At 60.0% G+C, this 54,904-nt stretch carries 60 protein-coding genes and 1 tRNA gene (2 of these 61 only partly in view); 23 read left to right on the forward strand and 38 right to left on the reverse strand.

Annotated features, from left to right (window positions below):
• The 5 genes in view from V3W40_RS28090 to sctU are tightly spaced (at most 10 nt apart) and all read left to right on the forward strand, a layout consistent with a single transcriptional unit that may run on beyond the window.
• On the forward strand, positions 1 to 211 hold the end of the coding sequence (locus tag V3W40_RS28090; RefSeq protein ID WP_330216094.1) for a FliM/FliN family flagellar motor switch protein. It extends 803 nt beyond the left edge of the window; the window shows 211 of its 1,014 coding nt (coding positions 804-1,014); its start codon lies beyond the left edge, outside the window; the stop codon is at positions 209 to 211.
• The gene (gene sctR, locus V3W40_RS28095; RefSeq protein WP_330216095.1) at positions 208 to 861 is read left to right on the forward strand and encodes a type III secretion system export apparatus subunit SctR; all 654 of its coding nucleotides are present in this window, start codon (positions 208 to 210) and stop codon (positions 859 to 861) included. Before V3W40_RS28090 ends, sctR begins: the two co-directional genes overlap by 4 nt.
• 7 nt (positions 862 to 868) lie before the next feature.
• Positions 869 to 1,132: a type III secretion system export apparatus subunit SctS gene (gene sctS, locus V3W40_RS28100; RefSeq protein WP_092489044.1), complete on the forward strand. Its 264-nt coding sequence runs from the start codon at positions 869 to 871 to the stop codon at positions 1,130 to 1,132.
• Positions 1,133 to 1,142: 10 nt separating this feature from the next.
• The gene (gene sctT / locus V3W40_RS28105; RefSeq protein ID WP_330216096.1) at positions 1,143 to 1,931 is read left to right on the forward strand and encodes a type III secretion system export apparatus subunit SctT; all 789 of its coding nucleotides are present in this window, start codon (positions 1,143 to 1,145) and stop codon (positions 1,929 to 1,931) included.
• The gene (sctU, locus tag V3W40_RS28110; protein ID WP_141605456.1) at positions 1,928 to 3,025 is read left to right on the forward strand and encodes a type III secretion system export apparatus subunit SctU; all 1,098 of its coding nucleotides are present in this window, start codon (positions 1,928 to 1,930) and stop codon (positions 3,023 to 3,025) included. The genes sctT and sctU overlap by 4 nt, the downstream gene beginning before the upstream one ends.
• Here the strand turns inward: sctU and V3W40_RS28115 are convergent, their stop codons facing one another.
• From V3W40_RS28115 to V3W40_RS28205, 19 genes are all read right to left on the reverse strand, one after another.
• Positions 3,026 to 3,376, reverse strand: coding sequence for a transcriptional regulator (locus V3W40_RS28115; RefSeq protein WP_065948508.1), 351 nt, complete (start codon positions 3,374 to 3,376; stop codon positions 3,026 to 3,028).
• Positions 3,377 to 3,387: 11 nt separating this feature from the next.
• Positions 3,388 to 3,591: an HrpT family type III secretion system protein gene (hrpT, locus tag V3W40_RS28120; RefSeq protein WP_065924022.1), complete on the reverse strand. Its 204-nt coding sequence runs from the start codon at positions 3,589 to 3,591 to the stop codon at positions 3,388 to 3,390.
• On the reverse strand, positions 3,588 to 5,723 hold the full coding sequence (gene sctC / locus V3W40_RS28125) for a type III secretion system outer membrane ring subunit SctC (RefSeq protein WP_330216097.1): 2,136 nt from the start codon (positions 5,721 to 5,723) through the stop codon (positions 3,588 to 3,590). The genes hrpT and sctC overlap by 4 nt, the downstream gene beginning before the upstream one ends.
• A gap of 14 nt (positions 5,724 to 5,737) precedes the next feature.
• Positions 5,738 to 6,130 (reverse strand): type III secretion protein, encoded by a 393-nt coding sequence (locus V3W40_RS28130; RefSeq protein WP_330216098.1) that lies wholly within the window; start codon positions 6,128 to 6,130, stop codon positions 5,738 to 5,740.
• 1 nt (position 6,131) lies between these two features.
• Positions 6,132 to 6,350, reverse strand: a complete 219-nt coding sequence (locus V3W40_RS28135; RefSeq protein WP_330216099.1) for a hypothetical protein — start codon at positions 6,348 to 6,350, stop codon at positions 6,132 to 6,134.
• A gap of 10 nt (positions 6,351 to 6,360) precedes the next feature.
• Positions 6,361 to 6,957, reverse strand: coding sequence for a type III secretion system stator protein SctL (gene sctL / locus V3W40_RS28140; protein ID WP_330216100.1), 597 nt, complete (start codon positions 6,955 to 6,957; stop codon positions 6,361 to 6,363).
• 24 nt (positions 6,958 to 6,981) lie between these two features.
• Complete coding sequence (locus V3W40_RS28145; protein WP_330216101.1) at positions 6,982 to 7,518, reverse strand: type III secretion protein; 537 nt, start codon at positions 7,516 to 7,518, stop codon at positions 6,982 to 6,984.
• A gap of 13 nt (positions 7,519 to 7,531) precedes the next feature.
• Positions 7,532 to 8,332: a type III secretion system inner membrane ring lipoprotein SctJ gene (gene sctJ / locus V3W40_RS28150; RefSeq protein WP_330216102.1), complete on the reverse strand. Its 801-nt coding sequence runs from the start codon at positions 8,330 to 8,332 to the stop codon at positions 7,532 to 7,534.
• Between the two features lie 5 nt (positions 8,333 to 8,337).
• Positions 8,338 to 8,706 (reverse strand): EscI/YscI/HrpB family type III secretion system inner rod protein, encoded by a 369-nt coding sequence (locus V3W40_RS28155; protein WP_330216103.1) that lies wholly within the window; start codon positions 8,704 to 8,706, stop codon positions 8,338 to 8,340.
• 110 nt (positions 8,707 to 8,816) lie between these two features.
• A complete protein-coding gene (locus V3W40_RS28160) occupies positions 8,817 to 9,029 on the reverse strand; it encodes a hypothetical protein (RefSeq protein WP_330216104.1) in 213 nt (70 codons plus the stop codon).
• 220 nt (positions 9,030 to 9,249) lie between these two features.
• Positions 9,250 to 10,173 (reverse strand): sigma 54-interacting transcriptional regulator, encoded by a 924-nt coding sequence (locus V3W40_RS28165; protein WP_330216105.1) that lies wholly within the window; start codon positions 10,171 to 10,173, stop codon positions 9,250 to 9,252.
• Positions 10,174 to 10,484: 311 nt separating this feature from the next.
• Positions 10,485 to 11,585 (reverse strand): redox-regulated ATPase YchF, encoded by a 1,101-nt coding sequence (ychF, locus tag V3W40_RS28170; RefSeq protein WP_065924046.1) that lies wholly within the window; start codon positions 11,583 to 11,585, stop codon positions 10,485 to 10,487.
• A gap of 22 nt (positions 11,586 to 11,607) precedes the next feature.
• Complete coding sequence (gene pth, locus V3W40_RS28175; RefSeq protein WP_003208389.1) at positions 11,608 to 12,192, reverse strand: aminoacyl-tRNA hydrolase; 585 nt, start codon at positions 12,190 to 12,192, stop codon at positions 11,608 to 11,610.
• Between the two features lie 167 nt (positions 12,193 to 12,359).
• Positions 12,360 to 12,959, reverse strand: a complete 600-nt coding sequence (locus V3W40_RS28180; protein WP_053131856.1) for a 50S ribosomal protein L25/general stress protein Ctc — start codon at positions 12,957 to 12,959, stop codon at positions 12,360 to 12,362.
• A 138-nt stretch (positions 12,960 to 13,097) separates the two neighbouring features.
• Entirely contained in the window at positions 13,098 to 14,039 is a 942-nt protein-coding gene (locus V3W40_RS28185) for a ribose-phosphate pyrophosphokinase (protein WP_003171603.1), read from the reverse strand.
• Between the two features lie 46 nt (positions 14,040 to 14,085).
• Positions 14,086 to 14,160: transfer RNA gene (locus V3W40_RS28190), tRNA-Gln, on the reverse strand.
• Between the two features lie 37 nt (positions 14,161 to 14,197).
• Positions 14,198 to 15,001, reverse strand: coding sequence for a 4-(cytidine 5'-diphospho)-2-C-methyl-D-erythritol kinase (ispE, locus tag V3W40_RS28195; RefSeq protein WP_330216134.1), 804 nt, complete (start codon positions 14,999 to 15,001; stop codon positions 14,198 to 14,200).
• Between the two features lie 49 nt (positions 15,002 to 15,050).
• Positions 15,051 to 15,668: a lipoprotein insertase outer membrane protein LolB gene (gene lolB / locus V3W40_RS28200; protein ID WP_027606887.1), complete on the reverse strand. Its 618-nt coding sequence runs from the start codon at positions 15,666 to 15,668 to the stop codon at positions 15,051 to 15,053.
• Positions 15,669 to 15,672: 4 nt separating this feature from the next.
• Positions 15,673 to 17,397, reverse strand: a complete 1,725-nt coding sequence (locus V3W40_RS28205; protein WP_141156701.1) for a tetratricopeptide repeat protein — start codon at positions 17,395 to 17,397, stop codon at positions 15,673 to 15,675.
• Between the two features lie 274 nt (positions 17,398 to 17,671).
• On the opposite strand from V3W40_RS28205, the gene hemA reads away from it, so the two are divergent.
• From hemA to V3W40_RS28235, 6 genes are all read left to right on the forward strand, one after another.
• Positions 17,672 to 18,958, forward strand: coding sequence for a glutamyl-tRNA reductase (gene hemA, locus V3W40_RS28210; RefSeq protein WP_053131843.1), 1,287 nt, complete (start codon positions 17,672 to 17,674; stop codon positions 18,956 to 18,958).
• On the forward strand, positions 18,955 to 20,037 hold the full coding sequence (gene prfA / locus V3W40_RS28215; RefSeq protein WP_027606884.1) for a peptide chain release factor 1: 1,083 nt from the start codon (positions 18,955 to 18,957) through the stop codon (positions 20,035 to 20,037). Before hemA ends, prfA begins: the two co-directional genes overlap by 4 nt.
• Positions 20,038 to 20,868, forward strand: a complete 831-nt coding sequence (prmC, locus tag V3W40_RS28220) for a peptide chain release factor N(5)-glutamine methyltransferase (RefSeq protein ID WP_137212623.1) — start codon at positions 20,038 to 20,040, stop codon at positions 20,866 to 20,868.
• A complete protein-coding gene (locus V3W40_RS28225; protein WP_098480396.1) occupies positions 20,862 to 21,617 on the forward strand; it encodes a molybdopterin-synthase adenylyltransferase MoeB in 756 nt (251 codons plus the stop codon). Before prmC ends, V3W40_RS28225 begins: the two co-directional genes overlap by 7 nt.
• Complete coding sequence (gene murI, locus V3W40_RS28230) at positions 21,610 to 22,404, forward strand: glutamate racemase (protein WP_065924050.1); 795 nt, start codon at positions 21,610 to 21,612, stop codon at positions 22,402 to 22,404. The genes V3W40_RS28225 and murI overlap by 8 nt, the downstream gene beginning before the upstream one ends.
• 102 nt (positions 22,405 to 22,506) lie before the next feature.
• On the forward strand, positions 22,507 to 23,025 hold the full coding sequence (locus V3W40_RS28235; protein ID WP_027606880.1) for an acyloxyacyl hydrolase: 519 nt from the start codon (positions 22,507 to 22,509) through the stop codon (positions 23,023 to 23,025).
• Positions 23,026 to 23,100: 75 nt separating this feature from the next.
• On the opposite strand, the gene V3W40_RS28240 is transcribed toward V3W40_RS28235, so the two are convergent.
• From V3W40_RS28240 to V3W40_RS28295, 12 genes are all read right to left on the reverse strand, one after another.
• On the reverse strand, positions 23,101 to 23,406 hold the full coding sequence (locus tag V3W40_RS28240; protein WP_027606879.1) for a YkgJ family cysteine cluster protein: 306 nt from the start codon (positions 23,404 to 23,406) through the stop codon (positions 23,101 to 23,103).
• A 54-nt stretch (positions 23,407 to 23,460) separates the two neighbouring features.
• Positions 23,461 to 23,940 (reverse strand): DUF2878 domain-containing protein, encoded by a 480-nt coding sequence (locus V3W40_RS28245; protein WP_330216106.1) that lies wholly within the window; start codon positions 23,938 to 23,940, stop codon positions 23,461 to 23,463.
• Positions 23,933 to 25,204: a cyclopropane-fatty-acyl-phospholipid synthase family protein gene (locus tag V3W40_RS28250; protein ID WP_330216107.1), complete on the reverse strand. Its 1,272-nt coding sequence runs from the start codon at positions 25,202 to 25,204 to the stop codon at positions 23,933 to 23,935. Before V3W40_RS28250 ends, V3W40_RS28245 begins: the two co-directional genes overlap by 8 nt.
• Positions 25,191 to 26,000 (reverse strand): DUF1365 domain-containing protein, encoded by an 810-nt coding sequence (locus V3W40_RS28255; RefSeq protein ID WP_330216108.1) that lies wholly within the window; start codon positions 25,998 to 26,000, stop codon positions 25,191 to 25,193. Before V3W40_RS28255 ends, V3W40_RS28250 begins: the two co-directional genes overlap by 14 nt.
• Positions 25,997 to 27,244, reverse strand: coding sequence for an NAD(P)/FAD-dependent oxidoreductase (locus tag V3W40_RS28260; RefSeq protein WP_330216109.1), 1,248 nt, complete (start codon positions 27,242 to 27,244; stop codon positions 25,997 to 25,999). Before V3W40_RS28260 ends, V3W40_RS28255 begins: the two co-directional genes overlap by 4 nt.
• A complete protein-coding gene (locus V3W40_RS28265; RefSeq protein WP_065924055.1) occupies positions 27,241 to 28,023 on the reverse strand; it encodes an SDR family NAD(P)-dependent oxidoreductase in 783 nt (260 codons plus the stop codon). Before V3W40_RS28265 ends, V3W40_RS28260 begins: the two co-directional genes overlap by 4 nt.
• A complete protein-coding gene (locus V3W40_RS28270; protein ID WP_330216110.1) occupies positions 28,020 to 28,442 on the reverse strand; it encodes a nuclear transport factor 2 family protein in 423 nt (140 codons plus the stop codon). The genes V3W40_RS28265 and V3W40_RS28270 overlap by 4 nt, the downstream gene beginning before the upstream one ends.
• Entirely contained in the window at positions 28,435 to 29,877 is a 1,443-nt protein-coding gene (phrB, locus tag V3W40_RS28275) for a deoxyribodipyrimidine photo-lyase (protein WP_330216111.1), read from the reverse strand. The genes V3W40_RS28270 and phrB overlap by 8 nt, the downstream gene beginning before the upstream one ends.
• Positions 29,878 to 30,807 (reverse strand): MerR family transcriptional regulator, encoded by a 930-nt coding sequence (locus V3W40_RS28280; protein ID WP_330216112.1) that lies wholly within the window; start codon positions 30,805 to 30,807, stop codon positions 29,878 to 29,880.
• A 15-nt stretch (positions 30,808 to 30,822) separates the two neighbouring features.
• The gene (locus tag V3W40_RS28285; protein ID WP_330216113.1) at positions 30,823 to 31,788 is read right to left on the reverse strand and encodes a YbgA family protein; all 966 of its coding nucleotides are present in this window, start codon (positions 31,786 to 31,788) and stop codon (positions 30,823 to 30,825) included.
• 111 nt (positions 31,789 to 31,899) lie between these two features.
• Positions 31,900 to 32,115: a TIGR02450 family Trp-rich protein gene (locus tag V3W40_RS28290; protein ID WP_027606869.1), complete on the reverse strand. Its 216-nt coding sequence runs from the start codon at positions 32,113 to 32,115 to the stop codon at positions 31,900 to 31,902.
• The gene (locus tag V3W40_RS28295) at positions 32,112 to 33,098 is read right to left on the reverse strand and encodes an NAD(P)/FAD-dependent oxidoreductase (protein WP_330216114.1); all 987 of its coding nucleotides are present in this window, start codon (positions 33,096 to 33,098) and stop codon (positions 32,112 to 32,114) included. Before V3W40_RS28295 ends, V3W40_RS28290 begins: the two co-directional genes overlap by 4 nt.
• A 212-nt stretch (positions 33,099 to 33,310) precedes the next feature.
• Between V3W40_RS28295 and V3W40_RS28300 the strand changes: the two genes are divergently transcribed.
• Both V3W40_RS28300 and hemH read left to right on the forward strand, forming a co-directional pair.
• Positions 33,311 to 34,210 carry a TIGR01777 family oxidoreductase gene (locus V3W40_RS28300; RefSeq protein ID WP_065924062.1) on the forward strand — a complete coding sequence of 300 codons (900 nt, stop codon included), beginning with the start codon at positions 33,311 to 33,313 and terminating at the stop codon, positions 34,208 to 34,210.
• Positions 34,211 to 34,225: 15 nt separating this feature from the next.
• Positions 34,226 to 35,251: a ferrochelatase gene (hemH, locus tag V3W40_RS28305; RefSeq protein WP_330216115.1), complete on the forward strand. Its 1,026-nt coding sequence runs from the start codon at positions 34,226 to 34,228 to the stop codon at positions 35,249 to 35,251.
• A 51-nt stretch (positions 35,252 to 35,302) separates the two neighbouring features.
• Here hemH and V3W40_RS28310 read toward each other — a convergent pair whose 3' ends face one another.
• A complete protein-coding gene (locus tag V3W40_RS28310; protein WP_330216116.1) occupies positions 35,303 to 37,399 on the reverse strand; it encodes a TonB-dependent siderophore receptor in 2,097 nt (698 codons plus the stop codon).
• Positions 37,400 to 37,511: 112 nt separating this feature from the next.
• Positions 37,512 to 38,666, reverse strand: coding sequence for a Do family serine endopeptidase AlgW (gene algW, locus V3W40_RS28315; RefSeq protein ID WP_053131789.1), 1,155 nt, complete (start codon positions 38,664 to 38,666; stop codon positions 37,512 to 37,514).
• A gap of 102 nt (positions 38,667 to 38,768) precedes the next feature.
• Between algW and V3W40_RS28320 the strand changes: the two genes are divergently transcribed.
• The 3 genes from V3W40_RS28320 (at position 38,769) to cysN (ending at position 42,489) form a co-directional block, all read left to right on the forward strand.
• Positions 38,769 to 39,527, forward strand: coding sequence for a Nif3-like dinuclear metal center hexameric protein (locus tag V3W40_RS28320; RefSeq protein WP_330216117.1), 759 nt, complete (start codon positions 38,769 to 38,771; stop codon positions 39,525 to 39,527).
• A gap of 136 nt (positions 39,528 to 39,663) precedes the next feature.
• Positions 39,664 to 40,581 carry a sulfate adenylyltransferase subunit CysD gene (gene cysD, locus V3W40_RS28325; RefSeq protein WP_017137614.1) on the forward strand — a complete coding sequence of 306 codons (918 nt, stop codon included), beginning with the start codon at positions 39,664 to 39,666 and terminating at the stop codon, positions 40,579 to 40,581.
• A 9-nt stretch (positions 40,582 to 40,590) separates the two neighbouring features.
• The gene (gene cysN / locus V3W40_RS28330; RefSeq protein WP_065924067.1) at positions 40,591 to 42,489 is read left to right on the forward strand and encodes a sulfate adenylyltransferase subunit CysN; all 1,899 of its coding nucleotides are present in this window, start codon (positions 40,591 to 40,593) and stop codon (positions 42,487 to 42,489) included.
• A gap of 280 nt (positions 42,490 to 42,769) precedes the next feature.
• Here the strand turns inward: cysN and V3W40_RS28335 are convergent, their stop codons facing one another.
• The 3 genes from V3W40_RS28335 to V3W40_RS28345 all read right to left on the reverse strand — a co-directional run bounded on the left by V3W40_RS28335 (position 42,770) and on the right by V3W40_RS28345 (position 46,139).
• A complete protein-coding gene (locus V3W40_RS28335) occupies positions 42,770 to 43,669 on the reverse strand; it encodes an acyltransferase (protein WP_065924068.1) in 900 nt (299 codons plus the stop codon).
• Positions 43,670 to 45,769, reverse strand: a complete 2,100-nt coding sequence (gene pta / locus V3W40_RS28340; RefSeq protein ID WP_065924069.1) for a phosphate acetyltransferase — start codon at positions 45,767 to 45,769, stop codon at positions 43,670 to 43,672.
• Between the two features lie 79 nt (positions 45,770 to 45,848).
• Positions 45,849 to 46,139, reverse strand: coding sequence for a DUF3565 domain-containing protein (locus V3W40_RS28345; RefSeq protein ID WP_065924070.1), 291 nt, complete (start codon positions 46,137 to 46,139; stop codon positions 45,849 to 45,851).
• Here V3W40_RS28345 and V3W40_RS28350 point away from each other — a divergent pair.
• Positions 46,138 to 46,623: an FKBP-type peptidyl-prolyl cis-trans isomerase gene (locus V3W40_RS28350; RefSeq protein WP_027606858.1), complete on the forward strand. Its 486-nt coding sequence runs from the start codon at positions 46,138 to 46,140 to the stop codon at positions 46,621 to 46,623. The genes V3W40_RS28345 and V3W40_RS28350 overlap by 2 nt on opposite strands.
• A 201-nt stretch (positions 46,624 to 46,824) precedes the next feature.
• Here the strand turns inward: V3W40_RS28350 and rpsT are convergent, their stop codons facing one another.
• Entirely contained in the window at positions 46,825 to 47,103 is a 279-nt protein-coding gene (gene rpsT / locus V3W40_RS28355) for a 30S ribosomal protein S20 (RefSeq protein ID WP_003188401.1), read from the reverse strand.
• 253 nt (positions 47,104 to 47,356) lie between these two features.
• On the opposite strand from rpsT, the gene murJ reads away from it, so the two are divergent.
• The 6 genes from murJ (at position 47,357) to ispH (ending at position 54,808) form a co-directional block, all read left to right on the forward strand.
• Positions 47,357 to 48,895, forward strand: a complete 1,539-nt coding sequence (gene murJ / locus V3W40_RS28360) for a murein biosynthesis integral membrane protein MurJ (protein ID WP_330216118.1) — start codon at positions 47,357 to 47,359, stop codon at positions 48,893 to 48,895.
• 119 nt (positions 48,896 to 49,014) lie between these two features.
• Complete coding sequence (gene ribF / locus V3W40_RS28365; protein WP_065924072.1) at positions 49,015 to 49,953, forward strand: bifunctional riboflavin kinase/FAD synthetase; 939 nt, start codon at positions 49,015 to 49,017, stop codon at positions 49,951 to 49,953.
• Between the two features lie 14 nt (positions 49,954 to 49,967).
• Positions 49,968 to 52,799 (forward strand): isoleucine--tRNA ligase, encoded by a 2,832-nt coding sequence (ileS, locus tag V3W40_RS28370; RefSeq protein WP_330216119.1) that lies wholly within the window; start codon positions 49,968 to 49,970, stop codon positions 52,797 to 52,799.
• Positions 52,792 to 53,304 (forward strand): signal peptidase II, encoded by a 513-nt coding sequence (lspA, locus tag V3W40_RS28375; protein ID WP_027606854.1) that lies wholly within the window; start codon positions 52,792 to 52,794, stop codon positions 53,302 to 53,304. The genes ileS and lspA overlap by 8 nt, the downstream gene beginning before the upstream one ends.
• A 7-nt stretch (positions 53,305 to 53,311) precedes the next feature.
• Positions 53,312 to 53,749: an FKBP-type peptidyl-prolyl cis-trans isomerase gene (gene fkpB, locus V3W40_RS28380; RefSeq protein ID WP_174562729.1), complete on the forward strand. Its 438-nt coding sequence runs from the start codon at positions 53,312 to 53,314 to the stop codon at positions 53,747 to 53,749.
• A gap of 111 nt (positions 53,750 to 53,860) precedes the next feature.
• A complete protein-coding gene (gene ispH, locus V3W40_RS28385) occupies positions 53,861 to 54,808 on the forward strand; it encodes a 4-hydroxy-3-methylbut-2-enyl diphosphate reductase (RefSeq protein ID WP_027606852.1) in 948 nt (315 codons plus the stop codon).
• On the opposite strand, the gene V3W40_RS28390 is transcribed toward ispH, so the two are convergent.
• On the reverse strand, positions 54,762 to 54,904 hold the end of the coding sequence (locus V3W40_RS28390; RefSeq protein WP_330216120.1) for a GspH/FimT family pseudopilin. The gene runs 439 nt beyond the window's last position; only the last 143 of its 582 coding nucleotides appear in the window; the start codon falls outside the window, past its right edge — the gene reads right to left on this strand; its stop codon occupies positions 54,762 to 54,764. The genes ispH and V3W40_RS28390 overlap by 47 nt on opposite strands.

Genomic DNA, 54,904 nt, shown 5'->3' on the forward strand with positions numbered 1-54,904 from the left:
GAGCATGGCGCTGAATGTGCGCTGTGGAACGCTGAACCTTACTTTGGGCGAACTGCGCAACCTCGCGCCCGGTTCAGTGTTGGGCATTAGCGGTTACGCTCCCGGCATGGCCGGCCTGTATTACGGCGATCGGCCGATTGGCCAGGGGCAGTTGGTGGAAGTCGATGGGCGCCTGGGGTTGCAGTTGTCTCGCGTGATGTTCGGCCGATGAGTTTGCAGGGGATAGACCCCCTCATTCTGGCGGTATTCCTGGGGGCATTAACGCTGATGCCCATGCTGTTGATCGTCTGCACATCGTTCTTGAAGATCGTCATCGTGCTGATGATCACCCGCAATGCCATCGGTGTGCAGCAGGTACCGCCCAGCATGGCCATCAATGGCATCGCGTTGGCGGCCACGCTGTTCATCATGGCACCAGTGGGTTATGAGATCGCCGAGAGCGTCAAGGCATCGCCCCTGGACATGAGTAACGTGCAAACGTTTCTGCAGACGGGCAATGAGGCCATCACACCGTTACGCGCATTCATGTTGCGCAATGTGGACCCGGATATATTGACGCACCTGCTGGAAAACACCACGCGCCTCTGGCCTCCACAAATGGCGCAGGAGGTGCAACGCGAAGATCTGATCCTGGTGATTCCGGCTTTCGTGTTGTCCCAGCTGCAGGCAGGGTTCGAGATCGGCTTCTTGATCTATATCCCCTTCATCGTGATCGACCTGATTGTTTCCAACCTGCTGCTGGCGCTGGGCATGCAGATGGTCTCGCCGATGACCATTTCCCTGCCGCTCAAATTGCTGTTGTTCGTATTGGTGTCGGGTTGGTCACGGTTGCTCGACAGCTTGTTCCTTTCCTATCTCTGAGTGGCGTATGGACCCGATTGTGCTGTTCAAGCAGGGCATGTTGCTGGTGGTGGTGCTGTCGGCACCGCCATTGATTGTGGCGGTGGTGGTGGGGGTGATGGTGTCTCTGGTACAAGCATTGATGCAGATACAGGACCAGACGCTGCCTTTTGGCATCAAGCTGGTGGCGGTAGGGGTTACGTTGATCCTGACGGGGCGCTGGATTGGCGTGGAGTTGATCCAACTGATCAACTTGACCTTCGAAATGATTGGCCGCTCGGCCCGGAACTGAGGCCTCGCCCGTGTTGGCTTATCTTGATTTCCTTCCCAGTCTGATGATCGGCATGGCGCGAATCTACCCGTGCGGAATACTCGTGGCGGCGTTCTGTTTCCAGCATATACGCGGCATGCTCCGGCACATCCTTGTGATGGTCATGGCGCTGATGCCCGCGCCGGGTATTCATGCTGCGTTGACGGAGCAGGATTACTCAGCGTTTGTGCTCGCTGCATTGGCGCTCAAGGAGTTGGCGCTGGGATTGTTGCTGGGGATGTTGCTTGCGATGCCGTTCTGGCTGTTCGAGTCGGTGGGGGCTTTGCTCGATAACCAGCGCGGAGCCTTGGCCGGTGGTCAGCTCAATCCTTCACTGGGGCCGGATGCGACGCCGATAGGGCATTTGTTCAAGCAATTGGCGATTTTTCTATTGATGGTCACCCTGGGGTTAGGCGCGTTGACTCAGGTGATCTGGGACAGTTACCTGATTTGGCCACCCACCGTATGGTTCCCACTCCCGGCGCCTGACGGCATGAGCGTATTTGTCGGCCTGCTGGGCGATACCTTCACCCATATGATGCTCTACGCTGCTCCCTTTATCGCGGTGCTGCTGTTGCTGGAGTTCGGCATCGCACTGCTGGGGGTCTACAGTCAGCAGCTACAGGTGAGTACGCTGGCGCCACCGGTCAAGTGCCTGGCGGGGATCGGTATTCTGCTGTTGTATTTTGCGCTGCTGCAGGACTTGATCGTGGGGAGTATGAGCCAGCTGAGTGACCTGAAGCACTCGCTGGGCCTTTTATTCAAGGCTCCGATGCCATGAGTGACTCGGGGGAAAAAAAGCACCCGGCGTCAGCCAAGAAGCTGCGTGACCAGCGCCAGAAAGGCCAGGTCGCTCAAAGTCAGGATGTGGCCAAGTTGATGGTGCTGGCGGCCATCAGCGAGATCGCCTTGTTCACCGCCGATACCAGCTTGCAACGTTTCCAGCAATTGATGGTGTTGCCGATCTCACGCCTGGACCAGCCCTTTGTACGGGCGTTGGAAGAAGTGCTGATTGAAGGCCTGGTGGTGTTCTTCTCATTCGGCCTGCTGATGGCCGGTGTGGCGATTGCTATGAAGCTGATCGCCAGTTGGATGCAGTTCGGATTGCTGTTTGCACCCGAGGCTCTGAAGCTCGATTTCAATCGCCTCAACCCGATCAGCCAATTTAAACAATTCTTTTCTGCCCAGTCGCTGATGAATCTGTTGATGAGCATCGCCAAGGCGTTTCTTTTGGGGCTGATCGTATTCCTGGTGGTCTGGCCCTCTCTTGGGACGTTGATCAACCTGGCCAACAGCGATCTGCAAAGTTACCTCCTGGCATTGATCGCCCTGTTCCGTTATCTGCTGCATGCCTGTCTTGCATTGTTACTGGTACTGGCGGTTATCGATTTCACCTTGCAGAAGTACTTCTTCGCCAAGCGCATGCGCATGACCCAGGTCGAGGTCGTCAAAGAGTACAAGGATATGGAAGGCGACCCGCATGTGAAGGGCCAGCGCCGTGCGCTGGCGCAGCAATTGGCCCAGGAGGAACCGAAGGTCAAGCTGCCAAAGCTGGAGGAAGCCGACATGCTGGTGGTCAACCCGACCCACTTTGCTGTCGCCCTGTATTACCGCCCGGGCAAGACGCCGCTTCCGCTGCTGGTCAGCAAAGGTACGGATGCCGTCGCCCGCCAGTTGATTGCGCAGGCGAAGGCCGCCGAGGTGCCGGTCATCCAATGCGTATGGCTGGCGCGCTTGCTCTATACCAAAGCGTTGGGAGCAAGCATTCCCCGCGAATCCTTGCAGGCTGTGGCACTGATCTATCGCACCTTGCGTGAGCTTGATGATGAAGCCAAGCGCGAAACGCTGGAATTGCCTGAGTTGGAACGTCGCTGATCAGCAGGTGGAGCGTGTGTCCAGGGCTTGGAGATTGGCCAGGGAAAGCATCCGGCTGAGGAGTCCGTCGAGCGCATCGTTTGCAGCCGGCAGCGCGTGCCAGATTACCAAGGCATCCTGCGCGTCCAGGTAGATAAAACAACCATCGAACACCACGGCAAGCTCAAAGCGCCGCTCCAATACCTGCTGCAACTGCCCTGCCTGTAATGCTGAACGAGCGACGTGCAAGGCCATGCCCGGGCGTTTGCCGGCGTGCAGTGCACATGCTTTGATACCGGGAGCGAGCATCAGGTGAGCGGCAGCGCCACTCACCAGATTGTCCAGAAATACCTGGCGTTGATTGTCGGGCATTTCCTGGCGGCTCATCGTTCCAGCGAGATAGTCTGGTAATCCGCACGTTCCCCGGCGGGACCAGGCTCGGCACGCATCTGCGGTGGCCACCAGATCACCATCTTGTCCTTGCTCGATTGTGGGCGTGAGCAGGAGTCGCCCTTGCAGGTGGGCGTGCAGCCGGCGACAAGCAGTGCCGTTGCGATCAGGGTGACGCACAATAAGCGGTGTTTCATGGCGTGGCCTTCTGAGCAGGAGTAATCAAGGAGGGGCGGGGCACGCTGAGGTGTTCGTCCTTCACCACCGGGCGCATGGCGATAAACACCTCGGCTTCTTCACCCGGCTTGAGCCAGGCGCGCGGCCACACGCTGACGGCCAGGGTCTGCGAGTTGCTGCATTCCTTTTCGTCGATACGCACGTGGCGTTTGACCTGGTTGCGCAGGACCACTACCGCCACGTTGTAGTCCGGTCCCGCATACCATTGGCTGCGTTCGGTGTTCAGCGCGAGCAAGTCGCGGGTGCTGCACAAACTGTCCAGCCCCAGGGGCATTGGTGCCGCCTTGAAGGCCTTGGGCACTTTCCCGCTGACCATGTGCGCCAGGGTACTGATGATGTCGCTGCGCTTGATTACCGGCTGGTGAGGGCTGTAGCGCCGCGCCAACGGTGCGAGGGCTGCCTGCAATTCGACCTGGTCGGCCTGGGGCAGGTAGCGCGACGGATCGGCCTGGTCACCGATGACGCGCGGGGTGAGGATGAACAGGCGTTCACGTCGATTGTTCTGCCGTTCTGTCGAGGAAAACAGCGCCTTGCCCAGTAGCGGGATATCACCCAATAGGGGGACTTTGTTGCGCTTGTCGCTGCTTTCGGTGACGTGGAAACCACCGACCACCAGTGAGCGTTTTTCCGCCATGACGGCCTGGGTGCTGACCTTGCCTCGGCGTACATCGAGGTTGCCGGGAGTGGGGTTGGTTTCGTTGAAATTGCCATCTTCGATATCCACCGCCAAATGGATCTGGTGGCTGCCACGGCTGGTGATGATACGGGGGACCACCTGGAAGCTGGTGCCCACGGTGACCGGTAAAATGGTTGCATTCTCCCGGCCGGGGGTCAGGTACTGGGTGCGGTTGAAGTCGATGACCGCCGGTTGGTTTTCCAGGGTGAGCACCGAGGGGTTGGAGACCATGCTTGCCAGCCCCTTGGCTTCCAGCGCGCGTATATCTGCGTAGAAGCGCTCACGGTTCTCAATCGACACCTGCGAAGAGGTGCCCGGTGCCATATTGACGCCGCCACGGAATCGGCTGTTCTGAAACCCCCAGTTCACCCCGAACTCTCGCAATTGGGTGCGCTCGATATCGAGAATGATCGCGTCGATTTCCACCAGTTTGCGTGCGACATCGAGTTGAGTGATCAACTCTCGGTACATGCCCTGCCGCTCAGGCAGGTCATAGATCAGCACAGCGTTATTGCGTACATCGGCTTCGACGCGAATCCTGCTGGGTGAGACCGGGGCTCGCGAGGTGAGTGTCGGGAGCGGATCCACCTGCCCGGTGTTAACGTTTGTACCCAGCATCTGCCCCAGTAAAGGGTTGTTCAATCGGGGAATGTTCGGTACGAGCGGCGCTGGCTGTGACGGGGAGGGTTGGTTCAGCCTGTTGAGGGTCGAATTGGAGCGCGGCTCCAGCAATCCACGCAGAATGCTGGCCACTCCCGGAATAGTGAGCTTCTCGCCGCGGTAATCCACTTGACGATCCGTCGCATTGGCGAATTTAAGCGGGAAACTCAGCACACTCTGCTTTTCATCCGGAGAGCGGCGCTGGGTACTGAACTGTTTGATCTGCTCGATATAGCGTCGAGGGCCCGAAACCAGTACCACGCCGTCTTCGGGCAACTCGCCCCAACCGAAACGGCTATCGAGCAGGCCAATATCGGTGAGCGCTTGCTTAAGGTCGGCAATGGTCTCGGAAGAAACCTCCAGGCGCGCCGAGTCTTGCTGGTCCAGCGTGCTGATATAGAGGGTGTTGTTGTACAGGTACCACTGGAAACGGTGTTCTACCCCCAGACGGTCGAGCATCGACTGCGGGGTATTGGCGCGAATCTTGCCATTTACGTTGCCTTCCAGCAGGCCCTCGACATGTAGTTGTGTCCCAAAGGTCTGGGCGAAATCCTCCAGCACTTCCCGGAGTGGCTTATGTTCAGCTTCATAAGCGTAGGCGGTGTTTTTCCACTCGGGGGGTATGGCCGCCAGTGTGTTCCCTGCTGGGATCAGCAGCCAGGGAAGCAGGATCATGTTGCGCCAATGGAATCTTTTAAGGGAATCGGCAGGCGAGTCTGGACGCAAGCGACTGCGCTTGTGAGGCTTGTTAGACATTCACAGTTCTCTGTTCAGTAGGATAGTGAGCGTAGCGAAGTGGGTCTGAGGTTTCGGGCCGGCTGAGCGAGACGTGTCACCGTTGAGCGCCATGTGTCACGTTGGTTAAGCAGGGCTTCGAGACAGCCGAGCACAGCCCTCTTTTCCTGCCCGCTGCGCAGACTTTGAACCAGCCATAGCGCGCCGCTTTCAGTTTTGAGGGCCAGTGCGCCTTGGAAATGATTCAGGCTGGCGGCGCCCAGTCGCATCCAATTCTGCAGGATTGCATTATCGGGACGAACTGAAGTTAGTTGAGCACCCAGTAATAGCACTTCCCCTTGACGTTTAAGAATGATTTCATCGTCGCCTTCGAACAAACTGATCTGTTCGTTATGGCTGTTTAACCATTCATTGATCAACTCGTGCATATCAGGTGAAACTCTCAAACGTCGATTTGTACATAAGATGGGTCACCCGCTTGTGCTCGTGATAAGCCATATCGCTCGCAGAGCGTCTTAGCGCGAGGTTGTAGAATAGTTCGGCAGACTCTTCATCCTCTTCTTCCATCTCCACTAAAGCCCTAAGACGTTTATCGCTGACAGCGTTATTCTTCAAAAGTTGGCGTGACAACTTATCGAAAAAGTCCATATGGTTTTCCTTATTGTGGAGAGGACTCGTTTGTGTAACTGCCGTTGAAAAAAGCTTCGATCATCGAATTCCAACTGATGCGAAAATCGCCCTCGTCTGTTTTCAGTACCAGTGTCTGCAGGGGGGTTGTGTCATCAGCCTGAAGTTTCCAGCGTGTGGAGGTGTGACGAACAAAAAACTGTTTCACCTCCTCCAGGTCATGGGGGTGACAGAGTAGTGTGGCGTTGACCTCTTGAATCTGGTTCGCCATCAAATGCTTGAGAAGGGCTCCAAGCCTTTGTTGGGCTACCGTCTCGTCAAGCAGGCAGCGAATTGCCTGGTTGGTGATCGATGTTGCGTAGTGCTCCAGGCTGTCGTACATCTCTTGACGGTCGTGCTCCCATCGCTTGAATTGGGCATCCGCGCGCTGCCAGACCTCCAGGGATACTTTTTCCAGCAAGGCTTCGCATTTTTCCTCTGCCAGGCTTATCAGCTCATCGGCCTGTGCATTGGCCCGGTTCAAGAGTTGGTCGGCCTGCTTCCAGTTGGCAAGCTCTTCCCGCAGGATCAGGCTGCTCTGTACGTGCGTAGCGTCCTTGAGCAACTCAATGGTGTATCGACATAACATCGTTGATTTCCTTACCCCTTCGAGTCAGGGGGGCGTGGGATCACTTGCCAAATTCGTCACGCGCCAGACCACGGCTTGCCACAGTGTGTTCAGGCGGCTGCTGGCGTTCTCGAATGAGATATTTCTTTTTTCGACATCCCCTACACGCTCACGTGGGAAGCGCAACCGAAGGCGTTGCCAAGTCGCCGGTTCCACCCAGCTATGGAGCAATTGCAATGGATCAGCGTCGCGAGGCAGCATGGCCGGGGGCAGCGCCTTGGACAGACGCATGCACCACAGGTGATGGCTGTTGCTCAAGGGGGCTGCTGCCTCAGGATTAAAGGTGTCGTGAATCAGTGTCATCGCCAGGTCGAGTTGCTCAGTTGAGGCGAGGGCCAGGCGAAGCACGGTAGGGTGAGGGGCAGCAGGCAAGCAGGTTGCAACCCCCGTGAGGTTGCCCGGCGCCAACCGTCCAAGGTGATATAGCGTGCTGATCGCTGGGTATTTTTCGCCTCTCCAGTCCTCGTGGGCATACTTCCATGGGAATGCCCACCATTGAGCCCAGGCCAGATGTTCGCTCATTGGATTGACGGGTCTAGGCGTCATGGGAGAGGCCAGTCGATTCGCCTGCCACGGACGCACCTTTTACAAGACGCTGACGCCGATTGCGTAGGAATAGTCCGGTGCTCACGACGGCAACCATGGCTAGCAGAGTGAAGACTGTGCTGTTGCGCCAAAACCCCAGGTCATCGCTGGGTACCAGGAAAGGGCCAAAATACACGAGGCGCTGCTGTTCCTGGTAAGCGGTGGCAGGTACAAATACCACGGTCAGTTTTTGCGGATTTTCCACTGCTGTGGTCATGCCAGGGATGCTGCTTGCCACCATTCTGCGAATGCGTGCTTGGATGTTATCGGGATCCAGGCGCGGATCATGCTTGATGAATACTGACGCGGATGCGGGTTGGACAGGTTCCCCAGGTGCGATGCGTTCGGGCAACACTACGTGTACCCGCGCAACGATAACGCCGTCGATGTTAGAGAAGGTCGCCTCAAGCTCTTGGGACAAGGCATAGATGTAACGTGCGCGCTCCTCCAATGGCGTGGAAATAACGCCTTCCTTGCGAAAGGTATCGCCCAATGTTGCCCGGGCCATTCTCGGTAGACCGGCGGCTTCCAAGGTACGTACGGCGCGTCCGATATCGATTGCGTTAACCGCCACGACGACACCATCTTTGGCCGGGATTTTTAAGGCTCGAATATGTTTATCTGCCAATTCTGCTATGACCTCATTGGCCTCTTGCTCAGAGAGCTGACGATGAAGTTCAACGCGGTCACCGCAACCGCTTAATATCAACGTAATAAAAAAGATCAGCGCGACGGATAACAATCTATTCATGTTCACTATTGCATATTGCAAATCTTGTCGATGCCTTGAGTTGTCTTGCCAAGGGTCTTTACCAGTAGTTGAGATGTGAGAACCGCACCGGAAAGCTCGCCCGGAAATTTTTTAAGCTCTTGGATGTTCATCTGCTTGTTTGTGGATTTCAGTGCTCGCGCAAGACGGGCTCTTGTGATATTGAGCGGCTCAATCGCTTCTATCAGCGCCGTCGGCAGGCCTCTTTTTCCTGAGGCGGAGGTAGCCGGGAATGAGTGTTCGAGCATTGAGCTGAAAAAGTTGACATCCGTATCCAGCGCCAAAAATTCAGACGTCTTGTCGTTCCTCTCGACAGTCTCGTCAGATACTGAAGACTCAATATTTTCTATCCACATGTGAAGTCTACTGTGTGGGGGGCGATAGTTTTTTTTCGCTGACGTTAACGATTGAATCATTCAAGCAGTACAAGCACCTCTCCAATCATCAGCTCGGAGAGGTGCTTTTATTATTGGACTGCTTTAGCGGCCGATGTGACGTTGTTAAACGCTTTCATATCAAGCATTTTCATCGCACCGTCCCTGCCCACAGCTTTTGCTTGGGCTATCAGATCATCGTCGCCTCCGCCCATTGCTCCGGACAAATCCGATGACTTTGGTGAAGCGTAATTGTTTGTGGCGTAGCCAGAAGAAACAGGGCTTGAAGCGGAAATTGCGCTCATAATAACTTCCTATCTTAAGGTATTTAAGTGGTACTAAGCGTCAGGAGAGCAAATTGTATTGAGTCTGTGACATGTTTCTCTACAACTTGAATCTGACGATGAGTGTGTGGTTGCTAGAAGGAAATGGTTCCGAATATTGCTCGGTATAGATGTTCCTAAATGTGTTTTTTTAGATGCACTGGTGTCTAGTTAGGCGAGGCACTTAGCTGAAACGGTTTTTCTATATTAATGATATATTTAATTGTTTCATTCTGTAGTACAGCGTGCGCTTGGCAACACCCAGTTCAACCGCGACGGTTTCTACACAGTGGTGATGCCTGCGCAACGACTCCTCAATAAACGCTTTTTCAACGTGTTGTAGGCGTGCCTTCAGGCCCATCTGGATTTTCTGTTGGTCGCTCACCGAGGTTGAAAACGGTGGCAGGCCGAGCACGAACCTCTTGGCCGTAGAACGTAACTCCCGAACATTACCCTGCCAGGTGTGGCACAGCAGTTGTTGCAGCAGCCCGTCGGTGGGCGGCGGGGCAGTGCGTTTGAACCGGTGGGCTTCCTGCTGAATCATCTCCAGGAACAGCGGGATGATGTGCTCTCGCCGATCACGCAAGGCTGGAAGCTGGATGTTGACGACATTCAGACGGAAGTACAGGTCGCGCCTGAAGGTTCCGAGTTCGACCATCTGGTGGAGCGATTGTTGGGCAGACGCGATCACACGCATGTCCACCGGGATGAAGCGGGTTGAGCCCAGGCGCTCCACCCCCCGCGACTCCAGCGCGCGCAGCAGTTTGGCTTGCAGGTTCAACGGCATGCTATCGATCTCATCGAGGTACAGGGTGCCGAGATGGGCTGCCTCGATAAAACCGGCACGGGACTGGATTGCGCCGGTATAGGCACCGCTGTTGACGCCGAACAATTGGCTTTCGGCGAGGCTATCAGGAATAGCCGCACAATTGACCGCGACAAAATTGCCCCGCCGTGTCGATAGGCGGTGAACCCGCTGCGCCAGGGTATCTTTGCCAGTGCCGGTTTCTCCCAGCAACAGTATGTCTATATTGAGGGGGGCCGTGCTGCTCAGTGTGTTTTCAATATCCGTGTCTTCGAAGAGTGAAGTATCTTTTTCATTTTCTCCAAGGGTGGAGACCGACATCGAAGAGTTCTCCATTATCGCTCGACTTCAGTGTTGAGAGGACAGTCTATGCTCGTCAATCAGGAATGAGGGTATAGAACTTATACTGGGATATTGACGTAAGTGTGGGCCGGAATAATGTAGGAAAACCCCGGCATTATTGAGGTTAAATTGTGCAACTGCCTGGCTGCATTAAAGGCGGAGGGGGTAAGTAGGGGAAGTCTGGTAGTGAAGTGTGAACGATGCTTGTCCTATGTTAGGAAGTTTCACCTACAAAAAAGCCGATGCAGTGCATCGGCTTTTTTATTTGTCGTAGACTTCGCAGGTAGCGTTTACACGTTAAAGCGGAAGTGCATCACATCGCCATCTTTAACAATGTATTCCTTACCTTCCAAACGCCATTTACCCGCTTCCTTGGCACCGGCCTCACCCTTGAACTGGATAAAGTCGTTGTAGGCGATCACTTCCGCGCGGATAAAGCCTTTTTCAAAGTCGGTGTGGATCACACCGGCAGCCTGTGGCGCAGTGGCGCCGACTTTTACGGTCCAGGCACGCACTTCTTCGACCCCGGCGGTGAAGTAGGTCTGCAGGTTGAGCATTTCGTAACCGGCGCGGATCACACGGTTCAGGCCAGGCTCTTCCAGGCCCAGGGCCTCAAGGAACATGTCTTTTTCTTCGCCGTCATCCAGCTCGGCGATTTCCGCTTCAATCTTGTTGCACACCGGCACCACGATGGCGCCTTCTTCGTCGGCGATGGCCTTGACCACGTCGAGCAGAGGGTTGTTCTCGAAGCCGTCTTCAGCGACGTTGGCGATGTACATCACTGGCTTGGTGGTCAGCAGGTGGAAACCCTTGACCACGGCCTTCTCGTCAGCGCCCATGGTCTTCATTAGGCTGCGTGCCGGCTTGCCCAGGGTGAAGTGCGCGATCAACTGTTCCAGCAGGCCTTTCTGGACCACTGCGTCCTTGTCGCCGCCTTTGGCGTTGCGTGCGACTTTCTGCAGTTGCTTCTCGCAGCTGTCGAGGTCGGCGAAGATCAGTTCCAGGTCGATGATCTCGATGTCGCGTTTCGGGTCGACGCTGTTGGAGACGTGAATCACGTTCTCGTCTTCAAAGCAGCGGACCACGTGGGCGATGGCATCGGTTTCACGGATGTTGGCCAGGAACTTGTTGCCCAGGCCTTCACCTTTCGACGCGCCGGCTACCAGGCCTGCGATGTCGACGAACTCCATGGTGGTCGGCAGGATGCGCTTGGGATTGACGATGGCCGCCAGTGCTTCCAGGCGCGGATCGGGCATCGGCACGATGCCGCTGTTGGGTTCGATGGTGCAGAAGGGGAAGTTCTCCGCCGCAATACCGGACTTGGTCAAAGCGTTGAACAAGGTGGATTTGCCGACGTTGGGCAGGCCGACGATGCCGCAATTGAATCCCATGGTGTTTCCCCTCGGAAAAAAGTCAGGCCTTCTGGCTGTGCAGGTTTTTCATCGCGCGGTTCCATTCACCGGCGAAGATATCCGGCAGCACGCCGAGGGCAAAGTCGATGCTGGCATCGAGTTTTTCCTGTTCGGCGCGTGGCGCACGACCCAGGACGAAATTTGAAACCATACTGGCGACGCCTGGGTGGCCAATGCCGAGCCGCAGGCGGTAAAAAGTATTCTGATTGCCCAACTGCGCGATGATGTCGCGCAGGCCATTGTGCCCGCCATGCCCGCCGCCTTGCTTGAGCTTGGCAACGCCGGGTGGCAGGTCCAGTTCGTCGTGGGCCACCAGGATTTCCTCGGGTTTGATCCGGAAGAAGCCCGCAAGCGCCGCGACAGCCTGGCCGCTGCGGTTCATGTAGGTGGTGGGAATCAACAGACGAACATCCTGACCCTGATGCGAGAAGCGTCCGGTCAGACCAAAATATTTGCGATCGGCCACCAGGTTTACACCTTGTGCGTGGGCGATGCGCTCAACAAAAAGGGCCCCCGCGTTATGCCGGGTCTGTTCGTATTCGGCGCCTGGATTTCCCAGGCCAACGATCAGTTTAATGGCAGTCACGACAGGGGCCCTTCCTTTGGAGTTGTGGATAACATCGCCTGACCTGAGTGCGGCGAAAGTGGACGACAGGAGCTAACTTATCCAGAGATAAACTTCGCGTTATCGCCCGCTTTCTCGCTACGTTTCGGTCCGCGATGTTTCCTCAAGCTCCGGCAATACAGAGTGAATTACTCTGCAGCGCCTTCTTCAGCTTCTGGAGCAACGCGTGGAGCGTGTACGTTTGCAACAGCTTTGTCATCACCGTGAGCCAGTGCAACGAACTCAACGCCTTTAGGGGCCTTGAGGTCGGACAGGTGAACGATGTCGCCGATTTCCAGAGCCGACAGGTCGACTTCGATGAACTCAGGCAGGTCTTTCGGCAGGCAGGTCACTTCGATTTCAGCAACAACGTGCGAGACTTCGCCGCCTTTCTTGACCGGAGCTTCTTCACCCACGAAGTGCACAGGTACGATAGCGGTCAGTTTCTGACCTGCTACGACGCGTACAAAGTCAGCGTGCAGCACGTGGCCTTTAGCTGGGTGACGTTGCAGGGCCTTGATGATGACGTTCTGCTTTTTGCCACCAACGTTCAGCTCGATGATATGGCTGTAGGCCGCATCGTTTTCGAGCAGTTTGGCAACTTCTTTAGCCAGCATGCTGATGGATTCAGGGGCTTTGTCGCCACCGTAAACTACAGCTGGAACCAGGCTTGCGAGACGACGCAGGCGGCGGCTCGCACCTTTCCCCAGGTCGGAACGCACTTCAGCATTCAGAGTAAAATCGTTCATGTTGTATCTCCAAAATAACCACATTCGCCCCAGCGTTTGCGACCAGCGCTAAAGGCGATATGGGCAAAAAAGCCCCGCCCCAACAATATGCTGGGGCGGGGCGCTTTTCGTCAGTGAGGTGTTCCGAAGGTTTGACCCTTAGCGGAACATCGCGCTGATCGATTCTTCATTGCTGATGCGGCGAACCGCTTCGGCAACTACCGGTGCGATATCCAGTTGACGGATACGCGCACAGGCTTGAGCAGCGGCGGACAACGGGATGGTGTTGGTCACCACCAGTTCGTCCAGCACGGAGTTCTCGATGTTCTCGATCGCTCGGCCCGACAGCACAGGGTGTGTGCAGTAGGCGAAGACTTTAGCTGCACCGTGCTCTTTCAAGGCTTTGGCCGCGTGGCACAGGGTGCCGGCGGTGTCGACCATGTCATCAACCAGAATACAGGTACGCCCTTCGACATCACCGATGATATGCATCACTTCAGAGTGATTGGCTTTCTCGCGGCGTTTGTCGATGATCCCGAGGTCCACACCCAGGGATTTGGCAACAGCCCGTGCACGCACGACGCCACCAATGTCCGGGGATACGATCATCAGATTTTCAAAGCGCTGGTCTTCGATGTCATCCACCAATACGGGGGAGCCGTAGATGTTATCTACCGGAATATCGAAGAACCCCTGGATTTGGTCAGCGTGCAGGTCAACCGTGAGCACACGGTCGATACCTACCACGGTCAGCATGTCAGCAACGACTTTCGCGCTGATAGCCACACGTGCGGAACGCGGACGGCGATCCTGGCGGGCATAACCAAAGTAAGGGATTACAGCTGTGATTCGAGTCGCTGAGGAGCGGCGGAAGGCATCAGCCATCACGACGAGTTCCATCAGGTTATCGTTGGTCGGAGCGCAGGTCGGCTGGATAATGAAGACGTCTTTACCGCGGACGTTTTCATTGATCTCGGCTGTAATTTCGCCGTCGGAGAATTTACCGACAGAGATGTCACCGAGAGGGATATGCAGCTGACGTACGACACGTCGAGCCAGATCGGGGTTGGCGTTCCCCGTAAAGACCATCATCTTGGACACGCGCAGTACCTAGAGGCTGAGGGTAACCTGGATGAGTATTAGAAAATGGCAGGGGCGGCTGGATTCGAACCAACGCATGGCAGGATCAAAACCTGCTGCCTTACCGCTTGGCGACGCCCCTGTATCTGTTGCAACGAGTACCCAGTACTCGATTCCTTTTAGAGCAGGCTTTGCAGCTTGCGATGCAACATCGAAACGTTGCTTCCTTTTGCTACAAACCCTGTAAGGGTCTCTGTAAGAAGGGCCGAGACTTTATCAGCTTCAGCTTTGCTTGGGAAGCCCCCAAACACACAACTTCCAGTTCCGGTTAATTTTGCTTCGGTAAATTTACCTAACAAATTCAAAGCGTTACGTACCTCTGGATAACGCCTTGCTACAACCGGTAAGCAGTCATTTCGACTGTTTCCCTTGGGAACGGGGCGCACTTTAATGGGAGGAGAGTTACGTGTCAACAGCGGATCTGAAAAAATTTCTGCTGTACTTACAGATACTTGCGGGACAAGCACGACATACCACGGCTCTTCGGGGTATTCCGGGGTGAGTTTTTCCCCCACGCCCTCAGCAAAAGCGGCGTGTCCACGCACGAAAACCGGGACGTCGGCGCCCAGCGTGAGGCCCAGCGCAGCCAGGCGATCATGGTCCCAGCCCAGTTGCCACAAATGGTTCAGACCCAGCAGTGTGGTCGCTGCATTCGAGCTGCCACCACCGATTCCGCCACCCATGGGCAGAATCTTATCGATCCATATATCGATGCCCTGGGAACAGCTGGACTGCTCCTGGAGTTTTTTGGCGGCCCTCACGATCAGGTTGCTGTCGTGGGGCACGCCTTCGAATTCAGTGTGCAGCTGGATCACGCCATCGTCGCGCAGGGCGAAGGTGAGCTCATCGCCGTAGTCGAGAAATTGAAACAGCGTCTGCAACTCGTGGTAGCCGTCTTCACGGCGACCGAGAATGTGCAGCATCAGATTGAGTTTGGCAGGAGAGGGCAGGGTCAGTTTTTGTACGGCCACGTTATTGCCCCAGCTTGCGCGGTTGCCAGTCCTTGATCACCAGCGTGACGTCAAGGTCGGTGCCATGCAGCTTGATGCGCTCTGGCAGCCAATAACCGCCCTGTTCCACGTAGCTGAGGTACTCGACCTGCCAGCCATCCTGTTCCAGGGTGGCCAGGCGGCTATCACCGTTGAGGCTCAGGCGGCTCTTGCTGTCCGGCGCGGGCAAGCCGCGGACCCACCACACCAGGTGCGAGACAGGCAGTTTCCAGCCAATCTGCTCTTCCAGCAGCGCTTCGGGCGAGGTGGCCTCGTAGCGACCCTGGTTGGCGACTTCGAGGCTGACTTGTCCCGGGCGGCCGGTCAGGCGCGCGGCGCCGCGCCCCAGGGGGCCGGACAAGCGAATGTCGTAGTAATCCTGGCGTTGCAGCCAGAACAAGGTGCCGCTGCCGGAATCTTTCGGTGCGCGAACCCCGACTTTGCCTTCGATCTGCCAGCCGTCGATGCTGCCGAGCTGATCCTTGTGCTGCTTCCATTGCGCCGGGTTGCCCTGGCCCTCAACGGATTCGCGGGCACCGAAGCCCGCGCAACCGGCGAGCAGGGCGATGAAGCTGAAAACGATAACGTGGCGCAAGAACATAAGCTTAAAGGGTCTCGGATCCGGTCAGGCGCTTGATGGTGCCGCGCAGGATGGGGCTTTCGGGTTGTTCCTTGAGGAATTTTTCCCAGATCTGGCGGGCTTCGCGCTGCTTGCCATTGGCCCACAGCACCTCGCCCAGGTGTGCAGCGACTTCCTGGTCGGGGAAGCGCTCCAGGGCCTGGCGCAGCAAGCGTTCGGCTTCGTCGAGGTTACCCAGGCGATAGTTCACCCAGCCCAGGCTGTCGAGTACGGCCGGGTCTTCCGGGTTGAGCTTGTGCGCCTGTTCGATCAACGCCTTGGCTTCGTCGTAGCGCGTGGTGCGGTCGGACAAGGTGTAGCCCAGGGCATTCAGGGCCATGGCGTTGTCCGGGTCGCGCTTGATGATCAGGCGCAGGTCTTTTTCCATCTGCGCCAGGTCATTGCGTTTTTCCGCCTGCATGGCGCGGGTGTACAGCAGGTTCAAATCGTCGGGGAATTGCAACAAGGCCTGTTGCAGCACCTTCCAGGCGCGCTCGCCCTGATTATTGGCTGACAAGGTCTCGGCCTGGATCAGGTAAAGCTGGATCGCGTAGTCCGGTTCGGCATCCCGTGCAGCGGCCAGGCGTTTTTCTGCCTCATCGGTACGCCCGTTGCTCATCAGGATGTCGGCCTGGCGCAGTTGGGCCGGCAGGTAGTCGTTGCCTGGGCCGACCTGTGCGTATTCGAGCAGTGCGGCCTGCGGGTCGCTGCGCTCTTCAGCGATGCGGCCCAGGTTCAGGTGCGCCGAGTCGACATGGCTTTCGCGCTCGATCAGCTCTTCCAGGTAACCCTTGGCCTCGTCCCAGGCCTTGGCTTCCAGGCACACCAGCGCCAGGGAGTAACGCAGTTCATCGTCATCGGGGTATTGCTGGAGCAGGTTGGCGAACTGCACTTTGGCGTCCTCCATGCGGTCCTGCTCCACCAGCGTGCGCGCGTAAGTCAGGCGCAGGCGCTTGTCGTCCGGGTATTTCTTGATGCTTTTTTCCAGCAGTGGAATCGCTTCCTTGCCGCGGTTGAGGTTCTGCAGCAGGCGCGCGCGCAGCAGAATCGGCGCGATCTCGCCGTCTTCCGGCGGGTTCTGTTCCAGCAGCTTCAGTGCGGCTTCGGCTTCATCATCCTGTTGCAGCAGCAGGGCCTTGCCGAACACCAGTTGACTGTTCTTCGGGTGTTTTTGCAGCAGGCGGTCAAAACTCTTCATCAGGCCATTGCGGGTGTCCTGGTCGGTGTCGGCAGCCGACAGCGCAAGGAAGTCGAAATGGGTGTCGCCCTTGCCTTGCAGGACTTTCTCCATATAGACCATGGAGTCGTCATAGCGCCCGGCCCGCGCCAATTGAATGGCGGCTGCCCGCTGGGCTTCCAGATCGTCCGGCGCGTTCTTTGCCCAGATCAGCGAAGTATCCAGCGCGGCCTGATCGGCCCCGAGGTACTCGGCGATGCGGAACGCCCGCTCGGAAATTCCCGGATCCTGGGTGTTGATGGCCTGGGTCACGTAGTTATCCAGCGCAATATCGAAGCGATTGCGCTGGCCGGCCAGTTCCGCACTGAGCAGGCTGAACACCGTTTCTTCACTGAACGAGGAATAAACCTTGGGCTTTTCAGGGGCGGGTGTGCTGTCTTCCACCGGCGGTGTACCGTCCGGCGACACGGGTGCCATGGCCTGGCAGCCGCTGAGGAAGACAAAAGCAAGGAGCAACGCGGAAGATCTATTCATATAGGAAGAGGACGACTAACCTGCGGTCGGATCATCATGACACAAGCCTTCGGCCAAACATAACCGTGTAGGAGCGAGCTTGCTCGCGAAAAGCCTGAGGACAACGCGTTTTGTCAGGAGGCCGTGTCATGGTTCACGACCATCGCGAGCAGGCTTGCGCCTACAGATGGCCTTTTTATAGGCATAAGCTACTAGGACAATAGACGACGGTGGTTGTTCTGAATCTTTCGAAGTAGGACAATTGTCGGCTTCCCGACATCATCAGCGATATTGAATGGCCTTCCTCGCACTCGGTATTAACCACAAGACTGCTTCCGTAGACGTGCGCGAGCGCGTGGCGTTTACGCCAGAGCAGTTGGTTGAGGCCTTGCAGCAGCTCTGCCGTCTCACCGACAGCCGCGAAGCTGCGATCCTTTCGACCTGCAATCGCAGTGAGCTTTATATAGAGCAGGAACATCTCTCGGCGGATGTGGTACTGCGCTGGCTGGCCGATTATCACCATTTGAGCCTCGAAGACCTGCGCGCGAGCGCCTATGTGCACGAAGACGATGCGGCAGTTCGTCACATGATGCGCGTGGCATCCGGCCTCGATTCGCTGGTGTTGGGCGAGCCGCAGATCCTGGGCCAGATGAAATCCGCCTACGCCGTGGCGCGCGAGGCCGGCACCGTCGGTCCGCTGCTGGGCCGTCTGTTCCAGGCCACCTTCAATTCCGCCAAGCAGGTGCGCACCGACACCGCCATCGGTGAAAACCCGGTGTCCGTGGCGTTTGCCGCCGTCAGCCTGGCCAAGCAGATTTTCAGCGACCTGCAGCGTAGCCAGGCGCTGTTGATCGGCGCCGGCGAGACCATCACCCTGGTTGCCCGCCACCTGCATGACCTGGGCGTAAAGCGCATCGTGGTCGCCAACCGTACCCTGGAGCGCGCCAGCATCCTCGCCGAACAGTTCGGCGCCCATGCGGTGCTGCTGTCGGACATCCCCGCCGAACTGGTGCGCAGCGATATCGTCATTAGCTCCACCGCCAGCCAACTGCCGATCCTCGGCAAGGGCGCGGTGGAAAGCGCGCTGAAACTGCGCAAGCACAAGCCGATCTTCATGGTCGACATTGCCGTTCCCCGGGATATCGAGCCCGAAGTCGGCGAGTTGGACGACGTTTACCTCTACAGCGTCGACGATCTCCATGAAGTGGTCGCCGAAAACCTCAAGAGTCGCCAGGGCGCTGCCCAGGCGGCTGAAGAGATGGTCAGCGTCGGTGCCGAAGAGTTCATGGTGCGCCTGCGTGAGCTGGCGGCGGTGGACGTGCTCAAGGCGTATCGTCAGCAGGGCGAACGCCTGCGTGATGAAGAGTTGATCAAGGCCCAGCGCCTGCTCGCCAACGGCAGCAGTGCCGAGGAAGTGCTGATGCAACTGGCCCGCGGCCTGACCAACAAGTTGCTGCATGCGCCCAGCGTACAATTAAAAAAACTGACTGCCGAAGGCCGCCTCGATGCGCTGGCCATGGCCCAGGAACTCTTTGCCCTCGGTGAGGGCGCGCCCAGCTCTTCGGATAAAAAATCGCAATGAAAGCGTCACTGCTCAATAAACTGGACGTGCTCCAGGACCGTTTCGAAGAACTGACCGCCTTGCTCGGCGACGGCGAAGTCATTTCCGATCAAACCAAGTTCCGCGCCTATTCCAAGGAATACGCCGAAGTTGAGCCCATTGTGGCCACGTACAAAAATCTCACCAAAGTGCAGGCCGACCTCGAAGGCGCCCAGGCGCTGCTCAAGGACAGCGACCCGGACATGCGTGAAATGGCCGTGGAAGAAGTCCGCGAGGCCAAGGAAAAGTTGGCCGAGCTGGAAGGTGACCTGCAGCGCATGCTGCTGCCCAAGGACCCCAACGACGGGCGCAATGTGTTCCTTGAAATCCGTGCCGGCACCGGCGGTGATGAAGCGGCGATTTTCTCCGGCGACCTGTTCCGCATGTATTCACGTTATGCCGAGCGTCGCGGTTGGCGGGTCGAGATCCTGTCCGAGAACGAAGGTGAGCATGGCGGCTATAAAGAAGTCATCGCGCGGGTCGAAGGCGACAACGTCTATGGCAAGCTGAAGTTCGAGTCCGGTGCCCACCGTGTGCAGCGGGTTCCCGCGACGGAATCCCAAGGTCGCATCCACACCTCGGCCTGCACGGTGGCCGTGTTGCCCGAGCCGGACGAGCAGGAAGCCATCGAGATCAACCCGGCCGACCTGCGGGTCGACACCTACCGCTCGTCGGGCGCCGGTGGCCAGCACGTCAACAAGACGGACTCGGCGATTCGTATCACTCACTTGCCGTCGGGCATCGTGGTGGAGTGCCAGGAAGAACGTTCCCAGCACAAGAACCGTGCACGGGCCATGTCCTGGCTCTCGGCCAAGCTCAATGACCAACAGACCAGCGCCGCCGCCAACGCGATTGCCAGCGAGCGCAAATTGCTGGTGGGCTCGGGCGACCGCTCCGAGCGCATCCGTACCTACAACTTTGCCCAGGGCCGGGTCACCGACCACCGGGTCAACCTCACCCTTTACTCCCTGGACGAGATTCTCGCGGGTGGCGTGGATGCGGTGATCGAGCCATTGCTCGCCGAATACCAGGCCGATCAGCTGGCGGCGATAGGTGAATAAATGACCATTATCGCCAGCCTGTTGCGCGCCGCCGACCTGCCCGACTCGCCCACGGCGCGCCTGGATGCCGAATTATTGCTGGCGGCGGCCTTGGGCAAGTCCCGCAGCTACCTGCACACCTGGCCGGAAAAAATCGTCAGCAGCGAACACGCCCTGGTGTTTGCCGGCTACCTGCAACGCCGCCGCGCCGGCGAGCCGGTGGCCTATATCCTCGGTCAGCAAGGTTTCTGGAAGCTGGACCTGGAGGTCGCGCCCCACACGCTGATCCCGCGTCCGGACACCGAGCTGCTGGTGGAAGCGGCCCTGGAATTGTTACCGGCCACACCGGTCAAGGTCCTCGATCTCGGTACTGGCAGCGGCGCCATCGCCCTGGCCCTGGCCAGCGAGCGTCCGGCCTGGCACGTCACGGCCGTCGACCGCGTGCTGGAAGCCGTGGCGCTGGCCGAACGCAATCGCCAGCGCCTGCACCTCCATAACGCCACGGTGCTCAACAGCCATTGGTTCAGCGCCCTGGCAGGCCACGCCTACGACCTGATCATCAGCAACCCGCCCTACATCGCCGCCAACGATCCGCACCTGGTGGCGGGCGATGTGCGTTTCGAGCCGGCCAGCGCCCTGGTGGCGGGCCATGATGGCCTGGACGACCTGCGGTTGATCATCGCCCAGGCCCCGGCCCACCTGAACGTCGCGGGTTGGCTGCTGCTGGAGCACGGTTACGACCAGGCTGGCGCGGTGCGCGACCTGTTGCTGAGCCAAGGCTTCGAGCAGGTGCACAGCCGCATCGACCTTGGCGGTCACGAACGCATCTCCCTGGGACGCTGGCCGTGCTGACCGATCAGGAGCTGTTGCGCTACAGCCGACAGATTCTGTTGCAGCATGTCGACATCGACGGCCAATTGCGCCTGAAAAACGGCCGTGCGTTGATCGTCGGCCTCGGTGGCCTGGGTGCCCCGGTGGCGATGTACCTGGCTGCCGCGGGTGTCGGTGAATTGCACCTGGCGGATTTCGACACCGTCGACCTCACCAACCTGCAACGCCAGATCATCCATGACACCGACAGTGTCGGGCAGGCCAAGGTCGATTCGGCCATGCGCCGCCTGAGTGCCCTCAACCCCGAAATCACCTTGGTCGCCCATCCCATCGCGCTGGATGCCGATACCTTGGCGGCGGCGGTGGCGGGTGTGGACGTAGTGCTCGATTGCAGCGACAACTTCTCCACCCGCGAGGCCGTCAATGCCGCCTGCGTGGCGGCGGCCAGGCCATTGATCAGCGGCGCGGCGATTCGGCTTGAAGGGCAACTGTCGGTGTTCGATCCACGTCGTGCCGAAAGCCCGTGCTATCACTGTTTATACGGGCACGGCAGCGACACTGAACTGACCTGCAGCGAAGCGGGTGTGGTCGGCCCACTGGTGGGCCTGGTCGGTAGCCTGCAAGCCCTGGAGGCCCTGAAACTGCTGGCGGGTTTCGGCGAGCCGTTGGTGGGACGCTTGCTGCTGATCGATGCGTTGACCACACGTTTTCGCGAATTGCGGGTCAAGCGTGATCCCGCTTGCAGTGTCTGCGGGACGCAACATGGGTAAGGACGCGCCAATCGGTGTGTTCGATTCCGGTGTCGGCGGCTTGTCGGTGCTGGATGAGATTCAGCAATTGCTGCCCCATGAGTCCCTGTTGTACGTGGCCGATTGCGGACATATCCCCTACGGCGAGAAAACCCCCGCGTTCATTCTTGAGCGCTCCCGGTCTGTCGCCGGGTTTTTCCGCGAGCAGGGCGCCAAGGCTTTTGTGATTGCCTGCAACACCGCAACCGTGGCGGCCGTCGCGGATTTGCGCCAGGACTACCCCGATTGGCCCCTGGTGGGCATGGAGCCCGCGGTCAAACCCGCCGCGGCGGCCACGCGCAGTGGCGTGGTCGGGGTGCTCGCCACTACCGGCACCCTGCAAAGCGCCAAGTTCGCCGCGTTGCTCGATCGGTTTGCCACCGATGTGCGGGTGATCACCCAGCCGTGTCCGGGCCTGGTGGAGCTGATTGAAACCGGTGATCTGGACAGCCCGGCCCTGCGTCAGTTGTTGCAGGGCTATATCGACCCGCTGCTCAGCGCCGGCTGCGACACCATCATCCTCGGCTGTACCCACTATCCCTTCCTCAAGCCGCTTCTGGCGCAGATGCTGCCTGCCAGCATCATCCTCATCGACACCGGCGCTGCCGTCGCACGTCAGCTCAAGCGTTTGCTGGGCGAACGCGACCTGCTGGCCCTCGGCGATCCTGAGCCTGCACAGTTCTGGACCAGTGGCGATGTGTATCACCTAAGAAATATCCTACCGACACTATGGAAACATTCTGCAGTTGTGCGAAGCTTCGGGTCGTGAAAATTTCGTGAAATGTCGCTGAACTTCTGAGTGTGCGTCAGCTTCTATAGCGAGATGGCCTGTAAAAAATCATACAACTTTGTTTTCAAAGGACTGTTTCTTATGAAGCGCTTGTTCTGTTTGGCCGCGATTGCGGCCGTAGTGGTGGGACACTCTGTTTCGGCCCAGGCCGCAGGCCTGGAGTTTGGGGTGGGCAGCACCAGCGATTCGACGTTGACCTATCGACTGGGCCTGACCTCGGATTGGGACAAAAGCTGGATGCAGAGCGACGTCGGTCGTCTGACCGGCTATTGGAGCGGCGCCTATACCTATTGGGAGGGGGATGACCGTGCAGGTGCCAGCAGCCTGTCGTTCTCGCCGGTATTTGTGTATGAATTCGCCGGCCAGTCGGTCAAGCCTTACATAGAAGCCGGGATTGGCGTGGCAGTGTTTTCCCGTACCAAGCTGGAAGACAACAACATCGGCCAGGCTTTCCAGTTCGAAGACCGCCTGGGCTTTGGCCTGCGCTTCACCGGTGGGCATGAAGTCGGCATTCGCGCCACGCACTACTCCAATGCCGGGATCAGCAGCAATAACGATGGTGTAGAAAGCTACTCGCTGCACTACACCATGCCGCTGTAATTCCCAGGAACGCTGCAAGACAGTGTGGGCGGGGGCAAGCCCTCCCACACTTTTTGATCGTCATCAGTCTTCAGATCAGCGGTAGGCCGTGGCGATGCCTTCGCGTTCGGTCAGGCACTCCGGTGCGCCCATCTCGAACTCCCGGCAGATCAGCGGCCGACGTTCGTAAATCGTGCACATCATCGTGTCCCGATCCAGCGCCGCGCACCAGCCGTCATCCAGGCGCAGCATCACTTCACCGCCCCAATCGTCAGTGTCGATATAGCGCTCCGGCACGCCGGTGTCGGTGATCAGCATCACTTCCAACTGGCAGCAGCAGGCCGCGCAGGTCGAGCAGGTGACGGCGGGTTCGGTGATCTGGATGTGGGGGATGTTGGTCATAGGCGCGCAGTGTAAGGCAAGCGGGTGACGCAGGTGTGAAAGGTCTGACAGGCGTCAGCGCGCCAGCCGATGCAGTCCGACGAACACCGCCGCCCAAAGCAGCGCCAGCCCCGCCATGGTGGGTAGCAGTGGGTAGCCAAAATGCACGCCCGCCAACTGGCTGCCGGCGTAATACGACAACGGCCCGCCGATCGCCCCCAATGCGGCCGCACGCCACCAGGGCCGTGCACTCCAGGCCAGGCAATGGCGCAGGGTGGTGGCCAGTACCGCCCACAGCAGGATCAGCCAAAAGGGAATCAGCGGTCCGGGCTCGCTGAAGTGAAACACCCCCAGGCTGCGCAGCAACGTATCCAGTACCGTGCCCAGCAGCGTCACGCGGATAATCAGCGCGCCGTCGGTGGCCCACGAACTTATCCACAGCAGGTGGATTGCCAGCACCGCCAGCCCTACCAGCAACCAAGGGCTATCGCCACCGAGTACGCAGGCAAACCACCCGCACTGGAACAGCACGGCATTGGCCAGTGGTTTAAGCACTGAAGCGCCCGAGCAACGGAGGGTTGATGGCCGACGGTTTGGCCAATAGCAATTGCGCGGTGCCAATGGTGCGCTCCATAAAGCCGCCCTCGCAGTAGCACAGGTAGAACTCCCACAACCGCAGGAAATATTCGTCGTAGCCCAGCTCCGTCAGGCGGCCGTGGGCGTGGCGAAAGTTCTCGTGCCACAGGCGCAGGGTTCGCGCGTAGTGCAGGCCGAAGTCCTCCATGTGCAGCAGGTTCATATCGGTGTCGCGGCTGACGATGTGCAGCATGTTCTGCACACTGGGCAGGGCACCGCCGGGGAAGATATAGCGCTGGATAAAGTCGACGCTGTTTTTCGCCTGCTCGAAGCGTTGCTCACGGATGGTGATGGCTTGCAGCAACATCAGGCCATCACGCTTGAGCAGGTGCGCGCACTGCTTGAAGTAGGTCGGCAGGAAGCGATGGCCCACCGCTTCGATCATCTCGATGGACACCAATTTGTCGTACTCGCCGGTCAGGTCGCGGTAGTCCTGCAGCAATAACGTGACCTGGTCTTGCAAGCCCAGGGCTGCGATGCGTTTTTCGGTGTAGGCGAACTGCTCTTTGGACAAGGTCGTGGTGGTGACCTTGCAGCCGTACTGCTGCGCCGCATACAGTGCCATGCTGCCCCAGCCGGTGCCGATTTCCAGCAGATGATCGGTGGGTTTGAGTGCGAGCTTCTGGCAGATGCGTTGCAGTTTGTTCAGTTGCGCCTGTTCCAGGCTGTCGTCGGGCGTCAGGAACTGCGCGGCCGAATACATCATGGTCGGGTCGAGGAATTCTTCGAACAGCTCATTGCCGAGGTCGTAGTGGGCGGCGATGTTTTTTTGCGAGCCCTTGCGCGTGTTGCGGTTGAGCCAGTGCAGGCCTAGGGTGAACGGCCGTGCCAATCTCGCCAGGCCACCCTCCATCGCGTCGAGCACATCCAGGTTACTCACCATAACCCGCACCACCGCCGTCAGGTCCGGGCTGGTCCAATAGCCGTGGATAAAGGCCTCGCCCGCACCGATGGAGCCGTTGGCCGCCACCAGGCCCCAGACCGCCGAATCGACAATCTGGATTTCCCCCAGCAGGTGCGCTTCCCGTGCGCCGAATACCTGGCGCTCGCCGTCCTCGATCACCACCAACTGGCCATGGCGCAGTTGGCTGAGTTGGCGCAGCACGCCCTTGCGCAGCAGCGCACTGGTCATGCCGTTGATGTTCAGGCGGTGGGTCTTGACCGATAAGCTAGGGGATTTCATGGCGGCGATCCTTGGTGTACCCGACTGCTGTGCGAGAGGCGCCGTCGGCGGCCTGATGGGAAAAAATCGGTGTGCGCTTGAGCAACAGGCGCAGGGCCTGCCAGTAAATGGCCAGACAGGTCTTGGCGGTCATCCACGGATAGCGCCACAGGTAACGGTGCAGGCTGGCGCGGTTCAGCGTTTCTTTGTGCAGGCTCAAGGTGGCGTCGAAGACTTTCACCTCGCCCTGCCAATCGGCCATGTGCACGCCGAGCTTGGTGGCGGGCGGGCTGAAGCTCATGCGGTATTCCAGGTCGCGCGGCAAAAACGGCGACACGTGAAACGCCTTGGCCACGGCGAAGTGTTGGTGCTGATCCGCGCTGAGGGCCTGGGCCGGCAGCACGTAGTGATAGCGTTCGCGCCATGGGGTGTTGGTCACTTCGCACAGGATCGCGGCCAGTTGCCCATCGGCCTCGAAGCAGTAGAAGAAACTCACCGGGTTAAAAGCCAGGCCCCAACTGCGGGCCTGGGTCAGCAGGCAGATAACGCCCAGGGGTGTATGCCCCAGGGCCTTGCCGACTTCCTGGCGCACAGCATCGGTCAAGCTCATGCCGTGGCGCGTGAATTCACGCAGGTAGTCCTGCTGGCGAAAACCGAAGGGCGCCAGGCGACTCGCGCCGGCCAGGGGCGACAGCCCGAGTACTTGGTCTTGTTCGCTGAGGTCCAGGTACAGCAGGCCGATGCGGTAGCGAAAGGCGTGGGCTTTGGGTGCAAACCGCCGATGGGCGATCCAGCCGCTGTACAGGGCGCTGTTCACAGGCTTTCCCCAAAGGCTTCGGCCACGCGCAAGGCGCTGACGACGCCGTCTTCATGGAAGCCGTTGGCCCAGTAGGCGCCGCAATACCAGGTATGTCGGGTGCCGTTCAGTTCTCCCCAGCGTGCTTGCGCGGCCACGGCGGCCAGGCTGTATTGCGGGTGGGCGTAGGTATAGCGCGCGAGGATCTTCAGCGGGTTGATCATCGACGTCTGGTTGAGGCTGACGCAAAAGGTGGTGGCGCTGTCGATGCCTTGCAGGATGTTCATGTCATAGGTGACAGCGGCCTGGGTCTGCACGTCGCCGCTCAGCCGGTAGTTCCAGCTGGCCCAGGCGAGTTTGCGGTCGGGCAGCAGGCGCGTGTCGGTATGCAGCACCACGTCATTGTCGGCGTAGGGCAGGGCGCCGAGGATCTCCTGCTCGGCCTGGCTCGGGTCGCCGAGCAAAGCGAGTGCCTGGTCGCTGTGGCAGGCGAACACCACCTTGTCGAAAGCTTCGGTGCCGGCGGCGCTGTGGATAATCACCCCCTCAGCGTCACGCTCGACCAAGTGCACGGGGCAGTTGAGGCGCACGTGTTCACGAAAGCTGCGGGTCAGCGGTTCGATATAACGACTGGAACCGCCCTCGATCACGCACCACTGTGGACGGTTGTTCACCGAGAGCAAGCCGTGGTTCTTGAAGAAGCGCACAAAGAACTGCAGCGGAAAGTTCAGCATGTCCGCCAGGGACATCGACCAGATCGCCGCGCCCATCGGTACGATGTAATGCCGTATAAATCGCGGCCCGTAACCCCCAGCCTCGAGGTAGTCACCCAAGGTCATCTCGGCGCTGATGCGCTGCTCTTGCAGGTCCAGCGGCGCCTGGCGATTGAAGCGCAGGATGTCACGCAGCATGCCCCAGAAGCCCGGCGACAGAATATTGCGGCGCTGGGCAAACAAGCTGTTGAGGTTGTTGCCGTTGTACTCGAAGCCGCTGCTCTGGTCGCACACCGAAAAGCTCATTTCGGTAGGCTTGAAGGTGACGCCGATCTGCCCCAGCAAGCGGATGAAGTTGGGGTAGGTCCAGTCGTTGAACACGATGAAGCCGGTATCCACCGCATAGGGTTTGCCCTCGACGGTGACGTTGACCGTGTGGGTATGCCCGCCGATACGGTCGCCCGCCTCGAACAGCGTGATGTCGTGACGGCGGCTGAGCAGGTAGGCGCTGGTCAGCCCGGCGATGCCGCTGCCGATAATGGCGATCTTCACAGGTCGTCCTTTTTCGGTGGCGGGCTGCGCAACATGCGTTTGCCGATGATCAATTGCGCGCGGTTCGGCAGTTTCGACAGCGGCCACAGCGTGGCGATAAACAGTGCGGGGAAGGCGATCTCCAGCGGGCGTTTTTCCAGCTTGGCGAAGATATGCCGCGCGGCCTTGTCGGCTGGCCAGCTCAGGGGCATCGGGAAGTCATTGCGCTCGGTGAGTGGGGTGTCGACGAAGCCCGGGCTGATCACCGTGACATCAATGTTTTCGGGCGACAGGCTGATGCGCAGGGATTCGAACAGGTAGCGCAGCCCGGCCTTGGACGCGCCATACGCTTCGGCCCGTGGCATCGGCAGGTAGGTCACGGCGCTGGCGACGCCCACCAGGTGTGGTGTGCGCCCGGCGCGCAACAACGGCAGCGCCGCTTCAATGCAGTAACTGCTCGCCAGCAGATTGGTGCGCACCACGTGTTCGATAATCGAGGCATCGAATTGCCTGGCGTCGACATATTCACAGGTGCCGGCGTTGAGGATCACGCTGTCGACCGAACCCCAGGCCGCGCCGATGTGTTCACCGATCTCGCGCACGGTCTGGCTGTTGGTCAGGTCGCCGGCCACCACGAGCACCTGGCCGGGGTACCGTTGGGCGAGCGCTTCCAGCGGGCCTTTGGTGCGTGAACTGAGGGCCACGTGGGCGCCGCTGTTGAGCAACTCCACGGCCAGCGCGGCGCCGATGCCACTGCTGGCACCGGTCAGCCAATAACGACGGGGCGGCAGTGCGTTCATCCCACTCTCCTTTTCAACCAACTGACGACCCCACCCAACACGGGAAGGTGTTCGTACAACAGGGCGCCGGCGTCGAAGTAATCGCGGTGGCGGTACACCTTGTCACGCCACATCAAATGCGAGCAGCCCTCCACGCGGATGATCTTGCCTTTGCCCAGGCGCGGGTGGCAGAAACTCATGTTCCAGCGCAGGTAACCTTCGCCTTCGGCCACCTGGTCGAAACCATGGAAGTCGAAGCGCAGCTGGCTGACGTTGCTGTACAGCTCGGCGAAATACGTGTGCAGTGCAGTCAGGCCATGGATTTCATGCAGCGGGTCGGTGAAGGCGATGTCCTTGCTGTAGAGGCTGTCGAGCAGCTGCAGATTGTGCTTGTCCAGCGAGGCAAAGGCCTGGGCGAAGCGGGGCAGGAAGTCACTCATGTTCAGCGACCTCCTGGCGTGAAGGCAGGTTGCGAAAGGCTGCCAGGGCGCGTTCGCGAGATTTTTTCAGGTCGACAATCGAGCGCGGATAATCCGCCACGCCAAACAAGCCGCCGGCGGTTTCCGGGTTGTGTACTTCCTTCTTGTTCAGCGTGGCCAGCTCCGGCAGCCAGTGCTTGATAAACACGCCTTCGCTGTCGAATTTTTCCGACTGGCTCAGCGGGCTGAAAATCCGGAAATACGGCGCCGAATCGGTGCCGGTGGATGAACTCCATTGCCAGCCGCCGTTGTTGGCGGCCAGGTCGCCGTCGATCAGGTGGCGCATGAAGAAGCGCTCGCCTTCGCGCCAGTCGATCAACAGGTTCTTGGTCAGGAACATCGCCACCACCATGCGCAGGCGGTTATGCATCCAGCCGGTTTCCAGCAACTGGCGCATGGCGGCATCGATGATCGGCAGGCCGGTGCGCGCCTGTTGCCAGGCGGCGAGGTCCTCGGGCGCATCGCGCCAGGCCAGGGCTTCGGTCTCGGGACGGAAAGCGCGATGACGGGAGACCCGTGGGTAGCCGACCAGAATGTGCTTGTAGAACTCACGCCATAGCAGCTCGTTGATCCAGGTGATGGCGCCGATGTCGCCGCTTTCGAACTCGCCCTGGTTGGTTTGCAGGGCGGCGTGCAGGCATTGGCGCGGCGAAACCACGCCGGCGGCCAGGTAGGCGGAGAGCTGGCTGGTGCCGGGCTTGGCCGGAAAATCCCGTTCGTCTTTGTAGTAGCTGATCTGCTGGTCGGCAAAGGCGTCGAGGCGGCGACGGGCTTCGTCTTCGCCGGCGGGCCAGAGGGCGCGCAAGGTGTCGCTGGGCGGTTCGAAGCCGTCGACCTGTTCGGGAATCGGATCGCTCTTGAGCGTGAGCACGGCTTGGGCCTTGGGCGTTGCGACCCGACGCGGCAGGGCGCTGTGCAGGCGCGCGTAGCAGACCTTGCGGAACTGGCTGAACACCTGGAAGTAGGTGCCGGTCTTGGTCAGCACGCTGCCCGGTTGGAAAAGCAGTTGGTCCAGGTAGCTGTGGAACGTCACGCCGCCGGCTTCCAGCGCCTCAGCGACAGCTGCATCGCGACGGCTTTCATGGATGCCGTATTCCTCGTTGACGTGCACCGACTCTACGGCCAGTTCCCGGCACAGTTGACTCAACACGGCGGGAACCTGATCCCAGTCAGCGGCATGGCGGATCAGCAAGGGAATGTTCAGGGTGCCCAGGGCCTGACTCAAGTGCTGCAGGTTGCGCAGCCAGAAATCCACTTTGCAGGGGGCATCGTCATGGGCCAGCCATTGCTCGGGCGTGACCAGGTACACGGCCGCCACCGGGCCTCGCTGGCAGGCCGCGGCCAGGGCGGTGTTGTCGTGAAGGCGCAAGTCGGTGCGCAGCCAGATCAAGTGCATTTAGATAAGTCCACGCTGGATCAGGAGCTGATGGGCCGACAACGGGTCTTCGGCCACGAACAATTGCGCAATGTCTTGGGTTAATACGGCCAGCTCGCCCTGGTGGATGCAGACCGTGGGGCCGACGAGCAGTTTTGCGCAATTGACGCCAGCCAGCAGCTTGGTCAATGCCGGCAATTGCAGGGCCTTGCTCGAGTACAGGAGCACGGCGCGCGGTTGCAGGTGTTCCGCCGCAAGGGCCAACTCGCCGGTGGGCAACGGCCAGTCGAAGACTTCCACCGGGCAATCGGCGCTGCTGGCCAGCCAGGCGCTGAGCCACAGGTGCGGCTCCAGGGGCAGGTCGGAGTGGTTGACCAGCAGCAACGGCGCGCCGTGCAACTGCCGGTTGTTGTGGTAGATGCGTGCACCAAACTTGCTGCGCAGCCAGGACAGGAAAAACACCCGCTCCATCTGAGCGCCAAACTGGCCTTGCCAGCGCTGTTCCAGCTCCTGCAGCAGCGGCAGCAGCAATTGCTCGCACAGGGTGCGCGGCGGGTACAGCGCCATGGCCTGGTTAAACACATCGTCCACCCGGCGTTCGGCCAGTTCGCTGACGGCCTGCACCAGGTTCTGGCGCAAGGCGTGCCACTCGTTCTCGACGGCATCGGGAAGGGCCTGGGCGGAATCGATCAGGCCTTTGACCTGGCTGACCGGCACGCCGCGATTGAGCCAGGTGAGGATGGTGTGGATGCGTTGGACATGGTCCGCATTGAACAGCCGATGGCCCTTGGGGGTGCGCTGGGGCACGATCAGGCCATAACGGCGTTCCCAGGCGCGCAGGGTCACGGCGTTGACGCCGGTCTGGCGCGCCACTTCGCGGATCGGCAGCCAGCCGTCTTCGAGGGCTTGGGCGATGTCTGCGCCGGGTTCGTCTTGCAAGATAGCGGTCATGACGCTTTTCATGGTTTAGATCGCATTCCGCAGGCTGAGATTTTCCGGGTGTGGCTGCAAGTAGGCCTGCTGCGCGATGTAGCGGTCCGGGTGTTGGCGAAAGTGATGCTTGAGCAGGGTCAACGGCACCACCAGCGGCACGATGCCCTGGTGATACTGGCTGATGACTGTCTGCATTTCCTGTTTGTCATCGGCGCTGATGGCCTGCTTGAGGTAGCCGCTGATGTGTTGCAGCACGTTGGCGTGGGTGCCGCGGGTGGCGCACTTTTTCAGGCCGGTCATCAGGTCGCTGAAATAGCAGGCGGCCACCTCGTCGAGGTTGACGTCCCTGGCCATGCTGCCGAGGCGGTGGCCCAGGCTCTTGTAGTGCATCAGGCTGTGGGCCATCAGCAAATACTTGTAGCGCGCGTGAAACGCCAGCAGGCGGTGGCGGGTCAGGCCCTCGGCCAGCAGTTGCTGCCAACTGGCGTAGACGAAGACGCGGGTCAGGAAGTTTTCCCGCAGTACCGGGTCATTCAGGCGGCCGTCTTCTTCCACAGGCAGGTTCGGGTGGCGCGCGCAGAACGCCTGGGCGTAGATGCCACGCCCGCCACCCTCCACCGGCGCTCCGTTTTCACGGTAGACCTTGACGCGTTCCAGGCCGCAGGACGGCGACTTCTGCATGAAGATGTAGCCGCACAGGTCGGTGTGTTCGGCGGCCATTTTGCGGCCGTATGCGTCCAGCGGCGCGGTGACATTCAGCTCGCGGTGTACGGTGCCGACGGCCTGGGGCTGTTCGGCATCGCCCACCAGGCGAATGGTTTCACGGGGGATACCCAGGCCGATCGCCACTTCCGGGCACAGCGGCACGAAGTCGAAATACTCGGCGAGGACCTCGCTGCATAGCTGGGATTGCTTGTGACCGCCATTGAAACGCACATTTTCGCCCAGCAGGCAGGCGCTGATGCCAATCTTCGGCTTGATGGACGGTGTGCTGGGCATGGCCAAACCTCTGCAAGATTCCTGTACAAGATCTGAAATCTGTACAACTAAATCTCATCATAGGTTTGATGCTGTACAAGTCAAATATTTTGTACAAGTATTTGCGCGGGGCTATTTCCAGCCGATTTGCCAAGCCTCGGCATTTTGCAGGGTTTGCCAGGCCAGGCGCTGGGCGCGCAGGGTCATCACGGCTTGCAACTCGATTTCCAGCACTGTGCCGTCTTCGTCACGAAACAGTTCGGTCACCAGAAAGTGTTTTTCCTTGTTGCGGGGCCGGGCTGCCGTCCACTTCGACAGCAGCAATTTGGCCGGGTTGATGCGGTTCATTGCAGGTGCTCGATCAACCGTCGCGCGGCTTCCTGGCCACTGAGCCACGCCCCTTCCACGCGGCCCGAGAGGCACCAGTCGCCACACACGTACAGGCCCAGGTCGGCGTCGGCCAGCACCCCGAACTCATGGGCGGCTGACGGCCGTGCGTAGAGCCAGCGGTGGGCCAGGCTGAAGGACGGTGCGGGCATGGCGCTGTGCAGCAATTCGGCGAAGGCGCCGTGCAGGTGTTCGATCACCGCGTCCTTGGACAGGTCCAGGTGGGCCTTGCTCCAGGTGCTGGTGGCATGCAGCACCCAGGTGTCGAGGGTCGTATCGCGCCCGGGCTTGCTGCGGTTGCGCGCCAGCCAGTCCAGCGGGCTGTCTTGCACGAAGCAGCCTTCCATAGGGGTATCCAGGGGCTTGTCGAAGGCCAGGGCAATGGCCCAGGTCGGGTCCATCTTCACGCCGGCGGCGGCACTCGCCAATTTGGGCGCTGCCGCCAGCAGGGCCGTGGCCTGGGGCGCAGGCGTGGCGATGATCACATGGCTGAACGGGCCGTGGTTTTCGCCGTCGGCATCCAGCAGGTTCCAGTGTTGCTTGCCTTGGAACACTTCGGTGATCCGGCAACCGAACTCCACCGGCAGGTCATCGAGCAGGGCGCGGGTAATGGCGCTCATGCGCGGCTTGCCGACCCAGCGGATCTGTTCATCGGGGGAGGGCGTGAGTTGGCCGGACTTGAAGTTGTACAGCTGGGGCTTCCACTGCTCGGCCCAGCCGTTGCTTTGCCAGCGCTGCACTTCGTTGACGAAGCGTCGGTCGCGGGCGGTGAAGTATTGGGCGCCCATGTCCAATGCGCCGGCGTCGCTGCGCTTGCTGGACATGCGGCCGCCGCTGCCGCGGCTTTTATCGAAGAGTTGTACAACGTGCCCGGCGTCTTGTAACGCTCGGGCGGCGGAGAGACCGGCGATGCCGGTGCCGATGATCGCGATGGGGACAGTCATGGGAGGCCTCGTTTTACCGTTGGGTACAGGCTACGCCGACACCAATAGCTGTACAATATTATTTTTTGGTATAAGTTTTGGCGTACCTGATCGCTTGGCGTGACCTATGGTTAAGCATGAGGCTTAAACAAAAGTCACGCTCGATTACAAATTGATCCCTGCTTATAAAATAGACTAGTGATCGGCGGCGAACGTTACATGAGGAGCGTCCCATGCATATTTTGCTGACCGGCGGTACCGGCCTGATCGGTCGCCAACTCTGCCAACACTGGATTGCCCAAGGTCATCGCCTGACGGTGTGGAGCCGCCATCCTGAAGACGTCGCCCGGTTATGCGGTGCAACGGTGCTCGGGGTGGCTCGTCTGGAGGAGGTGATTGGCGCGGTGGACGCGGTGGTCAACCTGGCGGGTGCGCCGATTGCTGACCGTCCCTGGACCCACAAACGCAAGGCGCTGCTCTGGAGCAGCCGCATCGGCTTGACCGAAACCCTGCTGGCCTGGCTCGAAAGCCAGGCGCAGAAACCGGCGGTGCTGGTTTCCGGTTCGGCGGTGGGCTGGTACGGCGACGGTGGCGAGCGCGAACTGACCGAGGCCAGCGGCCCGGTACAGGACGATTTCCCCAGCCAACTCTGCATCGCCTGGGAAGAAACCGCCCAACGTGCCGAAGCGATGGGCATCCGCGTGGTGCTGGTGCGCACCGGCCTGGTACTGGCGGCCGAGGGCGGCTTTTTGTCGCGCCTGTTGCTGCCGTTCAAACTCGGGCTGGGCGGGCCTATCGGCAACGGGCGGCAGTGGATGCCGTGGGTTCATATCAAGGATCAAATCGCCCTGATTGATTTTCTTCTGCACAAGGATGACGCCAGCGGTCCTTATAATGCCTGCGCGCCGCACCCAGTGCGTAACCGCGAGTTCGCCAAGACATTAGGCCAGGCGCTGCACCGCCCGGCGTTCATGCCGATGCCGGCCTTTGCATTGAAGGTGGGTTTGGGCGAGTTATCGGGGCTGTTGCTGGGCGGGCAGAAGGCGATCCCCGAACGCTTGATGGCCGCCGGTTTCATTTTCCAGTTCACTGAGTTGCATGCGGCTTTGGATGACTTGTCCAGCCGCCTCTAAGAGATAGGATGTTGCATGACGGATCACGCGTTGTTACTGGTCAACTTGGGTTCACCGGCCTCCACTTCGGTGGCCGATGTGCGCAGCTACCTCAATCAGTTCCTGATGGACCCTTATGTCATCGACCTGCCGTGGCCGGTGCGGCGCTTGCTGGTGTCGTTGATCCTGATCAAGCGCCCTGAGCAATCTGCGCATGCCTACGCCTCTATATGGTGGGACGAGGGTTCGCCGCTGGTGGTGCTCAGTCGTCGCCTGCAACAGCAGATGACCGCGCAGTGGACCCAGGGGCCCGTGGAGTTGGCGATGCGTTATGGCGAGCCTTCCCTGGAAACGACGCTCACGCGGTTGGCCGCCCAAGGTATTCAGAAAGTGACTCTGGCGCCTCTGTACCCGCAGTTTGCCGACAGCACCGTGACCACGGTGATTGAAGAAGCCAAGCGGGTAGTGCGCGAGAAAAAGCTCAACGTACAGTTCTCGATCCTGCAGCCATTCTACGATCAGGCGGAATACCTCGACGCGTTGGCCGCCAGCGCCCGACCTTATATAGACGCGCATTACGACCACTTGCTGCTGAGCTTCCACGGCTTGCCCGAGCGCCATCTGAAAAAGCTCGACCCGACCGGCCAGCATTGTTTCAAGGATGCGGACTGCTGCAGGAACGCCTCGCCTGAGGTGCTCGCGACCTGCTACCGCGCACAATGCTTCAGCGTTGCCCGCGACTTCGCCGCGCGCCTGGGCTTGCCTGACGACAAATGGTCAGTGGCGTTCCAGTCGCGCCTGGGCCGTGCGAAGTGGATCGAACCCTACACCGAGGCACGCCTGGAAGCGCTGGCCCGTCAAGGGGTGAAAAAGCTGCTGGTGATGTGCCCCGCGTTTGTTGCCGACTGCATCGAGACCCTGGAAGAGATCGGTGATCGTGGTCGGGAGCAATTCCGCGAGGCGGGCGGTGAGGAGTTGGTGCTGGTGCCGTGTTTGAATGACGATCCGCAGTGGGCGGCAGCGCTCAATACCTTGTGTGAAAGAGCCCCGCTTTCGCTGTAATCACGTCATCTAAATGTGAGGGGCTTAACCCCTCTCACGTTTTTGATTGTGTTACAGGTTGAGGGTCAGGCTGACGGTGAGATTGCGCGGCTCGCCGGGATTGACCCAGTAATTGCTGTAGGACCGCTCGTAGTACTTTTCATCGAACAAGTTGTTGAGGTTCAGGCCCACGGTGACGTTCTGCGTGGCCTTGTAATGGGCCAGCAAATCGACGGTGTGGTAAGCGGGCAGTTCAAAGCGGCTGCCGGCTTCACCCGAGCGATCCCCCACATAGGTGAACGCCGCGCCCAGGTCTGAACCGCGCAGCGCGCCGTCCTGGAATTCATACACCCCCAACAGGCTGCCGCTGCGCTTGGCTACGCCGAGGATGCGGCTGCCCGCAGGAATGGCTTTATCACCCTTGGTCACTTCGGCATCTATGTAGGCAAAGGCGCCGATCACCCGTACGGCATCGGTCAGTTGTCCTGTCAGTTGCAGGTCGAAGCCCTGGCTGCGTGCCTTGCCCATGGCGCGGTTGGTATTGGTGGTCGGGTCCAGGGCCAGCACGTTTTCCTTTTCGATATGGAAAGCGGCGAGGGTGGCGCTGAGGCGGTCGTCGAACAGCTCGCTCTTGATCCCTACCTCATAGCCTACGCCGTCTTCGGGCTTGAAGGTCTTACCGCTGGCGTCCAGGCCGCTGTTGGGCTTGAACGAGGTGGAAGCGTTGGCGAATACGCCGGCCTCTGGCGTCAGTTGATACAGCAGACCGGCGCGCTGGGTAAGTGCGTCGTGGGTTTGCCGACTCTTGGCGTGGTTGCGGGTGAAGTCGTCGGTGCTTTGTTCGAAATGCTCGAAGCGCGCGCCGACCATGCCGCGCAGGCGGTCAGTGAAGATGATCTGGTCTTGCAGGTTCAGCGCCTGGCTTTTGGTCTGTTCGAAGAAGTCGGTGCCGGAGCGTGCGCCATTGGGTTTGGGCTGGCCGTAGACCGGGTTGTAGAGGTCGATGGCGTAGGGGCTGCCGGCTATGGCGGTGACGCGCTCCTTCTTGCGGTAGTCCTCGTATTCGGTGCCGACCAGCAATTCGTGCTGCCAACTGCCAAGGTCGAACAGGCCGCGCAGTTCCAGCTGGGTGATGCTGTCGTGCCAGCCCGTGGAGCGTTCGCGGTAACGGCGGTTAAGGGTATGGCCGTCGGTGTTCAGTGCGCGGTTTTCCGAGGCGTCGCCCCACAGGCTGCCTTGCTTGTAGTGGCTGGCCAGGCGCAGTTTCCAGGCGTCGTTGAGATGATGCTCGAGGGTCGCCTGGATGCGGTTGTTGTGGTTGTCGATATCGCCGTCGTTGGGTTCGCCGAGGAAGGTGGAGCGTGATACGCCTGGGGCATCGACGATGCCCCGGTCGAAGGTGGAGCTGTGGCGTACGAATTCGCTTTCCACCAGCAGGTGGGTGTCCGGGTCCAACTGCCAACTGAATGAGGGCGCGACGAATACGCGCTTGCTCTCGACGTGATCACGGAAGCTGTTGTTGTCCTCCACCGCCAGGTTGACCCGCGACAGCAGGTTGCCCTCTCTGTCCAGCGGCGTATTGATGTCGACGGCAGTGCGATAACGGTCCCAACTGCCCGCGCTGGTTTGCACGGTTGTGAAGGCTTCGGGCTGGGGCTTTTTGGTAACGATATTCACGGTGCCGCCGGGATCACCACGGCCATACAGGCTGGCGGCCGGGCCCTTGAGCACTTCGATGCGCTCGATATTGGCCGCGTCCGGCGTGCTCGGGTAGCCGCGGTTGGCGCTGAAACCATCCTGGTAGAACTCCGACGTGGTGAAGCCGCGCACGCTGTATTCGTAGAGCGTGAGGCCGCCAAAGTTGTTCTGCTTGGACACCCCGCCGGCAAACTCCAGGGCGCGTTCCACGTTGGTGCTGCCCAGGTCCGTGAGTACCGAGGCGGGAATCACGCTGATGGACTGTGGGATATCGCGAAGGGCGGTGTCAGTTTTGGTCGCGCTGGCAGAGCGGGTGGCGCGGTAGCCGTTGACCGGGCCGGTGGCGGATTCATAGGCGTCGGTAGTGACGCTGATGGTCTCCAGCTCAACGCTGTTGTCTTCGGCAAAGGCGGGATCCAGCAGCAAACCCAAGGCCAGGCCAGCCAGGGGGGCAAACGTTCGAGACGGCATGATAGAGCGTTCCAATAGCGATATTGAAACAATATAACATGACTGATGAGAATGGATTCGTTTTGAAATATGAGCTTACAGGTACCCGCTAACGGGTACCTGGCGAGGTGATTTATTCCTCTTCCTTGACCGGGGCAGGGGGTGGACGCAGGCCGATCTCCGCCAGCAGCTTGATCTCTTTACCGTTGCGCATAACTTGGATCGCCACCTTGTCGGTCGGCTTGATCCGCGCCACCTGGTTCATCGACTTACGGCCATCGCCGGCCGGTTCGCCGTTGATACTGAGGATCACGTCCCCGAGTTGCAGGCCGGCTTTCTGCGCCGGGCCATCGCGGAAGATCCCGGCGACAACGATGCCGGGACGCCCGGTCAGGCCAAACGACTCGGCCAGTTCCTTGGTCAACGGCTGTACTTCAATCCCCAGCCAGCCGCGAATTACCTGGCCGTGCTCGATGATCGACTTCATCACTTCCATCGCCAGCTTTACCGGGATCGCAAAGCCGATGCCCTGGGAGCCGCCGGACTTGGAGAAAATCGCCGTGTTGATGCCAGTCAGGTTGCCATTGGCATCCACCAGTGCGCCGCCGGAGTTGCCCGGGTTGATCGCCGCGTCGGTCTGGATGAAATCTTCGTAGCTGTTAAGCCCCAGTTGGTTACGCCCGGTGGCGCTGATGATGCCCATGGTCACCGTCTGGCCCACCCCGAACGGGTTGCCGATGGCCAGTGCCACATCACCCACCCGCAGCCCATCGGAGCGGCCTAGGGTGATGGACGGCAGGTTTTTCAAATCGATCTTCAGGACCGCGAGGTCGGTTTCCGGGTCGCTGCCCACCACACGGGCCAGGGTTTCGCGGCCGTCACGCAGGGCCACCACAATCTGGTCGGCGCCGGTGGTCACATGGTTATTGGTGAGGATGTAGCCTTCGGGGCTCATGATCACCCCCGAACCCAGGCTGGACTCCATGCGGCGCTGTTTGGGCCCGTTGTCACCGAAGTAGCGGCGGAACTGCGGGTCTTCAAACAGCGGATGGGCCGGCTTGTTGATGACCTTGGTGGTGTACAGGTTGACCACTGCGGGAGCGGCGATGACCACCGCGTCCGCGTAAGTCACCGGGCCTTGCACCACCGCGCTGGTCTGCGGTGCCTGTTGCAGGTTGACATCAAGGCTGGGTAAGCCCACCCACTGGGGATAACGCTGAATAATCAGCATCGCGATCAGCACGCCAGCCAGCAATGGCCATCCAAAAAAACGCAGTGCCTTGAGCATCAAGTAAGTCCTGACAGGTTGCAGGGGGCGGGAGAGCGCCCATAATGTCGCGCATTATACGAGGCTGCGAGCGCCTCGGAACGGGATATTTAGGAGTCTTTTATGGCCGTCCCCCTTACCACCCTCGTCGAGGAAGCGGACCGCTACCTTGGCAGCGCAAAAATTGCCGATTACTGCCCCAATGGCCTGCAGGTCGAGGGGCGGCCGCAAGTGATGCGCATCGTCAGCGGCGTTACCGCAAGCCTTGCCCTGCTGGACGCGGCCGTCGAAGCCCAGGCCGATTTGATCCTGGTGCACCACGGTTATTTCTGGAAAGGCGAAAACCCCTGCATCACCGGCATGAAGCAACGCCGCCTGAAAACCCTGCTCAAGCACGACATCAGCCTGCTGGCCTACCACCTGCCGCTGGACCTGCACCCCGACGTTGGCAATAACGTGCAACTCGCCCGCCAGTTGGACATCACCGTCGAAGGCCTACTGGACCCGAGCAACCCCAGGATCGTCGGCCTGGTCGGCTCGCTCGCCGAACCGCTGTCGCCCCGCGACTTCGCCCGGCGTGTGCAGGATGTGATGGGCCGCGAGCCGCTGCTGATCGAAGGCAGCCAGATGATCCGCCGCATCGGCTGGTGCACCGGCGGTGGCCAGGGTTACATCGACAACGCCATCGCCGCGGGCGTCGACCTGTTCCTGAGCGGCGAAGCTTCCGAGCAAACCTTTCACAGCGCGCGCGAAAACGACATCAGCTTTATCGCCGCCGGACACCACGCCACTGAGCGTTACGGTGTACAGGCGCTGGGCGATTACCTGGCGCGGCGCTTTGCCTTGGAGCATCTGTTCATCGATTGCCCCAACCCGATTTGACTGCCAAACCTTGGGGCATATTGATATACCGTTTCGATCTAGCTGGTGCCCTGAATAGAAGAAGGTGCTGTGCTAGCATGCCCCGCTCGAACACGGCCCGCTGGCCGTCCATAAGATCGTTTTTCCGTGAGTAACCATGGTCGACAAACTGACGCATCTGAAACAGCTGGAGGCGGAAAGCATCCACATCATCCGCGAGGTCGCCGCCGAGTTCGATAACCCGGTGATGCTCTACTCGATCGGTAAAGACTCCGCCGTGATGCTGCACCTGGCGCGCAAGGCCTTCTTCCCGGGCAAGCTGCCGTTCCCGGTGATGCACGTCGACACCCGCTGGAAATTCCAGGAGATGTACAAGTTCCGCGACAAAATGGTCGAGGAGCTGGGCCTGGACCTGATCACCCACGTCAACCCGGATGGCGTGGCGCAGGGCATCAACCCGTTCACCCACGGCAGCGCCAAGCACACCGACATCATGAAGACCGAAGGTCTCAAGCAGGCCTTGGACAAGCATGGTTTCGACGCCGCCTTCGGCGGTGCCCGTCGCGATGAAGAGAAATCCCGTGCCAAAGAGCGCGTGTACTCGTTCCGCGACAGCAAGCACCGCTGGGACCCGAAGAACCAGCGCCCGGAGCTGTGGAACGTCTACAACGGCAACGTCAACAAGGGTGAGTCGATCCGTGTGTTCCCGCTGTCCAACTGGACCGAGCTGGACATCTGGCAGTACATCTACCTGGAAGGCATCCCGATCGTGCCGCTGTACTTCGCCGCCGAACGCGATGTCATCGAGAAGAACGGCACGTTGATCATGATCGACGACGACCGCATCCTCGAGCACTTGTCCGACGAAGACAAAGCCCGAATCGTCAAAAAGAAAGTACGTTTCCGTACCCTTGGCTGCTACCCGTTGACGGGCGCGGTGGAGTCCGAAGCCGAGACGCTGACGGACATCATTCAGGAAATGCTCCTGACGCGAACTTCCGAGCGCCAGGGCCGTGTCATCGACCACGATGGTGCCGGCTCGATGGAAGATAAAAAACGTCAAGGCTATTTCTAAGGGGCTGTCATGTCGCATCAATCTGATTTGATCAGCGAGGACATCCTCGCCTACCTGGGCCAGCACGAGCGCAAGGAAATGTTGCGCTTCCTGACCTGTGGCAACGTCGACGACGGCAAGAGCACCCTGATCGGGCGCCTGCTGCACGACTCCAAGATGATCTACGAAGATCACCTGGAAGCCATCACCCGTGACTCGAAAAAGTCCGGCACCACCGGTGACGACATCGACCTGGCGTTGCTGGTCGACGGCCTGCAGGCCGAGCGTGAGCAGGGCATCACCATCGATGTCGCCTACCGCTACTTTTCCACCGCCAAGCGCAAATTCATCATCGCTGACACCCCCGGCCATGAGCAGTACACCCGCAACATGGCCACCGGTGCATCCACCTGTGACCTGGCGATCATCCTGATCGACGCGCGCTACGGCGTGCAGACCCAGACCCGTCGCCACAGCTATATCGCCTCGTTGCTGGGCATCAAGCACATCGTGATCGCCGTCAACAAGATGGACATCAATGGCTTTGACCAAAGTGTGTTCGAGTCGATCAAGGCCGATTACCTGAAGTTCGCCGAGGGCATCGCCTTCAAGCCGAGCACCATGGCATTCGTGCCGATGTCGGCACTCAAGGGCGACAACGTGGTGAACAAGAGCGAGCACTCGCCCTGGTACACCGGCCAGTCGCTGATGGAGATCCTCGAGACTGTCGAGATCGCCAACGACCGCAACTACACCGACCTGCGTTTCCCGGTGCAGTACGTCAACCGTCCGAACCTGAACTTCCGTGGGTTTGCCGGCACCCTGGCCAGCGGCATCGTGCATAAGGGCGACGAAGTCGTGGTGCTGCCGTCAGGCAAGAGCAGCCGCGTCAAATCCATCGTCACCTTCGAAGGTGAGCTGGAACACGCCGGCCCAGGCCAGGCCGTGACCCTGACCATGGAAGACGAGATCGACATCTCCCGTGGCGACCTGCTGGTGCATGCCGACAACGTGCCGCAAGTGACCGACGCCTTCGACGCCATGCTGGTGTGGATGGCCGAAGAGCCGATGCTGCCGGGCAAGAAATACGACATCAAGCGCGCCACCAGCTACGTGCCGGGTTCCATCACCAGCATCGTGCACCGTGTGGACGTGAACACCCTGGCCGAAGGCCCGGCGAGTTCGCTGCAACTGAACGAAATCGGCCGGGTCAAGGTCAGCCTCGACGCCGCCATCGCGTTGGATGGCTATGACAGCAACCGCACCACCGGTGCATTTATCGTCATCGACCGCTTGACCAACGGCACCGTGGGCGCCGGCATGATCATCGCACCGCCGGTCACCCACGGCAGTGCGGCGCATCACGGCAAGTTGGCCCATGTCGCCACCGAGGAGCGCGCCCAGCGTTTCGGCCAGCAACCGGCCACCGTGTTGTTCAGCGGCCTGTCGGGCGCGGGCAAGAGCACCTTGGCCTATGCGGTCGAGCGCAAGCTGTTCGACATGGGGCGTGCGGTGTTCGTGCTGGATGGCCAGAACCTGCGTCACGACCTGAACAAGGGCTTGCCCCAGGACCGTGCCGGGCGTACCGAAAACTGGCGCCGTGCCGCTCACGTGGCGCGTCAGTTCAACGAGGCCGGCCTGCTGACCCTGGCCGCATTCGTCGCCCCGGATGCCGAAGGCCGTGAACAGGCCAAGGCGCTGATTGGCAGCGACCGCCTGCTGACCGTGTACGTGCAGGCGTCGCCGCAGGTGTGTGCCGAGCGTGATCCGCAGGGCTTGTACGCGGCGGGTGGGGATAACATCCCTGGCGAATCCTTCCCGTACGACGTGCCGTTGAATGCCGACCTGGTAATCGATACCCAGGCCCTGTCACTGGAAGACAGCGTCAAGCAAGTGCTGGAACTGTTGCGCCAGCGCGGGGCGATCTAAGCCTCGCGGCCACAAAAAAGCCCGCCACCGAGTGATCGGTGGCGGGCTTTTTCACATCTTCAAGACCGGGCGCGGTCAAATGTGGGAGGGGGCAAGCCCTAATGCCAGTCAGTTAAGCTTACATCGCCTCCTGTAGGAGCGAGCTTGCTCGCGAAAAACGTCAACGATAACGCGTGCTTCCTGAATGAGCGCGGCGCCTGTGAGTTTTTCGCGAGCAAGCTCGCTCCTACAAAAAGCCTTAACTGACTGGCATTTGGGCAAGCCCCCTCCCACAGGTTGATCATCGCTTGCTTGGGAATTCGGTGTGAAGCTGATCCAGCAACGCATCCTTGGTTTCCCACAGCTGGTTGATCCACCCCTGGAACGCCAGTCGATACTCCCCATCCTGCTCATAATTCCTGCCGATAAACTCTGCCGGAATCTGCACCTCTTCAAACTGCACCACCACGTCCTGCACCTTCCCGCACAGCAGGTCCCAATACCCAGGACGTCCGCCAGGGTAGTGAATGGTCACATTGACCAGTGATTTCAGCTGTTCCCCCATGGCATCCAGCACAAACGCGATACCACCCGCCTTGGGCTTGAGCAGGTAGCGAAACGGCGACTTCTGCTGCGCATGCTTGCCCGGTGTAAAACGCGTGCCTTCGGCAAAGTTGAAAATACCCACGGGGTTGTCGCGAAACTTCGCACAGGTCTTGCGAGTGGTTTCCAGGTCCTTGCCTTTCTTCTCCGGGTGTTTTTCCAGGTAGGCCTTGGTGTAGCGCTTCATGAAGGGAAAACCCAGTGCCCACCACGCCAGGCCAATCACCGGCACCCAGATCAACTCCTGCTTGAGGAAGAATTTCAGCGGGCGAATCCGACGATTGAGCACGTATTGCAGGACCATGATGTCGACCCAGCTCTGGTGATTGCTGGTCACCAGGTACGAGTGCTGGTAGTCCAGGCCTTCAAGGCCTTTAAGGTGCCAACGGGTATGGCGCACCAGGTTCATCCAGCCCTTGTTGTTGGTGACCCAGGCTTCGTGGGTGTGGTTCATCAGCCATTCGCTGAAGCGCTTGGCGAAGGGCAGCGCCTTGAACAGCGCCACGATAAACAGGAACGAACACAGCAGGATCGTATTCAGCGCCAACAGCAGCGAAGCGATCACCCCGCGTACGGCGGCAGGTAGAAAATCCAGCATTTAGATATCCATAGGTCGGTTGGCGGCTTGGATCGCAGTCAGCGCGATGGTGTACACGATGTCGTCGACCTGGGCACCCCGTGGCAGGTCGTTGACCGGTTTGCGCAGGCCTTGGAGCATCGGCCCCAGGCTGACGCAATCGGCGCTGCGTTGCACGGCCTTGTGCGTGGTGTTGCCGGTGTTCAGGTCCGGGAACACGAACACGGTGGCTTTGCCGGCGACCAGGCTGTCGGGGGCCAGTTGGCGGGCGACGGTTTCGTTGGCGGCGGCGTCGTATTGCAGCGGGCCGTCGATCAGCAGTGAGCTTTGCTGTTCATGGGCGAGCAGGGTGGCTTCGCGGACTTTCTCCACTTCCTCACCGCTGGCCGAGTCGCCGCTGGAGTAGCTGATCATCGCCACACGCGGGGTGATACCGAAGGCGGCGGCCGAGTCGGCGCTTTGCAAGGCGATTTCCGCCAGCTCGGCGGCACTGGGGTGCGGGTTCATCACGCAGTCGCCGTAGACCAGCACCTGCTCGGGGAACAGCATGAAGAACACCGACGACACCAGGGTGCAGCCCGGTGCGGTCTTGATCAACTGCAGGGCCGGGCGAATGGTGTTGGCGGTGGAGTGGATAACACCGGAAACCAAGCCGTCCACTTCATCCAGTGCGAGCATCATGGTGGCGATCACCACGGTGTCTTCCAGTTGCTGCTCGGCCATCGGTGCATTCAGGCTCTTGCTCTTGCGCAGGGCAACCATGGGCTCCACGTAGCGCTGGCGAATCAGGTCCGGGTCGAGAATCTCCAGGCCTTCGGGCAATTCGATGCCCTGGGCGCGCGCGACCGCTTCTACGTCAGCCGGCTTGGCCAGCAGTACGCAGCGCGCGATGCCCCTTGCCTGGCAGATAGCGGCGGCTTGCACGGTCAGCGGCTCGCTGCCCTCGGGCAGCACAATGCGTTTGTTGGCCGCCTGGGCGCGCTGGATCAACTGGTAGCGGAACACCGCCGGCGACAGGCGCATCTCCCGTGGCGTGCCGCAGCGCTGGTGCAGCCAGCGCGCATCGAGGTGGCTGGCGACGAAATCGGTGATGATCTCCGCGCGCTCGCGGTCATCGATGGGGATTTCCTTGTTGAGGTTGTTGAGCAGGTTGGCGGTCTCGTAGGAACCGGTACTCACCGACAAAACCGGCAGCCCAGCCTGGAACGCGCCGCGGCACAGATCCATGATGCGCGGGTCGGGCAGGGTGTCGCTGGTCAGCAGCAGGCCGGCCAGGGGCACACCGTTGATCGCGGCCAGGCTGACGGCGAGGATGATGTCGTCACGGTCGCCGGGGGTCACCACCAGCACGCCGGGCTTGAGCAGCTCCACGGTGTTACGCATGGTGCGGGCGCAGATGATGATCTTGGTCATGCGCCGGGTTTCGTAGTCGCCGGCGTTGAGGATCTGCGCGCCCATCAGGTCGGCCACGTCGCGGGTGCGCGGCGCGTTGAGTTCCGGCTGGTAAGGAATGCAGCCGAGCAGGCGGAAATCACCGCTGCGCAGCAAGGGCGAATGCTCCTTGAGGCGCGCCGAGAAGGCTTCCATGCTTTCGTCGGTGCGCACCTTGTTCAGGATCACGCCGAGCACTTTCGGGTCTTTCGGGCCGCCGAACAGCTGGGCCTGCAGTTCCACGCGGCCGGAGAGTTCGGTGAGCACTTCGTTTTCCGGGGCCGAGACCAGGATCACTTCCGCATCCAGGCTCTTGGCCAGGTGCAGGTTGACCCGGGCCGCATAGCTGGCGCTGCGGGTCGGTACCATACCTTCGACGATCAGCACGTCCTTGCCCACGGCGGCCTGCTGATAAAGGGTGATGATTTCTTCGAGCAGCTCGTCGAGCTGGCCGTCGCCGAGCATGCGTTCCACGTGAGCCAGGCCTAGCGGTTGTGGCGGCTTGAGGCCATGGGTGCGAGCCACCAGCTCGGTGGAGCGTTCGGGGCCGGTATCGCCGGGATGTGGCTGGGCAATCGGCTTGAAAAAACCGACTTTCAGGCCGGCTCGCTCAAGGGTACGCACCAGCCCAAGGCTGATGGAGGTCAGACCCACACCAAAATCGGTGGGCGCGATAAAAAAAGTCTGCATGCGAATTCTCTGGAGGTGCATGGCTTCGGTGGCGCCCTATGGTTGAGTGCCTACCGGGAATCAGGCGCCAAGGTTATCGTTATTCGGGCGCTTGCGCACACCAGCCGCAGGCAAAGGGCTGGCCTATTTTTCCCAGGCGCTGTGTGGCGTCGAGTACCCAGGCGCGAGACTGCCATGGCGGCTGGTGGCGCAGGTGCTGGGTGTGGCCGCAGGACAGCTCGGCAACCCAGTGACCCTCCTCGTCCTGGTGGAAGCCGATGATCAAGGATGCCGTTGATCGGCCCCGTCCGTCCGGGTTCTGTTCGCTTTCGGGCAAATCCTTGTTTAGACTTGTCCGTTCTTCATTCTTATGCAAAAGGTCTCGCCCCATGACGATCGCCGCTAACAAGGCTGTCTCCATCGACTATACCCTGACCAACGACGCTGGTGAGGTCATCGACAGCTCAGCCGGCGGCGCGCCGCTGGTCTACCTGCAAGGCGCAGGTAACATCATCCCAGGCCTGGAAAAGGCTCTGGAAGGCAAGAGCGTTGGTGATGAGCTGACCGTTGCCGTAGAACCTGAAGATGCCTACGGCGAATACTCCGCCGAACTGGTCAGCACCCTGAGCCGCAGCATGTTCGAAGGTGTTGATGAGTTGGAAGTGGGCATGCAGTTCCACGCCTCCGCGCCGGACGGTCAAATGCAGATCGTCACCATTCGTGATCTGGACGGCGACGACGTCACCGTCGACGGCAACCACCCTCTGGCTGGCCAGCGCCTGAACTTCCAAGTGAAGATCGTTGCCATCCGCGACGCTTCCCAGGAAGAAGTGGCCCACGGTCACGTCCACGGTGAAGGCGGTCATCACCATTGATTGATGTTTTGATCAAGTGGTAGCAAAAACGCCCCGACTGGTTCGGGGCGTTTTTTGTGCGCTTGAAAATCTCTACCGGATCCCCCCGCCACATTTTGATCGTGGTGTATTTTCAGGCACAAACAAAAATGCCCCAGACCTTTCGGTACGGGGCATTTCTTAACTGTTTCGCAACCTGGGCTGCGTGGCAGTTGTTACCACTTAGGCAGCAGCAGGAACGCTCAGAGCCTTGATGTGGCCATTCAGGCGGCTCTTATGACGAGCGGCCTTGTTCTTGTGGATGATGCCTTTATCGGCCATACGGTCGATGACTGGCACAGCCAGAACGTAAGCTGCTTGAGCTTTTTCAGCGTCTTTGGTGTCGATGGCTTTAACTACATTCTTGATGTAGGTACGAACCATGGAACGCAGGCTGGCGTTGTGGCTGCGACGCTTCTCAGCCTGTTTTGCACGTTTTTTGGCGGAAGGTGTGTTGGCCACCGTCGAGCTCCTCGAAAGACTTTTTAGGAAATAGCAAACAAAATAGGCCGCGAATCATGCCGATGACTTGATGTGTTGTCAAGGCCGGCTGATGCGAACTGCTGAGTGGTCGATCTGAAGAGGCGGGTGATTTATTTCCGGCGCTTGACCTGTAAACTCGCGAGCTTTGGCGCTGTGCTGTTGCAGGCGCGCAGTATCGCATAAGTAGGCGCTTAGTTCGCCTGCTCTTTATCTATAGGCGCAAACTCTTTCAATGAATCTGCTCAAATCGTTGGCCGCCGTCAGCTCTATCACGATGATCTCCCGGGTTTTGGGGTTCGTGCGTGACACCCTGCTGGCGCGTATTTTTGGCGCCAGCATGGCCACGGATGCGTTCTTTATTGCGTTCAAACTGCCCAACCTGCTGCGGCGGATCTTTGCCGAGGGCGCGTTTTCCCAGGCGTTCGTGCCGATTCTGGCCGAGTACAAGACCCAGCAGGGGGAGGAGGCGACCCGTACCTTCATTGCCTATGTCTCGGGCCTGCTCACCCTGGTGTTGATGCTGGTGACCATCGTCGGCATGCTCGCCGCGCCCTGGGTGATCTGGGCCACGGCGCCGGGTTTTGCCAATACGCCGGAAAAATTCGCGCTGACCACTGACCTGTTGCGGGTGACCTTTCCTTATATATTGCTGATCTCACTGTCATCCCTGGCCGGTGCGATCCTCAACACCTGGAACCGTTTCTCGGTGCCGGCGTTCGTGCCGACGCTGCTTAACGTCAGCATGATTATTTTTGCGCTGTTCCTGACACCTTACTTCGATCCGCCGGTCATGGCCCTTGGCTGGGCCGTGCTGGCCGGTGGCCTGGCGCAGTTGCTCTACCAACTGCCGCACCTGAAAAAGATCGGCATGCTCGTATTGCCGCGCCTGAACCTCAAGGACACCGGCGTCTGGCGCGTGATGCGCAATATGTTGCCGGCGATCCTTGGGGTGTCGGTGAGCCAGATTTCCCTGATCATCAACACCGCGTTCGCCTCGCTGCTGGTATCCGGCTCGGTGTCATGGATGTATTACGCCGACCGCCTCATGGAACTGCCGTCTGGCGTGCTGGGCGTAGCCCTCGGCACCATTTTGCTGCCGACGCTGGCACGCACCTTTGCCAGCAAGGATCGCCAGGAATACTCGCGCATCCTCGATTGGGGACTGCGCCTGTGTTTCGTGCTGGTGCTGCCGTGCGCACTGGCGTTGGGGATCCTGGCCGAGCCGCTGACAGTGTCGCTGTTCCAATACGGGCAATTCGATGCCCATGACGCGTTGATGACCCAGCATGCGCTGGTGGCTTATTCCGTCGGCCTGCTCGGCATCATCGTGATCAAGGTGCTGGCGCCTGGCTTCTATGCCCAGCAGAACATCCGCACGCCGGTAAAGATCGCGATCTTCACCCTGATCGTCACGCAACTGCTCAACCTGGTGTTTATTGGTCCGCTGGCCCACGCCGGCCTGGCCCTGGCCATCAGTGCCGGTGCGTGCATCAATGCCGGCCTGCTGTTTTATCAGCTGCGCAAACAACAGATGTTCCAGCCTCAGCCTGGCTGGGGCATGTTCGCCCTCAAGTTGCTGGTGGCGGTTGCGATGATGTCGGCGGTATTGCTCGGCCTGATGCACTTCATGCCGGCCTGGGATGAGGGGCATATGCTGGAGCGCTTCATGCGCCTGGGCGTGCTGGTCGTGGCCGGCGTGGTGGTGTACTTCGGGATGTTGCTGCTGCAAGGCTTCCGCCTGCGGGATTTCAATCGCAAGTCGTTGAGCTAGAGAGTTTGCCGCGATAAAACGGTTGTTTTATCGATTCGATCCATTTGCCCTGCGCTGTTGCCTGTCGTCCGGGGCCGGGTGTGGTTATAATCGACCACTTTATGAGCAAGAAGCGCGTTATGCAGCTGGTTCGAGGTCTCCACAACCTGCGCCCTGAGCATCGGGGCTGCGTCGCCACTATTGGCAACTTTGACGGTGTTCACCGTGGCCACCAGGCTATCCTGGCCCGGCTGCGCGAGCGTGCGGTCGAGTTGGGCGTACCCAGCTGCGTGGTGATTTTCGAGCCGCAGCCGCGGGAATATTTCACCCCGGAAACGGCACCGGCACGTCTGGCCCGTCTGCGGGACAAGCTGCAACTGCTGGCCGAAGAAGGCGTGGACCGCGTCCTCTGCCTGGCTTTCAACCAGCGTTTGCAAAGTCTCAGCGCTGCCGAGTTCGTCGACCGCATACTGGTAGATGGCCTGGGCGTACAGCATTTGGAGGTCGGCGACGACTTCCGTTTTGGCTGCGACCGGGTCGGGGATTTCGAGTTCCTGCAACACGCCGGTATCACCCAGGGCTTTACCGTCGAAGCCGCGCAAACCGTCGAACTGGACGGCCTGCGCGTGAGCAGCACCCAGGTGCGTAACGCCCTGGCCGCTGCCGACTTCGCCTTGGCCGAGCGTTTGCTCGGTCGCCCGTTCCGCATTGCCGGGCGGGTACTGCACGGCCAGAAGCTGGCGCGCCAACTGGGCACGCCAACCGCCAACGTGCAACTCAAGCGCCGCCGTGTGCCGCTGACCGGGGTTTACCTGGTGAGCGTCGACATCGACGGCCAATCGTGGCCGGGAGTCGCCAACATAGGCGTCAGGCCCACGGTTGCAGGTGATGGCAAGGCCCACCTGGAAGTTCATCTGTTGGATTTTGCCGGTGATCTGTATGACCGGCGTTTGACGGTGGTTTTCCACCAGAAGCTGCGTGAAGAGCAGCGTTTCGCCTCGCTTGAGGCGTTGAAAACGGCGATCAATGCGGATGTCGCCGCCGCCCGTGCACTAGCCGCACCTAGCGCCCATCGCTAACCGAAGAGCCTTAAATGACCGACTATAAAGCCACGCTAAACCTTCCGGACACCGCCTTCCCAATGAAGGCCGGCCTGCCACAGCGCGAACCGCAGATCCTGCAGCGCTGGGACAGTATTGGCCTGTACGGAAAGTTGCGCGAAATTGGCAAGGATCGTCCGAAATTCGTCCTGCACGACGGCCCTCCTTATGCCAACGGCACGATTCACATCGGTCATGCGCTGAACAAAATTCTCAAGGACATGATCCTGCGCTCGAAAACCCTTTCGGGCTTCGACGCGCCTTATGTCCCGGGTTGGGACTGTCACGGCCTGCCGATCGAACACAAGGTCGAAGTGACCTACGGCAAGAACCTGGGTGCCGATAAAACCCGCGAACTGTGCCGTGCCTACGCTGCCGAGCAGATCGAAGGGCAGAAGTCCGAGTTCATCCGCCTGGGTGTGCTGGGCGAGTGGGACAACCCGTACAAAACCATGAACTTCAAGAACGAGGCCGGTGAAATCCGTGCCTTGGCCGAAATCGTCAAGGGCGGTTTCGTGTTCAAGGGCCTCAAGCCCGTGAACTGGTGCTTCGATTGCGGCTCGGCCCTGGCTGAAGCGGAAGTCGAATACGAAGACAAGAAGTCCTCGACCATCGACGTGGCCTTCCCGATCGCCGACGACGCCAAGCTGGCCGAGGCCTTTGGCCTGGCAAGCCTGAGCAAACCGGCTGCCATCGTGATCTGGACCACCACCCCGTGGACCATTCCCGCCAACCAGGCGCTGAACGTGCACCCGGAATTCACCTATGCCCTGGTGGACGTCGGTGATCGCCTGCTGGTGCTTGCCGAGGAAATGGTCGAAGCGTGCCTGGCTCGCTACGAGCTGCAAGGTTCGGTAATTGCCACCACTACCGGTTCCGCGCTGGAGCTGATCAACTTCCGTCATCCGTTCTATGACCGTCTGTCGCCGGTGTACCTGGCTGACTACGTCGAGTTGGGTTCGGGTACAGGTGTGGTTCACTGCTCGCCGGCCTATGGCGTGGACGACTTCGTGATCTGCAAGAAGTACGGCATGGTCAACGATGAGATCATCAACCCGGTGCAAAGCAACGGTGTTTATGTGCCGTCGCTGGAGTTCTTCGGCGGCCAGTTCATCTTCAAGGCCGACCAGCCGATCATCGACAAGCTGCGTGAAGTCGGTGCGCTGATGCAAACCGACACCATCAAGCACAGCTACATGCACTGCTGGCGCCACAAGACCCCGCTGATCTACCGCGCCACCGCGCAATGGTTTATCGGCATGGACAAAGAACCGGCCAGCGGCGACACCCTGCGTGTGCGCTCGCTCAAGGCCATCGAAGACACCAAGTTCGTCCCGGCCTGGGGCCAGGCGCGCCTGCATTCGATGATCGCCAACCGTCCGGACTGGTGCATCTCCCGTCAACGCAACTGGGGTGTGCCGATCCCGTTCTTCCTCAACAAGGAAAGCGGTGAGCTGCACCCACGCACCGTCGAACTGATGGAAGTGGTGGCCCAGCGTGTCGAACAGGAAGGCATCGAAGCCTGGTTCAAGCTGGACGCCGCCGAGTTGCTGGGTGACGAAGCGCCGCTGTACGACAAGATCAGCGACACCCTCGACGTATGGTTCGACTCCGGTACCACCCACTGGCACGTGCTGCGCGGCTCGCACCCGATGGGTCACGAAACCGGCCCGCGTGCCGACCTGTACCTGGAGGGCTCCGACCAACACCGGGGCTGGTTCCACTCGTCGCTGCTGACCGGTTGCGCCATCGACAACCACGCGCCATACCGCGAGCTGCTGACCCACGGGTTCACCGTCGACGAGACGGGCCGCAAGATGTCCAAGTCGCTGAAGAACGTGATCGAGCCGAAAAAGATCAACGACACCTTGGGCGCCGACATCATGCGCCTGTGGGTGGCGTCGACCGATTACTCCGGCGAGATCGCCGTGTCGGACCAGATCCTGGCCCGTAGCGCCGATGCCTACCGCCGTATCCGTAATACCGCGCGCTTCCTGCTGTCGAACCTGACCGGTTTCAACCCGGCCACCGACATCCTGCCGGCCGAGGACATGCTCGCCCTGGACCGTTGGGCCGTGGACCGTACCCTGTTGCTGCAGCGCGAGTTGCAGGAGCACTACGGCGAATACCGTTTCTGGAACGTGTACTCGAAGATCCACAACTTCTGTGTGCAGGAGTTGGGTGGTTTCTACCTCGACATCATCAAGGACCGCCAGTACACCACCGGTGCCAACAGCAAGGCCCGCCGTTCGGCGCAGACCGCGCTGTACCACATCTCCGAAGCGCTGGTGCGCTGGATCGCACCGATCCTGGCCTTCACCGCCGATGAGCTGTGGGAATACCTGCCGGGCGAGCGTAACGAGTCCGTCATGCTCAATACCTGGTACGAAGGCTTGACCGAACTGCCGGCCGACTTCGAACTGGGCCGCGAGTACTGGGAAGGCGTAATGGCCGTCAAGGTTGCGGTGAACAAGGAACTGGAGGTTCAGCGTGCGGCCAAGGCCGTCGGTGGCAACCTCCAGGCCGAAGTTACCCTGTTTGCCGAGGAAGGCCTGACTGCCGACCTGACCAAGCTGAGCAATGAGCTGCGCTTCGTGTTGATCACTTCCACTGCGAGCCTGGCACCGTTCGCCCAGGCACCGGCGGATGCCGTAGCCACCGAAGTGCCGGGCCTCAAGCTCAAGGTGGTCAAGTCGGCCTTCCCTAAGTGCGCCCGTTGCTGGCACTGCCGTGAAGACGTCGGGGTGAACCCTGAGCATCCGGAAATCTGCGGTCGTTGCGTCGACAACATCTCGGGTGAAGGCGAGGTTCGCCACTATGCCTAATGCAGCCAGTCGTTTCGGACGCCTGGGCTGGCTCGTACTGAGCGTGCTGGTCCTGGTCATTGACCAGGTCAGCAAGGCTCATTTCGAGGGCTCCCTGGAAATGTTCCAGCAAATCGTGGTGATCCCGGATTACTTCAGCTGGACCCTGGCCTACAACACCGGCGCCGCCTTCAGCTTCCTGGCTGACGGCGGCGGCTGGCAGCGCTGGCTGTTCGCCCTGATCGCAGTGGTGGTCAGTGCGGTGCTCGTGGTCTGGCTCAAGCGCCTGGGCCGCGATGACACCTGGCTGGCCATCGCCTTGGCCCTGGTGTTGGGCGGTGCCCTGGGCAACCTGTACGACCGTATTGCCCTGGGCCATGTGATCGACTTTATCCTGGTGCATTGGCAGAACCGCCATTACTTCCCGGCGTTCAATTTTGCCGACAGCGCCATCACCGTCGGTGCAATCATGCTGGCGCTGGACATGTTCAAAAGTAAGAAAACCGGAGAGACCGTCAATGACTGATCAGGTATTGGCTGAGCAACGCATCGGCCAGAACACGGAGGTCACCTTGCATTTCGCACTGCGCCTGGAGAATGGCGACACGGTCGACAGCACGTTCGACAAAGCCCCGGCGACTTTCAAGGTCGGCGACGGCAACTTGCTGCCGGGTTTTGAAGCGGCACTGTTCGGTTTCAAGGCTGGCGACAAGCGCACCCTGCAGATCCTGCCGGAAAACGCCTTTGGCCAGCCCAACCCGCAAAACGTGCAGATCATCCCGCGTTCGCAGTTCCAGGACATGGACCTGTCGGAAGGCCTGCTGGTGATCTTCAACGATGCGGCGAATACCGAACTGCCCGGTGTGGTCAAAGCCTTCGATGACGCGCAGGTAACCATCGACTTCAACCACCCGTTGGCCGGTAAAACCTTGACGTTCGACGTTGAAATCATCGACGTTAAAGCTCTTTGATCAACGCCCCGATCTAAAGTGTGGGAGGGGGCAAGCCCGCTCCCGCCCTTGGTCGCCATTGTCAGTTCAGTAGCATCAACTCTGGCCCAAGCGCCAGACACGAGGCACAGCATGCAAATCAAACTCGCCAACCCCCGTGGCTTCTGCGCCGGCGTGGACCGGGCGATCGAAATCGTCAACCGCGCCCTGGAAGTCTTCGGGCCGCCGATCTATGTGCGCCATGAGGTCGTCCATAACAAGTTCGTGGTCGAAGACCTGCGCGCACGTGGCGCCATCTTTGTCGAAGAACTGGAGCAGGTGCCGGACGACGTTATTGTTATCTTCAGCGCCCACGGTGTTTCCCAGGCCGTACGTACCGAAGCGGCTGGCCGTGGCCTGAAAGTATTCGACGCCACCTGTCCGCTGGTCACCAAGGTACATATCGAAGTCGCGCGCTACAGCCGTGATGGTCGCGAATGCATCCTGATTGGCCATGCCGGTCACCCGGAAGTCGAAGGCACCATGGGCCAATACGACGGCAGCAATGGTGGCGCCATCTACCTTGTGGAAGACGAAAAAGACGTCGCCAGCTTGCAGGTTCACAACCCGGAGCGTTTGGCGTTCGTGACCCAGACCACCTTGTCCATGGACGACACCAGCCGCGTCATCGACGCGCTGCGCAGCCGCTTCCCGGCCATTGGTGGGCCACGCAAGGACGACATCTGCTACGCCACCCAAAACCGCCAGGATGCAGTCAAACAGTTGGCCGATGAATGCGATGTAGTGCTGGTGGTCGGCAGCCCTAACAGCTCCAATTCCAACCGCCTGCGCGAATTGGCCGAACGCATGGCGACACCGGCGTACCTGATCGACGGTGCTGAAGATATGCAGCGCAGCTGGTTCGATGGTGTCGAGCGTATTGGCATCACGGCTGGCGCTTCGGCCCCGGAAGTCCTGGTGCGCGGCGTCATCCAGCAGTTGCATGCCTGGGGGGCTACGGGCGCCGATGAGTTGGCCGGTCGTGAAGAGAACATCACTTTCTCCATGCCCAAGGAGCTGCGGGTTCGCTCCCTCCTCTGAATGCCAGGGTGCCGGAGTAACTTCGGCACAACGCCTGTTCGGCTCTATCGCTGCGCAGGCTGATGCGCCCACTGGGCGCCAGCACCACCTGGTACA

It is taken from the genome of Pseudomonas sp. AM8 (genome assembly GCF_036346475.1).
Classification (GTDB): Bacteria; Pseudomonadota; Gammaproteobacteria; order Pseudomonadales; family Pseudomonadaceae; genus Aquipseudomonas; species Aquipseudomonas marginalis.

Excerpts from the sequence above, each read along its gene's own strand:
- V3W40_RS28180 (WP_053131856.1), bottom strand. The coding sequence starts at position 12,959 with ATGAACGATTTTACTCTGAATGCTGAAGTGCGTTCCGACCTGGGGAAA.
- V3W40_RS28145 (WP_330216101.1), bottom strand. The coding sequence starts at position 7,518 with ATGAGCGAACATCTGGCCTGGGCTCAATGGTGGGCATTCCCATGGAAG.
- cysD (WP_017137614.1), top strand. The coding sequence starts at position 39,664 with ATGGTCGACAAACTGACGCATCTGAAACAGCTGGAGGCGGAAAGCATC.
- hemA (WP_053131843.1), top strand. The coding sequence starts at position 17,672 with ATGGCCTTCCTCGCACTCGGTATTAACCACAAGACTGCTTCCGTAGAC.
- lolB (WP_027606887.1), bottom strand. The coding sequence starts at position 15,668 with ATGTTCTTGCGCCACGTTATCGTTTTCAGCTTCATCGCCCTGCTCGCC.
- sctC (WP_330216097.1), bottom strand. The coding sequence starts at position 5,723 with ATGTCTAACAAGCCTCACAAGCGCAGTCGCTTGCGTCCAGACTCGCCT.
- pta (WP_065924069.1), bottom strand. The coding sequence starts at position 45,769 with ATGCAGACTTTTTTTATCGCGCCCACCGATTTTGGTGTGGGTCTGACC.
- hemH (WP_330216115.1), top strand. The coding sequence starts at position 34,226 with ATGACGGATCACGCGTTGTTACTGGTCAACTTGGGTTCACCGGCCTCC.
- cysN (WP_065924067.1), top strand. The coding sequence starts at position 40,591 with ATGTCGCATCAATCTGATTTGATCAGCGAGGACATCCTCGCCTACCTG.
- V3W40_RS28270 (WP_330216110.1), bottom strand. The coding sequence starts at position 28,442 with ATGAGTGACTTCCTGCCCCGCTTCGCCCAGGCCTTTGCCTCGCTGGAC.
- lspA (WP_027606854.1), top strand. The coding sequence starts at position 52,792 with ATGCCTAATGCAGCCAGTCGTTTCGGACGCCTGGGCTGGCTCGTACTG.
- sctL (WP_330216100.1), bottom strand. The coding sequence starts at position 6,957 with ATGTTATGTCGATACACCATTGAGTTGCTCAAGGACGCTACGCACGTA.
- phrB (WP_330216111.1), bottom strand. The coding sequence starts at position 29,877 with ATGCACTTGATCTGGCTGCGCACCGACTTGCGCCTTCACGACAACACC.
- V3W40_RS28250 (WP_330216107.1), bottom strand. The coding sequence starts at position 25,204 with ATGAAATCCCCTAGCTTATCGGTCAAGACCCACCGCCTGAACATCAAC.
- murI (WP_065924050.1), top strand. The coding sequence starts at position 21,610 with ATGGGTAAGGACGCGCCAATCGGTGTGTTCGATTCCGGTGTCGGCGGC.
- prmC (WP_137212623.1), top strand. The coding sequence starts at position 20,038 with ATGACCATTATCGCCAGCCTGTTGCGCGCCGCCGACCTGCCCGACTCG.
- ispH (WP_027606852.1), top strand. The coding sequence starts at position 53,861 with ATGCAAATCAAACTCGCCAACCCCCGTGGCTTCTGCGCCGGCGTGGAC.
- ribF (WP_065924072.1), top strand. The coding sequence starts at position 49,015 with ATGCAGCTGGTTCGAGGTCTCCACAACCTGCGCCCTGAGCATCGGGGC.
- sctJ (WP_330216102.1), bottom strand. The coding sequence starts at position 8,332 with ATGAATAGATTGTTATCCGTCGCGCTGATCTTTTTTATTACGTTGATA.
- V3W40_RS28165 (WP_330216105.1), bottom strand. The coding sequence starts at position 10,173 with ATGTCGGTCTCCACCCTTGGAGAAAATGAAAAAGATACTTCACTCTTC.
- murJ (WP_330216118.1), top strand. The coding sequence starts at position 47,357 with ATGAATCTGCTCAAATCGTTGGCCGCCGTCAGCTCTATCACGATGATC.
- ileS (WP_330216119.1), top strand. The coding sequence starts at position 49,968 with ATGACCGACTATAAAGCCACGCTAAACCTTCCGGACACCGCCTTCCCA.
- V3W40_RS28130 (WP_330216098.1), bottom strand. The coding sequence starts at position 6,130 with ATGCACGAGTTGATCAATGAATGGTTAAACAGCCATAACGAACAGATC.
- V3W40_RS28160 (WP_330216104.1), bottom strand. The coding sequence starts at position 9,029 with ATGAGCGCAATTTCCGCTTCAAGCCCTGTTTCTTCTGGCTACGCCACA.
- V3W40_RS28235 (WP_027606880.1), top strand. The coding sequence starts at position 22,507 with ATGAAGCGCTTGTTCTGTTTGGCCGCGATTGCGGCCGTAGTGGTGGGA.
- V3W40_RS28320 (WP_330216117.1), top strand. The coding sequence starts at position 38,769 with ATGGCCGTCCCCCTTACCACCCTCGTCGAGGAAGCGGACCGCTACCTT.
- prfA (WP_027606884.1), top strand. The coding sequence starts at position 18,955 with ATGAAAGCGTCACTGCTCAATAAACTGGACGTGCTCCAGGACCGTTTC.
- V3W40_RS28265 (WP_065924055.1), bottom strand. The coding sequence starts at position 28,023 with ATGAACGCACTGCCGCCCCGTCGTTATTGGCTGACCGGTGCCAGCAGT.
- V3W40_RS28350 (WP_027606858.1), top strand. The coding sequence starts at position 46,138 with ATGACGATCGCCGCTAACAAGGCTGTCTCCATCGACTATACCCTGACC.
- V3W40_RS28285 (WP_330216113.1), bottom strand. The coding sequence starts at position 31,788 with ATGCCCAGCACACCGTCCATCAAGCCGAAGATTGGCATCAGCGCCTGC.
- V3W40_RS28135 (WP_330216099.1), bottom strand. The coding sequence starts at position 6,350 with ATGGACTTTTTCGATAAGTTGTCACGCCAACTTTTGAAGAATAACGCT.
- V3W40_RS28290 (WP_027606869.1), bottom strand. The coding sequence starts at position 32,115 with ATGAACCGCATCAACCCGGCCAAATTGCTGCTGTCGAAGTGGACGGCA.
- V3W40_RS28295 (WP_330216114.1), bottom strand. The coding sequence starts at position 33,098 with ATGACTGTCCCCATCGCGATCATCGGCACCGGCATCGCCGGTCTCTCC.
- hrpT (WP_065924022.1), bottom strand. The coding sequence starts at position 3,591 with ATGAAACACCGCTTATTGTGCGTCACCCTGATCGCAACGGCACTGCTT.
- V3W40_RS28115 (WP_065948508.1), bottom strand. The coding sequence starts at position 3,376 with ATGCCCGACAATCAACGCCAGGTATTTCTGGACAATCTGGTGAGTGGC.
- algW (WP_053131789.1), bottom strand. The coding sequence starts at position 38,666 with ATGCTCAAGGCACTGCGTTTTTTTGGATGGCCATTGCTGGCTGGCGTG.
- V3W40_RS28205 (WP_141156701.1), bottom strand. The coding sequence starts at position 17,397 with ATGAATAGATCTTCCGCGTTGCTCCTTGCTTTTGTCTTCCTCAGCGGC.
- V3W40_RS28335 (WP_065924068.1), bottom strand. The coding sequence starts at position 43,669 with ATGCTGGATTTTCTACCTGCCGCCGTACGCGGGGTGATCGCTTCGCTG.
- sctR (WP_330216095.1), top strand. The coding sequence starts at position 208 with ATGAGTTTGCAGGGGATAGACCCCCTCATTCTGGCGGTATTCCTGGGG.
- V3W40_RS28310 (WP_330216116.1), bottom strand. The coding sequence starts at position 37,399 with ATGCCGTCTCGAACGTTTGCCCCCCTGGCTGGCCTGGCCTTGGGTTTG.
- sctS (WP_092489044.1), top strand. The coding sequence starts at position 869 with ATGGACCCGATTGTGCTGTTCAAGCAGGGCATGTTGCTGGTGGTGGTG.
- V3W40_RS28155 (WP_330216103.1), bottom strand. The coding sequence starts at position 8,706 with ATGTGGATAGAAAATATTGAGTCTTCAGTATCTGACGAGACTGTCGAG.
- V3W40_RS28300 (WP_065924062.1), top strand. The coding sequence starts at position 33,311 with ATGCATATTTTGCTGACCGGCGGTACCGGCCTGATCGGTCGCCAACTC.
- V3W40_RS28345 (WP_065924070.1), bottom strand. The coding sequence starts at position 46,139 with ATGGGGCGAGACCTTTTGCATAAGAATGAAGAACGGACAAGTCTAAAC.
- ispE (WP_330216134.1), bottom strand. The coding sequence starts at position 15,001 with ATGCTGCACATTCTCGGTCGCCGTGAAGACGGCTACCACGAGTTGCAG.
- sctU (WP_141605456.1), top strand. The coding sequence starts at position 1,928 with ATGAGTGACTCGGGGGAAAAAAAGCACCCGGCGTCAGCCAAGAAGCTG.
- ychF (WP_065924046.1), bottom strand. The coding sequence starts at position 11,585 with ATGGGATTCAATTGCGGCATCGTCGGCCTGCCCAACGTCGGCAAATCC.
- V3W40_RS28240 (WP_027606879.1), bottom strand. The coding sequence starts at position 23,406 with ATGACCAACATCCCCCACATCCAGATCACCGAACCCGCCGTCACCTGC.
- V3W40_RS28280 (WP_330216112.1), bottom strand. The coding sequence starts at position 30,807 with ATGACCGCTATCTTGCAAGACGAACCCGGCGCAGACATCGCCCAAGCC.